The following is a 57,671-nucleotide window of genomic DNA, read 5'->3' as shown; positions in this document are numbered from 1 at the left end:
CAGGTCTTTTCAAATGTTTGAGGATTACATGAAGTCAGTGTCATACTTGAACAAGTGTCCTGTTCCGCGGTTTCTTCTTGGATCAATGCGAGGAGCAATTGATTTCCTGGTGTTCGGAGTGAGAGAATGATGCACTCATAATTGGAGGACTATTTCGTGAATCGTAGATACTTACGACACTTTGGTCTTTTCGGGAAAGAGGGTCAGTATACACTTCTTGACGCGAAAGTTGCAGTCATTGGGTCAGGAGGCCTTGGATGTTCAGTCTTGTACAATTTTGCTGCTGCTGGGTTGGGTGAAATTGTTATTGTGGATTTCGATAGGGTCTCTGAGTCTGATCTGAATAGGCAGTTTCTCTTCGAGAATTCTTCGGTGCAGCAGCTTAAAGTATATGCGGCTAAAAGGAGGCTTAATGCATTTAATCCGGATTGTAAGATCTTCTGCTATCCAATGCGAATACAGGACTGCCCGGAAGTGATTGAAGGATGTGAAGTAGTTGTTGATTGTACGGACAATTTCAAGACTAGGTTCTATCTCAATGAGTTGTGCTTTTTTCAAAAAAAAGCTTTGATTTCTGCTGGTGTTACAGGCTATTCCGGGTATGTTATTGTGCTCAAACCTTTTATCTCTGAGGACTCACCCTGTTACAGGTGTTTCTGTCCAGGAGAGCCGGAAGCTTGTTTTAAAGGTTCATGTGAGGACGGTGGAGTGATTGGTGCTGCAGTCAATACAATAGGAAGCATTCAGGCAATGAAAGTAATTCAGGAAATTTTGCATATTAACCCAGAAAAAGCAGGTAAACTTATTTTCTGTGACATTCTTAATAATCGTTTCAGAAGTGCAGTTATCATGCGGGATCCGTATTGTAGTGTATGTGGGCAAAGGTGTGTCTGAGCGGTAATGCAGCTAAATGGTAGTACTAACTGCTATGGTTTTCTGTGACAAAGCAAACGACAGCTCTGCCAGATTTTTATGCACTCAGATGTATTCAAATACCAATTTAGCTGAACATCAGTACTGGCCGCCACTTCCACTGTAACAGTACAAGTGGCAGCTCAGCAGTTGGGCCCATACAAGCTATTGTTGGATGCATTTTCCTTGGGCACTTTCAGGTGCCGAGGAGGTCAGTGTTGTGCTGGGATTCGATCTATTCTGTTGATCTCCTTCAACGGCATCCTTTATGAAAGTGCAGTACATTCTCATAATGCAGCTGGGCAGATTACTTGATGCAGCTTCCTTGGACAGCGGGATTTTCATTGCTGCGTAATCTATATGTGTATATGCAGTATGTGCTGCTCTACGGCTAATTTCGCCATTAGTGAGAAAGGCAGATGCCAGGGAATATGCACCGGATGGTCCAGCACTCTGGATTGCTTTATCCACTGTCTCTACAGCTGGGGATACTCGTCCCGCCACCGCTTCAGGTGCAGCGCTAAGTTGCTGGAACAGTGCTATTCTAAATTGTTCTATTTTTTGAGATGGGCTGAGTCCCGTAGATGTGAGTATAGCTCTTCTTGCCTCGCGTATCCGAGACAACATTGTGCGAATATTTGCGTTTAACATGGTATCAGTTTCTCCTGGTAAAGTTGATCTGTGAAGCTATTTATGAAGTCCCTGACGGAGTTATGTTTTATACTATTATCCGTCTCTGACATGTTAGACCAAACATTACAAAGAGATAACATATTACACATATTTATAGACATTAAAAAACCCATTGGACAAATTTGAGACCAGTAATGAGGATAAGTGATACAGGTCTTGTTCGCTTCGTGTCTCATAAAGAAAATAATTAATAACATGTCGATTATAGCACGGAGTTCAATGAAAGTAAATAAATTTAAAAATTATTTTTTCTTTTTCTTAATTTTTATTGACTATTTCTTAAATATATTACTTCAAACAAAATTCCAACTAATTTGGAAGAGTGTTCTCACTAGATGCGGCTACCGTTTTTTGTGCTAACATTAATGCTTCAGTCCGGAAGCTCCTTACCAATTGGAAATGGAAACACAAACTGCCTGGCCAATAGAAGAGGCAAAGAAACTACTACCTAGGATAAAAGATGGCAAGATAATACTTTTTGAAACTGGATATGGTCCTTCAGGTTTACCTCATATAGGAACATTCGGAGAAGTGGTGCGAACCATAATGGTTATGAAAGCACTGCAATATCTTTCTCCTGATGTAAAAATGAAACTTATCTGTTTCTCTGATGATATGGATGGACTAAGAAAGGTGCCTGACAATGTCCCCAACCCCGACGAAGTAAGGAAATACCTTGGATACGCACTGACTTCAATTCCAGATCCCTTTGGTACGCATGAGAGTTATGGTGCGCATATGAATGCAAGGCTGATGTCCTTTTTGGATCTTTTCGGTTTTGAATATGAGTTTAAAAGTTCCACTGAGTGCTATAAATCTGGTCTGTTCAATGAACAATTACTCCTTGCATTAAAGCATAACCAAGAGCTTCTGAACTTAATAAAGCCAACACTTGGTGATGAACGACAACAGACATATAGTCCATTTCTTCCGGTCAGGGATGGTAAAGTGCTTCAAGCGGAAGTTGTCGAACTTAAAGAAGATAGCATTGTGTACAAAGATCCGGAGTGCGGAAAATTGTTTGAATCTCCTGTAACTGGAGGTAACTGCAAGTTGCAGTGGAAGGTGGACTGGGGGATGCGTTGGGCAGCACTTGGCGTGGATTTTGAATTTCATGGAAAAGACTTAACTCCTTCTGCGGTTTTGTCCGCAAGAGTTGCGCGCATACTAGGTGCTGAACCCCCAGAACTTTCTGTTTATGAACTCTTTCTCGATGAAGAAGGCAAAAAAATCTCGAAGTCCAAAGGTAATGGTTTGACGATAGAGGAATGGCTTAAATACGCTCCTTGGGAGAGTTTAGCGTTTTTTATGTTTCAGAATCCCAAGAGGGCGAAGCGTCTGTATTTCGATGTTATTCCACGAAGTGTTGACGATTACTTGCGTTTTTCTGAGTCTTTCGAGGAGGGTGATCTGACAAATCCTCTTAGCTTCATTGATGCAAAGGACCGAAACATAACAAAGGGAATTAGCTATTCGTTGCTTTTGAATCTTGCTTCTGCATGTAATCCTGAGAATTCCAGTGTACTTTGGGGTTTTATACAACGTTACAGTCCAGCTGCGACGCCTGAAAATGATTCTTTACTGGGAAGGTTGGTCGATCATGCAATTGCATATTATAGAGACTTCGTAGGTTCAAATAAGATTTACAGAGTAGCAACTGACAGTGAGGCAAAGGCATTGCTTGCCCTATCTCGGGAACTAAGTAAAATTCCTTCCGATGCTACAGCGGATGACATACAACGTGTTGTATACCTTGTTGGCAAGGAAGAAGGGTATTCTTCAGACATAAAAGGATGGTTTCAGGTGCTGTATCAGATATTGCTTGGTCAGAACGAGGGACCAAGAATAGGATCATTTTTTGCGCTATATGGCTTAAATAACGCCATCGCCATGATAAAAAGTGTAGCTACAAGATAAAGCTCCGTTAGGTGAGTACTTTTAGCTACTCTAATGTTATACTCCTGGTGATTTAGGGTTGCTGTGGCGCTTTTAGAAGCCTGACTATTTCGAATGTGTGCAACTTATGGATGTATGTAAGGTGCAGTGTATCTTGTCTCTTCTGACCAGTTGCCCTGAATATCCGTACTGAGAAAGATTTCATGAAAAACATTAGGAACTTTGCAATCATTGCTCACATAGACCATGGTAAGTCAACACTTGCCGATAGATTAATGGAGGAGTGCAAAGCCGTAGATCCCAGAAAAATGAAGGAGCAACTGCTTGACTCAATGAAAATAGAGCGAGAGCGAGGTATCACAATCAAGTCTCAGACGGTAATGCTCAAGTACACCGCTAAGGATAATGAAGATTATGTGCTCAACTTGATTGATACACCAGGCCACGTGGACTTTTCATATGAAGTGAGTAGATCTCTTGCAGCATGTGAGGGTTCTTTGCTCATTGTGGATGCAACTCAAGGTTTAGAAGCTCAAACGCTCGCAAATGTTTATAAAGCAATAGACAATGATCATGCTATTATACCAGTGATTAACAAAATTGATTTAGATTCGGCCGAACCAGAAAGGGTAAGAGCGCAAATAAGAGATGTGATTGGTATAAGCACAGAAAATGCTGTTGAGGTCTCTGCTAAATTAGGCACAGGAATCGCTGATTTGCTTGAGAGCATTGTGAAATACATACCACCACCAGAAGGTGATGTAAGTGAACGGCTTCAAGCCCTACTGATTGATAGCTGGTACGATATTTACCTTGGTGTTGTGATACTCGTCCGTGTAAAAAATGGCTCAATAAAAAGCGGTATGACAATTGAAATGATGTCAAATGGAAACAAATACTGTGTCGAAAAGGTCGGAATTTTTACTCCAGAGAAAAGAAATGTAACTGAGCTCAGGGCAGGTGAAATAGGATTTTTAACTGCGTCGATAAAGAATGCGAGGGACTGTAATGTTGGTGATACGATAACAGATGCGAAAAACCCATGTACGGAACATTTGCCTGGATTCAAGCAGCTTCGGCCGGTTGTTTTTTGTAGCCTTTTTCCAGTCAGTTCAGATGAGTTCGAAAAGCTGCGTCAGAGCTTGGAAAAGCTTCATCTAAATGATTCAAGTTTTACATTTGAATCAGAGTCTTCATCGGCTTTGGGGCATGGTTTCAGATGTGGCTTCCTTGGTATGTTGCACTTGGAGGTAATTACACAAAGACTAGATGAAGAGTTCGATCTGGCTCTTGTTCTCACGGCGCCAAGTGTCGTGTATAGGATTCACATGAAAGATAGTTCCGTTTTAGAGTTGTACAATCCAACGGAGATGCCTGACCCAAGCAAAATAGATCATATAGAGGAGCCTTGGATAAAAGCCTCTGTAATGTTACCCGGGGATTACATAGGGGAAGTTATAAACTTGTGTAATGAGAAACGAGGTGAACAAATTGATCTGGTTTATGTAGATAACAAAGCGATTCTTACATATGGCTTACCGCTCTCTGAAATAGTTTTTGACTTTTACGATAAATTGAAGTCTGTGTCGAAGGGTTATGCTAGTCTGGATTGGGAGATTCATGGTTATCGTTCGAGCGAGCTTGTGAAGCTTTCCATCGTCATTAACGGTGAAGAGGTAGACGCCCTCTCAGTTATGATATATCGTCCAAATGCGGAAAAGCGCGGAAGAGAAATATGTGAGCGCCTGAAAGAATTGATTCCTAGACAGCAGTATAAAATCGCAATACAAGCTGCAATAGGAGGGAAGGTCATCGCAAGGGAAACGGTCAATCCATATAGGAAGGACGTTACTGCAAAATTATATGGCGGTGACAGAACAAGACGGATGAAGCTCCTTGAAAAGCAAAAGAAAGGTAAAAAGAGAATGCATAGCATAGGAAAGGTAAACATTCCGCAGAGTGCGTTTATGGAGGCGTTAAAAGTAAAACCATGATCGCCCTCCCTGAGGGATTAGTTATGTGCTCTTTGCTTTTCTCAAGTATTTCTTTTTCGAATGATCTTTCCTTTGGATCTGCAGTTAAGTGGTAAGAGATTTCTTTTTTATCCCAATGAATGAGTAATGATTTAACAATTTTGCTATAGAGTCTCCTGAGATACTTGCTTAGGAGGAAATAGGGAATGAATAAAATAGTAGTATTCTATTTAATGCTATGTTGCATGCTCTTGTCTGTACAGCCGGCGGGAGCACAAGCTGCGAGTGGTACAGGTGATGTGGTGTCAGGCGTGATTTGCAACATAGTGACCCAACTTTCTGGTCCGATATCGCAAGCCATAGCGACACTTGTGATTATTATCACTGGGTATAGCTTCTTTGTAGGGAAGGTATCCATAGGTATGTTGTTTATCGTTGCAGCAGGAATAATGTTCGTCTTTGGTGCACAGACGATTATGGGTTGGATACTTGGTGATGGTAAGGCTTATGAATGCAAAGGCGCGAAGGTTGTCCAAGGAACGAGTGGCAAATAAAATGCCTGCTGTATTTCTCGGGTTTTCATAACTGGTTTTCCACCATTCTAGGGACTGAAGAATTTATTAATTATCTTGTCTCGACAACCGTTTTGAAGGACCTGCAGCATTCTGGAGTGCTCTGTATAAGGTAGGCTTGTGACTATTTTAAGCATTTTGCTTATTTCATGATCATAGATTTTTTAGCATTACTAACATACAATGCCCATGAATGGTGATTTTAAAGGTTTTTAGAATGAAGAGGACGTTTCTTTGGTGCTTCATGTTGTGTTGTATGTTTACGCTGGTAAGCCCAGTGGCTGCCGCTGAGCAAACTAAGGACGATAGTATAGTGTCACGTGTGATTTGTAACATAGTGACCCAACTTTCTGGTCCGATATCGCAAGCCATAGCGACACTTGTGATTATTATCACTGGGTATAGCTTCTTTGTAGGGAAGGTATCCATAGGTATGTTGTTTATCGTTGCAGCAGGAATAATGTTCGTCTTTGGTGCACAGACGATTATGGGTTGGATTTTAGGAACTGACTACAAATGTACAGGGGGTCAAGTTGCAGGCGGAGGAAAAAGTACCTAATGTCTGTGAAAGTGTATGGTTTACATTGTGAGTTCTTCCTTAATCCTTTTCAAGGTGTGTTTGTTTCACTCATCGGTTTGATGGGTCATGGTAAGTGATTTGTATACGAAGGAAGTCTCGCGGAATGTTCAGGCCTCTTGTTTTTACGACTCGAGCAGCGTTTTGAATGCGAATGGTACTCTGGTAAGGGTGGTGAAGCTATCGGACTTTAGGTTCACCACATCTTCTTTGGAGAGGATGCGTTCTTTGTGCAAAAAGGTCCTTTACTCGGGTGAATTCAGGTGTTTAGGTCTCTGGATCAATGTGGTACGCTCGCCTATTGGTTCTGTTCGTGCTGAGAATGTGAGTATGGACGGATTCGCAGCGGGTCTATCTGATACCTACCATAAATTTGTGGAAAAAGAGAATAGATTTTCAAACGAGGTATTCATATCGATTGTATCGGAGTCAGCTCTTGAGTGTGCAGTCGGGCAGGTCGACTTTCTGCTTAGGAGTCTGCTAAAGAGGTTTGATGAGTTTGCCTCCAAGGTAATCGTAAAAAGTTTGGAAGATGCGGTTGCAGTGGTTTGTACGGAATTGGCAGAATACCAGCCCGTGCTGCTCTGTGAAGCAGAGGTAATGAATTTTCTTTCCGCATTACTTGGGATTTCAAAAACCGGTCTCGAGAGTGGTGTTAGAGATATATCAACAGAACTACTTTCTGATAGAAAGGTGTTTTTCGGTTTTAATACTTTTGAGATACATGGAGACAAAAGGACTTTTGGTACGAGCTTTTCGGTAAAGAGTTTTAGGAACCTTGAGGATGTTCAGTTTGTAGCGAGGTTTCTGGGCGCCCAAAACAGGATGGTAATCACAGAAGTCATAACAAGGACTACGGAAGAGGATATTAGAGATACCTTTGAGGAAAGTCTTGAACTAACAGGGGTTGTGAATGATACGGCTTATCAAAGTGCTTCTTCTAAAGATATTATCGCGGAGCATATAAATGAGAAGAGGAAGGAAGAGTTCTGTAAGCGCTCCTTCAAGGTGACACTTTTTGCAGATTCTTTAGAGGAGCTTGGTCTTGTTGTTGCAAATTGTGAAAAGCTTTTCTCACATCGAGGTTTCATGATTGTACGTGACGACCTGCTTTTAGAAGACACTTTCTGGGGTAACTTGCCCGGAAATTTCTCTAGAATGAGAAAATGGGAGATAGTCTTACTGAAGGAAATCAGTTCATTTGCCTTTACGCATGCGCATTTTCGTTCTCTTTTGGCTGATGTGAATAAATGTCTTACCAAATTTGTTTCCCTTGAAGGAGAGTTGCACTACTTTAGTTTTCCTGACGCTAAAAGCAAGAGCCACGCTATTATCTTTGGTAAAGAGAAATCTAGTAGGATCGAGCTGCAAAATTTTCTCTTATTAGAGTCGGTTGTGAGGCTCGGTGCTGAGTTTTTAATAGTGGATGATCAGAGTCTTTCAGAAGTATTTGTACATGCGTTGGAAGGTTCATACATAGAGGTTTCAGATGGGGCATTTAGGTGCAACTTGCTCGACGTAGCAGATGTTGATGTTTTATATGATATTCTGTCGTCATTCTGTTCCAAAGACGTCAAAAGCGAGGAAATTGCAGGAGTAGCGAAAAAGATATCTGAAATTCCGCTAGGTAAAAGAAGTCTGACTGACTGTGCTGTGCATCTTCAGCCTATTTTTGGGGAGCTTTCAATATTGCAAAAAAGTTATGGACACCTTTTTACCAGTGACGCCGAAAATGGCTGGTTACTTGAGGACAAACTTGGTTTTTCAGTAGATAAGTTATCTTTGCCTGAAAAAGTTATTTCCTCTGTCACGTCTTACGTGATTGCAAGGTACATTGAAGTGCGCAAGAAATCCGGTAAGCCGTTTATAATTGTGATACAGAGCCCGACTCGTTTTAAGAGGCTCTTTTCTTCGTTGTCAAAGTGCGAGTCGTTTTTGTGTGAAGTGAGTGAATGCGGTGGTATGATTCTGTTCTCATCTGAGAACACAGCTTTTCTCGAAAAGTTGGGTGAAGTAGGGACAAAGTACATCACCACGAGGATGTTTTTGCCATTAAGTGATACTTTGCCAGTAGAGTATAATAAATTTTTTACTAGCTCTGCTTCTGTCATGCGTACACTTGATGATGCATCTCTTTTCGGAAAATGTTTCTTCCTTAATCAAGGTGGTAACTCTGTAATTCTTAAGTTTGATTCTTTGTTATTTGAGGAGATGAAAATTTTGTCATCTTGTGGAAGAATTGAGAAAATGAGGGCTGCCATGCGGGAAGCAGGCAATAATCCCGCTATTTGGTTACCGATATTTTGCCGCGAATGCAACTGAAGAAATTTCTCTTGCTTTTGTTTTTTCTATGTCTTTGCTCCCCGAAGGAGGCTTTTTGTAAGTCTAAGCAGCCAGTTTCGTTACCTGAATACGATCCAGAGGTCTTTGTGGAGTCTGCAATTAATGTTTATTCAACGATAACCTCTGACTTTGTTACTCTCACCGCTGATGATTGTAAGTATATTTTTCCGACAAACGTGCGTGCGAAAGCTGCTTGGTGCGATAAGTCTTGTTTTAAAAAACCAACTGAAGTCTGCACGAATTGGAGCAGTTCAGAAAGCGTAAACTACACTAAGGAGTGTTTGTGTGCAAGGCAGGTTACGGTCTGTGATAAAAAAATGGCAATCAACGGAATAGAACTTGGGTGTGTGATGTTGCTTCCACTTCCTATGCCGCCGACATTTTTTGAGACTCTTGGTCATCTGCCCAGGGTCACTGTTGTTCCAGTGCGGTCTTCTGACTACATGCATCCTAAGCTGCGTGTAGTGATCTCAACTTCAAATGACATGAGTACGTATAACGTCGACTATCCAGACCCAACGGACTACAAAAGCCACAGGCAAGTGCTCCACAGTGAAGGTGGTAAGGCAGGTCCGATCGTAGTTGAAAGAAGGCTTACAAGAGGTAAGATATGTGCAAAAGTGGTTCAAGTTTTTGGCAGAGAAACTGAGGCTCAGCTAGAACATTGTTTTAATAGATATGGTTCTACGAATTATTCGGGTTTAAGGATTTGTGAAAGTGGTTCTGGTCTGTGTATTGATAACAAAACAATTCCGTACTTTAGACCTCTCATTATAAAAAAAGAGGAGCGAGACAAATGTGCTGGTCCGCTTTGCCAGAAAGGATTTTTCGTTGGTGGGTATATTTGCATAGAGAACAAATCTGAAGGTTCTGATAACGAGAAAACATCTTCGATTTGTGGTGATGGAAAGTTCTCTATAGGTGGTGAGGGTGATCTGCGTTGCCAAAATGAAGGAGTTGAGGTATGTCCATCCGGCTATCAAGTAAAGCTGCGTTACGTTAATGATCTGGAAGGAAATCTGCTCTGTCCAAAGGATGTACTTTCCCTGCCTCAAGAGTATATGACTGTTGTCAACGATAGAGTAAGATTGTTCAGAGAAAATATCAAGAAGTTTGTTCCTTATAAAATAAAGGATGGTGAAAGTGTGCCATCTGAGGAGCATGCGTTAGATATCCCACACACGGAGCAATCAGTGCTGGACAATCTAACATTTAATAGACAGACGGGTTTTTATAAAGCGGAATCTAAAGCTAGGGTCATTACTTATAGGTATGAAGAACAGGTAGTATTTTGTCTTGAGGGGGATCTAGATAAAAAGGGCGGTTGTAATAGACCTTTTTATTCCCTAGAACATCTTTCCCAAGGTGTACAGTATGCCACTACCCGGTTTTCTAATTTCAAAGGGGTGGCGTTTTTTTTGCCTAACGATTATGACAAAAACAAGTACTCGTTAAACCAGTGTGGAGGTGGTCCATGTTATGTTCCTGCTACTCCACTACATAAGGGTCTGTGCTTTTTCGAAAAGGAAGATGGTCTCTGCCACGACTATAGGGCCATCATTGATTCCCCTGAGAAAGGAGGTGGGCAAGAAGTCAAAGCACCGAATGATCGAGAAAAAGGACTTAACAGTGTCGACGTTGATCCATTCGGGGAAGGTAGAAATAGTGCTTATGCAGGGTGTGATATGGTCGAAATAGAAGCGCTTGGGGGTGGCTCTGTTGGGACTAGTAGTAGTGGTGGCAATTCCGGTGAGTATGTAGCTGTTAGGATGATCACAAAGGATTTTATGAATATCTTGACTTCGGATAAGGTTTTGCTGCCAATAGTCGGTCTTGGAGGTGGTGAAAAAGCTGATGAGAATGATGGTGGAGATTCGATCCTTTACGTATGTGATAAGGATAGTTTTGAAAAGCACTATAACGAGCGTGTAGACGGTGATAAGGACGAAAAATGTGATTCAGGTTCTTCTGTCGATAGTGATTCTGGGTGTTTGAAAGCAGATCATTACAGTCAGAAGTATCTAAAAGAGCACTGCAGCATTTTGATAGCTGCACGTGGTGGTAAGGCGCGGCAGACTGATGCACCTGAGAAAGATGCATTTAATCGGTTTGGTAGTGAATTTGAAGACAGGTTTGTAAATAAAATATATAAGCCGTCTATTGCCGGAAAAATGGCGCTTTCTCAGTGTCTTTCGTCTGTTCCGTATTATGATCTAAAAACGCGTCAACCATCTTACACCGCACCAGAAGAAGCCGTATGTACAGTGCTCGAGCACGAAAATGAAGAACAGAAAAATGCGTTAGCACAAGCGGGCTTGCACCCTGATAAACAGTGGGTTGGATGTAAGAAAAGTGCGAAATATGGCAGAGGTGGTTGTCCAGCCGAATACTGTGTTCAGGGTAAGCCTGGTAGTCCTGATAAGGTGCAACAGAATGGTGGTGCAGGTGTGATTCGTGTGCGTTGTCAAACATTTAAGAAGTAGAGGAGCTTGTGCTTTTCGAATGACTGTTTTTGTCTGGTCTGTTGGATTTTGTGCAAAGTTGCTGTGTGTCACAGGGATTTGAAAAAGTTTGTGTATACTTTACAATGTGATCCTGAGTGATCTCTGAGTAAGTCTTTTGATGCCAGTAAGTATAGGAAAAATAGTTCGAGTCGTTGGTCCGACAGTTGATGTAAAGTTCGAAGACGGCACATTGCCAAAAATAGAGAATGCTCTTACCTGTGACAATAATGGAAAGATCCTATACTTAGAAGTTGCACAGCAATTGGGAGATGGAATAGTCCGCGCTGTAGCAATGGATTCGACGGATGGTTTGACAAGAGATAAAGTCGTTAAAGATACTGGGAAACCGATCTGTGTGCCAGTCGGTAGACAGACTCTTGGGCGAATCTTTAATGTAGTTGGGGAAATCATAGATGGTGGTGGCCCTGTACCAGAACCTAATAAAGTTTCTTCGATATATGCAGAGCCTCCTAGGTTTGATATGCAGAGTACCTCCTCTGAAATTTTGGAGACGGGGATCAAAGTAATCGACCTACTTGCACCCTATTCCAAGGGAGGTAAGGTTGGTCTCTTTGGTGGTGCAGGAGTTGGAAAGACTGTCCTTATTATGGAACTTATCAACAATATCGCTAAGGCCTATGGAGGTTTCTCAGTCTTTGCAGGTGTTGGTGAGCGAACCAGAGAGGGGAATGATCTTTACAGCGAAATGGTTGAGTCTGGGGTGATCGACAAGGAACATCCTGAGAAATCTAAGGTTGTCCTGGTTTATGGTCAGATGAACGAGCCTCCTGGTGCACGTGCGAAGGTTGCTATGAGTGCTCTTACCATGGCTGAATATTTTCGTGACAAAGAGGGGCAGGATGTGCTTTTCTTTGTGGATAATATCTTTAGATTCACTCAAGCGGGCGCAGAACTTTCTACTTTGTTGGGAAGAATCCCGTCGGCGGTAGGCTATCAGCCAACCCTTGCAACGGATATGGGAAGGCTTCAGGAGCGTATTACCTCCACTAAAAACGGTTCTATTACTTCTGTTCAGGCAATATATGTTCCTGCTGATGACATTACCGACCCGGCTCCGGCTACCTCTTTTGCTCACCTAGATTCTACAACTGTTCTGTCAAGACAAGTTGCTGAAGCCGGTATATATCCTGCAGTTGATGCGCTTGCTTCTAGTGCACAGATTCTTTCTCCGGAAGTGTTAGGTCAAGAACATTACGAAGTTGCACAAAAGGTGAAGGGAATTCTTCAAAGTTATAAATCCCTTCAAGATATCATTGCGATTTTGGGCATGGAAGAGCTTTCTGAGGAAGATAAGCTTACGGTTTATAGGGCAAGAAAAATTGAGAAATTTTTATCTCAGCCGTTTCATGTAGCAGAGGTCTTTACAGGTCAGCCAGGCAAATTCGTGAGCCTTAAAGATACAATCGCCGGTTTCAAGGAGTTAGTTGAGGGCAAATGTGATGATATGCCTGAAGCTGCTTTTTATATGGTTGGTAACATGAACGAGGCGAGAGAAAAGGCCATTAGTCTAAGGGAGAAATAGATGTCCACTTTTGAGCTTGGTATTTTTACTCCTCTTGAGTGCAGAAAGTTACACGTCGTGAGTTTAGGGGGTGATACAGATAGTGGGAGATTCGTTGTTCTTGCAGGACACGAACCGTCTGTTTTTGCATTGAAAAATGGACTTATCTTTCTGGTTCTTGCTGATGGGATAAAGAAGAAATTTTTTGTAGAGGGTGCAGTTCTAAGGATCCAAGATAAAACATATGTGCTAACAGCCGAGACTATACTGGATATCGAGCTGGTGGACGAAGAATTTTTAAAACGTTACCACGATGCTGAAGTAGTTGCTCGTGTAATTAAGCAAATGGAGGCCTGATGTATGTTCTTTATTGATTCAGCAAATTTAGAAGAGATAAGGTCAGCTGTGGAGCTGGGTCTGGTGAGTGGTGTGACGACTAATCCAACCCTTATTAGTAAGTCGGGGCGCGGACATGAGGATGTAATTAGCGAAATTTGTAGTATTGTAAGTGGTCCTGTGAGTGCTGAAGTTGTGTCTCTCACCTCGTCTGAAATGGTAGATGAAGGTTTACACTTGTCTGGTATTGCAAAAAATGTTGTTGTCAAACTTCCATGTACTGAGGATGGTATAAGAGCTGCTTCCAAACTAAAGGCACACGGGTGTATAGTAAATATTACCCTTTGTTTTTCTGCTGCTCAGGCGGTCCTTGCTGCTAGCGTAGGTGCTGATTTTGTTTCACCTTTTATTGGACGCCTTGATGATATTGGTCATCAGGGTGTACTACTGATAGATGAAATTGCCCAGCTGTATGAGGATAGGTATGAAACGAAGATACTTGCTGCCTCTATCAGAAGTGTAGAACATGTACTCACGTCTTTGAAACTTGGGGCGCACGTGGTAACCGTGCCGGTGAAAATCCTGAAACAAATGTTTGAGCATCCACTCACTGATAGGGGTCTGGAGATTTTTATGAGAGACTATAAAGAGGCTAAATGTGATAAGTAAGTTCTTCTGCTACTCGTGAAAGATGATAGCTTTGTAAAGTTGGCAACTAAATTTGTTGAAGTTGTCCATTTCATGGGGTTGAATTATTCAGCGTTGTTGTTTGCAGCAAAGGAGACGCAAACTGAGGATTTCCTGTATCGCTACAACGAGAATATTTTAACGTTCCTCGAGTGTTTTGAAGATTATGTCACGGAAAAGGCGTTGCTTTGTTCGGACTACACAGTTGGAGGGGTTTCGCAAAAGATAGAATCTGTTCTGTGGAATAGGGCGCTCGTGTACTCGGAATTTAAACACTACAGACAGTTCATCAAAGCAAAGTTTTGTTTCGTGCTCAAACCTGGAAACTCTATCGGGTCACTGCGATGCTCGTTTTCTTTATCTGATTCTCTGTGGCATGCTATTGGTGATATTGCCACAGGTTTCTCTTTTTACAGTAAAAGAGCGACACTAATGGCCTTAAATTCCCTTTTTATGGCTAAGTTTGCTGACGATTATTCAGATGGCTTCGAAAAAAGTAGAGACTTTCTAAGAAAGAGAATAAAAAACATTGTTGTACTCGCAAGGATTAAGGCAAGACTAATTGAAAAAATGGAAGGGTACAACTGATGCATGTCGGACAGGGATGCGCGTTAAAACAGTTTTCGCTGTTTCACACTTCGGATGGGCAACACATGAGCCCGTGCGCAAAGTTCTAGCAACCGAATCTTAAGCCGAAAAAGGGAGCACCTCATGAAAATGGCTCTCAATCAAAAAGGTATATCGTCGTCATCTAAGGTGTCATTAACATGATTCGTTGGTGTTCCTAAATCAGCTCTTGTGTTGTTGGACGGAGCTCCGGAATAATGGGTTTCACTGCTCCCCTGCGGGCTGAGTATCTTTAAAACTGAATTGAATGGGTTTAGCACCACTTCGGTTGTGTATCTCTCAATGCCATTGTTATCAGTCCATTTTCTTGTTTGGAGTGAACCTTCGATATACAACCGAGTGCCTTTATTTACGTAGTTACTTATCACCTTGATTAAAGGCTCGTTGAATACAACCACTTGATGCCACTCAGTTTTTGAAACACGCTCTCCCGTATTTTTGTCGTTCCAATTTTCCGTTGTTGCTAATGAAAAAGTGGCCACCTGCTTTGCATTCGACATGGTACGTACCTCTGGATCTTTACCAAGGTTGCCGACCAAAATAACTTTATTAATCATATTGTATCTTTCACACGTCCGAACGGCCTGAAAGGATATCACAAAATAGTTACATGGACTAGAATTTCGATCAATGTTACCTGAAAGAGCCAAAGCATATTTTTCATTTACATTATTGAAAGATCAGTTCTGCTGACTTAGAATTGAGCTGTTTTTGGGATGCTGTATAATGCGAGTCTTATCCATATGCTTGTTATTGTTGCTTACTTCGTGTGCTGTCAAACATGACAAGGGACTTAGGAGCCCGTGTTTTGTGGAAGGAGCGGGCTTGTTTGATTGAATTTTGATTTATGTTGTCAAAAAAGATTGAGAGTATTAAACCTTCTGCGACGGCTGCAGCTACACGTAGGGTATGTGAGTTGAGGGCGCGTGGAAAAGATGTAATATCCTTGTGTATAGGGGAGCCTGACTTTTCTACACCTTTCCTAGGTCAGGAGATGGCCATACAGGCCATAAAAGATTGTGATGATAATTACTCTCCTGTTGCTGGAACAATGGTGCTTCGCGAGGAGATCGCTGCGAAGTTTGTCCGCGATAATGCATTGCATTATTCACCGCACGAGATTGTTGTGGGTAATGGAGCAAAGCAAGTGTTGTATAACGTTCTTGGTGCGATTCTTAATCCAGAGGATGAGGTAGTGCTTATTGCTCCTTATTGGGTCTCTTATTGTGAAATAGTGCGTATCTTTTCAGGTAAGCCTGTTGTCGTGCCAAGTACAAAAAAGTTTAGGATAGATATTACGGCAATACGGGAGGCACTTAACACAAAAACCAAAGCAATACTGATTAACTCTCCTAATAATCCATCCGGAGTGTGTTATGAAGAAAGTGAACTCAGGGATTTGGCTAGTGCCTTGAGAGCGCATCCGCAGGTCCATATCATATCCGATGACATATACGAGCATATCACTTATGCGGAGTCTAGCTTTCTCAATATCGCGAATGTTGCACCAGAATTGGGGGAGCGCATAATTTTAGTAAACGGTGTTTCTAAGTGTTATGCTATGACCGGTTGGCGAGTAGGTTATGCAGCTATTCCAAATAAAGCAGTCATTTCTCTGGTGTGTAGATTACAGGAGCACAGTACGTTTGGTGTATGTACAATAGCTCAGGCTGCTGCTTTAGGGGCCCTGCGTTCAGGAGCAGATGTTCTTTCTGAAAGGCTTGCTGTCTTTGCAAGGAAGAGAAACAAGGCTGTCGAAGTGCTTTCTATGTTGCCTGAGTTGTGTTGTTATAAGCCAGATGGTGGGTTTTACCTCTTTCTCTCTTGTTCTGCCTTCTTCGGGAAGAAAAGTCCCAGTGGCTTCGAAGTGAAAACGGATTCCGATGTTGCAGACTATCTTCTTGAGGAGCACGCTGTTGCGGTTGTGCCTGGGGAAGAGTTTGGAGTACCAGGGTATTTTAGGATTTCTTATGCTTTGTCAATGGATCTGCTAGAGCAAGCTTGTATGCGTATAGTGAAGGCATTTAAAGCGCTTAGATGAAGATCATCCACTGTCGATTTCCAAAAGTAAGATAATTGAATGTCTCCTTACCTTTGGTTTATACTGATCTCTTGGTACTTGGGCTTGTGATGTCCATAAGTAGTTTCTGCAGTCTTATAAAAAAATTGGAAGAGTACTGGAGCGGATATGGTTGTTCTGTCTTGCTTCCCTATACGAGTGAGCTGGGTGCTGCGACTCTGCATCCTGCAACAATCTTTTCTTCTATTTCAGCTAAGGATGTAAAAATTGCTTATGTTCAACCCGTAATACGTCCGGCCGATGGGAGATATGGAAAGAACCCGAATAGATTATATCAACACCACCAGTACCAGGTGCTTATAAAACCTTCCCCAGATAATTTACAGGACCTTTATCTAGATAGCCTAAAACACGTCGGAATCGACATACGTAATCATGACATACGTTTCGTTGAAGATGATTGGGAAAATCCAAGTGTAGGTGCATGGGGTATGGGTTGGGAAGTCTGGTGTGATGGAATGGAAATTTCGCAGTTTACATACATGCAGCAAGTCGGTGGGATTGCACTGAGTAGTATCCCTGGAGAACTGGCCTACGGTTTGGAGAGGATTGCAATGTATATGCAAGATGTTGACAACGTAGGAAGCCTATTTTATTCCAAAGATACTGTAAAGTATATGCAAGTCTATGGCGAGAATGAGCGTCAATTTTCTATTGCATCCCTAGAATCCTATGACTATGAGCTCCTATTGAGTCAATTCAACGATAATGTTGCCCAAGCAAAAATTTTTATAGAGAGAAAATTGCCACTTGCTGCATATGACCATTGCATTAAGACAAGCCATATATTGAATCTTATCGATTCTAGGGGTTTCATAAGCGTCAGTGAACGAGCTAAGTACATCTTGGACATCAGGGGCTTGGTGAAGCAATGTTGTGAGCTTTTTATAGAGCAGGAGGGGTCTTATGCATAAGTTTCTTCTAGAAATTTTGTCTGAAGAAATGCCTGTCGCTCTGCAAAGTTATGCGCAGAAAAGTTTTTTTGACCTTTTTTCATCTGCCACTAAGGACCTAAGTGTTGGAAAGATAGAAGTCTTTACTAGTTGCAGGAGGATAGCAGTACTCATAGATGATGTAAAAAGCGATCTCGTAAATCAAAAAGTTGATAAAAAGGGTCCAAGTGTTGGTTCAGATCTTTCTGTTGTGGAGAGGTTCGCCACTTCAATGGGTGCTAGTACTGCGGATTTATATCTCAAGAGTATTGGAAATAAAGAATATTATTTTGCTCCAGTTGCAGGAAAAGTGCTCCACATAGATGACATTATGAGACAACGGACCGAGGCTATACTCAGGAGTTTTTCATGGCCTAGGTCAATGCGATGGGGGAATTATTCTCTGAACTGGATCAGGCCCATAAAAAGCATTGTTTGTATGCTTGGAAAATCCATCATTCCCGTGCAGTTCCATCATTATACTGCGGGAGCGATAACAGTGGGTCCTTATGTTGATCCTGCCTTGCAAAAAATCAAAATCACATCTGCTGAGGAATATCAATCCATTTTGATGAAAGGGGGTGTTATTCTGTCCCAGATTGAAAGGGAGAACCTTATAAAAGAGCAAATATCTCAGCTAGAGGCTGAGCATGGATTTTCTGTTTGCGTGACGGAGGAGTTATTGAATGAGGTTGTTGGAATTACCGAATCGCCTAATGTGCTCCTGGGATCGTTCCCGCAGTCATTTCTGGAGCTCCATGAACGCATAATAGAAACAGTTATTGTTTCTCACCAGAAAGTTTTTCCGGTGTCAAAGAATGGTAAGCTCCTGAATAAATTTGTGTTTGTTAGTTCGATTGCTGGCGATGCACCAATTAGGGGATATGAGCGCGTGATTACAGCAAGATTAGCTGATGCAGCGTCAATGGTTCTGATTGATTCTAAAAATCCCTTGCGCGAACTAAGTCCAAAACTAAAACAGCTGATTTTTCACAAGAAATTGGGTAGCTTTAGTGAGAAAGTACAGCGTGTTAGGGCATTGGCAAAGTTTATTGCGTTTTGGGTGCCAAACGCTTCCATTATAAAAGTGGAAGAAGCTGCTAAACTTGCTAAGCTGGATTTATTGACAACGTTTGTCCGTGATTTTCCCAAGCTGGCTGGTTTTATGGGCTCTCACTGCTTAAGCCTGTGTGGTGAGACAGATGTTGAAATTATTGATGCAGTTAGGGATCATTATTTGCCTGTTGATGCGGCAGATATTTGCCCGACTGCTCCCGTCACAGTGACGCTTGCACTAGCTGATAAAATAGATACTTTAGTTGGCTTGATCAGCGTAAAAGAGAAAGTTACTTCCACTCGTGATCCGCTTGGTATAAGGCGCGCAGCTATTGGTGTGTTGCGTATCATCATAGAAAATAAACTGGATGTTCCACTCCAGGTCTTCTTAATGAAAGCGATTGATTTGTATCCCTCGTCTTTATTTTTTTCTCTTATCAAAAAGATTGGTGCTAGCTCTGATGAAGAGAAGCAACGGAAAGATGATGTTGTGAATTTCACATTAAGTTTCTTTTCCGAGCGTCTAAAGGCGCTGCTATTTAAAAGTGGTGTGAGCCAAGCAGTTTTTGCTTCGGTTAGTAGCGGAGTTACGCGTCCTCTGGTGCTAACGGAGAAGTGTATTGCTATTTCTGAATGGCTCAAGCAAGCCGAGGGTGCTGAATTCATGCGGCTTCATAAGAGGATGATGGGTATCCTTAAGGGCTTTTCTGGTTCTGCTAAAGCAAAGTTTAGTAAAAAAGTACTCGTTCTACCAGAAGAGGTGAGTCTGGTACAAGAGTTTGAGGGTTTTCAATCACTTTTTTGTAATGCCATAAAGGAGCGGAATTTTGAAATGGCATTTTCACGGTGTGCTGATCTTTTAAAGCCAATCACGGTTTTTATGGATAGTGTGCTTGTTAATGTTGAAGATCCTGAACTTAAGAAGAATCGTATTGGGTTGTTACTCTCAATAAGTGAAACTTTAAATGAATTATGTAATTTTGATGTCCTGTCCAGGAACTTTTCATGAGTCCTTTATTTTCCTGAGGAGCTGATTCAGTTGTTTTTTCTCATTCATAAATTTTTGAGCTCTTCTCCTTACGTAATATGGGTCATATCCTGCGAGTGCGCACACTATCCTAAAGTCATGGCACATTCCTAAAAGCCATCCGCGTGCTGAAATTCTTGCTAGGCGATCCTCAGTGCGCTTGCTTTCTGTTAGGGAATCCATGAAGGCCTGAAGTATTACAGCCCGCCATAATGCTCTCTCTGCATTGTTTCTATTTGTCTCAATTATTTTCCGTAGAAAGAATTCGTCGGTCATTGTCTGAATCTCCGGTTAGCAATCCATTTGTAGGGTATGGTTTTATGGAGTTCTAAAAGATATCCGGTAGAACAATAAAGTTGACTCTTTTCTAGTATTACAGAACACTTTGAAAGTATATTTATTAACCATACACTCTTTTACTATTAACAAATCCCATATTACTTAACTTAAATGCTGAACCAGTGGAAGCAAAAGTTGAGAAATCCGTATTTAATACTATCTTGCTATAGTAGGTTGCCTATGTCTTGATGTACCTGGGTACTTCTTTGAATAGAAAAATTTTGCACATATGGTCGTTATGTATTGGGAGAAGTGTGCACTTCATTTGATGAATTTAAATTTGGGGTAGTTCTGCAGCAGTAAATTTTGAAAATATGTGAAGAAAGTACCATTTCTCAGGTACTTCTTAGTACTGTAATATGGTTAGTGGTAGCTTTGTGATACTAGCAACTTTAAGGATATTTAAGTTGAAGACTTATCTGTTTGGACAGCAGCCTGTGCTAGGCGTTGTTTATGAGAGAAATTTCCTTAAAGTATACGAACTTACACAATACAACTATGTTCCCATAGTATTACCCCTGCCTTATCGGGCCTAGGGCTTTTTTTTTATCTATCACAACCCTTAAATTAACGTATGCTGGAAGGTAACCTTTCTAATTTTGGAATTAAAATAAAGGAAACAAAACCTAAGATACACTGCCGGCTTGTAAACCGTTACTTAACTTCTTTTATACTGTCGAAAAATTTTCCTGAAAGACAAATGGTCTACCAGCGTAAAAAGATTTCTACAATTGATCATATGGCGTCTAAGTGGCTGGAACAGCACTAAGTGTTCGCCATCTCTGCACGTACTATATCCTCTGTGATAATGAGTGTCTTAACATCTTTGTTACTCGGGAGTTCAAACATGTAATTACGTAGTACAGATTCCATAATTGCCCTTAGCCCTCTAGCACCGACCTTTCTTTTGATTGCTGCACGAGCCACTGTCTTGAGTGCTTCATCACTAAAGGAGAGTTGTATATTATCCATTCCAAATAAGCATACATACTGTTTTACGAGTGCATTTTTTGGTACCGACAGTATTTCGACCAAATTGTCTTCCGTTAGTTCATCAAGCACTCCTATTACGGGCAACCGTCCAACAAATTCAGGAATCATACCAAATTTAACCAGATCCTCAGGTTCGACTTTCTTCAGTATTGTTGGAGAAACCTCTTTACTTTGAAGTTCAGATTTAAATCCCATCGTATTAATGCTTTGACGGTTTGCGATTATATTGTCTAACCCGACGAAAGCACCACCACAGATGAATAATATGTTAGTCGTATCGATTTGTATGGTTTCCTGGTTTGGATGCTTGCGCCCTCCCTGAGGAGGAACAGATGCAATTGTCCCTTCCATAATTTTGAGCAAGGCTTGTTGAACCCCTTCTCCAGAGACGTCTCTTGTTATGGATGGACTGTCCGACTTTCTGGAAATCTTATCAATCTCGTCGATGTACACTATTCCTTTTTGTGCTGCTTCAACGTTGTAGTCAGCAGATTGTAGGAGCATCCTCAAGATGTTTTCTACATCGTCTCCTACATAGCCAGCCTCAGTAATACTTGTAGCATCACAAATTGCGAACGGTACATTCAAAAAGCGTGCCAATGTTTTTGCAAAAAGTGTTTTTCCGCAGCCAGTAGGCCCGATGATAAGAATATTAGATTTTGTGATTTCAACATCCTTCGAATTAAGCCTATTACCCACAAAGCATTTGTAATGGTTATAGACCGCAACAGAAAGTATTTTCTTGGCGTCCTCTTGAGCTGTAATGAATGAATCAAAGTATTTCTTTATGTCCTTCGGAGTGAATCTTTCTGCAGAAACTGCTTCAAGAGTAATTTCTTCACTGAGTACGTTAGAGCATAACGCTATGCATCTGTCACAGATAAATGCGGACATACCCGCAACAAGTTTCCGTACTTTGTCTTCCGTCTCACCACAAAAAGAGCACTTCGGAACCAGATCACTCTTGTTTACCACTATTCTCTTTCCTCTGTGTGATTATGTCATCAATTATGCCAACCTTTTTCGCTTCTTCCGGGCTCAAAAAGGTATCTCTCTCGAGCAACGTTTCTATTTTCTTTATTGTTTCACCTGTATGTTTTTGGTAGATCTCATTAATCATTCTCTTGAGCTGTAATATCTCTTTTACGTGAATCTCCATATCGGTTGCCTGGCCTCGTACCCCACCAGAGGGCTGATGTACCATTACACGCGAATGCGGAAGAGCAAAACGTTTTCCCTCTGCGCCAGAAGCGAGTATCAAAGAGGCAGCAGAAGCGGCTTGACCGACGCAAACGGTTGAGACAGATGGCTTTATGTACTGCATTGTATCATATATCGAAAGGCCAGCAGTCACGACACCACCTGGAGAGTTAATATACATAAAAATATCCTTATCAGGGTTCTCTGCTTCGAGAAAAAGGAGCTGTGCGACTATGAGACTAGCCATTCCATCCTCTATCGGTCCTGTGAGGAAAACAACACGTTCTTTCAAGAGTCTTGAAAATATGTCGTACGCTCTCTCGCCCCGAGGTGTTTGATCAACTACCATCGGAACAAGATTCATTTTTTCTCTGACAAGAGTATCCATTTCCATTTGTGTCTATACCTGTGTCCCAACTTTTTCTTCTGTACAACCGAGTATTTCATCAACACTCGAAGCTTCAGCTTCCTTCTGCACGGTTTCCAGTAATGCAGCAAATATCTTACTTTCCATTAATTTAAGGGTTACCGAACCTGCAAAGTCCTTATTGTTTCTATATATCTCTGCTAAATAGCTTGAATCTAGACCAGCAGCCATGGAAACATTTAGCAGATGACGAGCAACATCGGTCTTATCAATCGATATATTTCTCTCTGCTGCGAACTCAGCCAGAATAAGCGAAAGTCTGGTTCTTCGCATAGCCTCTTTTTTAAGATCATCTGCAGAAATGCTTGGAAGATCAACCTTAACATAGCGTTCTTGTCTTTCCAAAAGTGATTCTGGAACTTGAAAATCATATTTTTCCAACTGTGCTTCTATCTGCCTCCTGAGAAGTTCATTAATCCTTTTTGAGCATTCCAAGTTGAGGAGGCTTTTTACTTTTTCATTAGTCTCGTCATCTGTTTTGCAGGACAACCGCTTGAGTAGTGCAGCTTCCGGATCTGACACTTTCTGCGACCTCTTCCCACTCTTTACCAAAGTATGGAAAACAGCATTTTTACCGGCAACTGCAATATCGTGATAATCCTCCGGAAACAGAACTGGAATGAGGCGTTCTTCACCAACCTTCATGCCAATCAGTCCGTCACTTAAAGGAGCAATTACTTTGCCGTCACCGACCTGACATTCGAAGTTATCAAGTTGACCACCCCTAAATGCCTCATCGCCAACTTTGCCGCGCAGATCAACAACTACCCTATCTCCACTCTCTATCGAATCAGACTGAGCAAGATCAACCCAGTCCACGAGCTGCTCCTTCACTTTTTGTTTATACTTTTCTATGTCCTTCTCAGACACCTCAAATGATTTTGTTTTGACACTTACCTGGGAAAAGTCTATCTTCGGGATCTGTGGGAGAAGCTCGCACTCAACAGTGAACTTAACGGCAGCTTTACTCTCTTTGTATGCTGTAGCATCTATACCTGTAATTTCTTCCTGGTTATTGAAAAGGACAAGCTTTTCATTTTGCTTAATGTCGTACCAATGTCTGTAGACTTGGTCGACGATAACACTATCTATCAGGCCTTCTTCCTGTTTCGCAACGACGTCAAAGGGAGTCTTACCCTTCCTAAAACCCCGATAGACATTTTTCTTTATCCTGTCTTCAATAGCCTCTTTGAAACCAGCATCTATATCGGATGCCGGTACCTCGACCTCGTATTTTCTTTTTAAGCCGTGACTATAAACTTCCTTCAATAGCATAGCGATAGACCTAAGCCCTAAAGCATCCTGGTACGGACGAGAGGACTTGAACCTCCACGGGATGCCCACTAGATCCTAAGTCTAGCGCGTCTACCAATTCCGCCACGTCCGCACACGTCAATCCATATTCTCTACGTGCTTGATAAAATTTTCAATAGTAGCTGTAGCGTACTCAATAACTTTTTCTTGTTGATGTTTTGTACTTCCAGTACAAGCCATATCTTCGGTAGTAGTATCTAAGAGAAGACTTTCTAGCTCCAAGGCGGCAAAAAGGAGCAGAGTGGCGTCGTTTAATTTTGAATGTGACGCTGCTGAAATCTTCTTGACCCGTTGATTTAATTGTTCTGCGACGTAGTCTATGCGATTTTCATCCTCCTTGGAGCAAGCTACCTTGTACTCTGCGCCATTTATAGTGATCTTTTTCGTTATGAGCATGTTCATAGAGATTTTTCTGTGTTCTGAGAGGGGCAGGTATTGAGATAAAGCTTGTCTATCTGTGCTTTCTACAGTCTAACTTAAGCAAATGCAAGTGCAATTTGAGGACCTATTGTAAGTTCACCATGCCTATCTACAACTAGGCTTATCTAATTTACTGGAATCTGGCTTAATCAAAATACGCTTAATTATGCCTGATGATTGACCTTTTCGATAATCTCTATGACTTCACTAATCCCCGCAGCTGTCTCTTTGATTATACTTCTCAGAGTTTTAATTTCGTTCAGGTGCACGCTTATTTGTCTTTTCAACTCTGCTATCTCGGTTGATAATTTTTCACATTCCTGCTGTTTTTTTATTTTTTCAAGTTGAATCCTTCTCAGGATCGTTGTTTCAAGGTGTTTCAGTGCAAAGTCAAGTTTTTGAAACGAAACCGGATTTTTCTTGGTCATGCCTTCCTATACCACCAATTCACTACTTCAACTAGCTATATGAAATCTGGAAATTTCGCACGATTTGTATAGATGTACAATAGCATTCAAGAAGTCCTTTGCCAATTTTCGTGTAAACGCTAAATTCTTCCAAGAAGCTGATCCTGAATCCGTGTTTCTTGCAGTAGAGTCATTTTGCTTAAGCAGTAAGGGCTGAGTAAGTCCATAGTAATGTGTCTTGTGGTCCTTTACCTAATGTTATGGAACCAAAGCTTTCTGGTAAGCGATTTTAGCCACAACTCACAGTTCAAATTTAAGGGCAGATGCTACCAGTCCTGACGCATCTCAGCGTGGAGTTATGAGCGGAGTAAGCAACTAGATTCCGCTGGTGGCTACTTTCTTTACGACCTCTATCACCTCAGGTAGTTGAGGAAGAGCCAGCTTTTCTAGTGCACTAGAGTATGGCATTGGAACGTCTCTGCCAGAAATTCTGACCACAGGCGCATCTAGTAAATCGAAGCCTTCCTCCATGATTCTTGCTGATACTTCAGATCCGAAACTCAGAACGGGAAAACCCTGTTCTAGTGTGACTAATTTATTCGTCTTTTCAAGGGATCTAATGATCGTTTGGAAATCTAGCGGTCTAAGTGTACGCAAATCTATTACCTCAACACTTATGTTATGTTCGCTTTCTAGCGCTTCTGCTGCTTCAAGTGCTAGTTCTACACAAATCGAAAATGTCACTATCGTGACATCTGTACCATTTCTGAGAACGTTTGCCTCCCCAATTGGAACCAAGTAATCCTCTGCTTCTTGCTCTGCAGTAAGAGTATGTACGAGCCCGTATGTCCTTTCGTTTTCTAAGAAGATGACAGGGTTGTTATCTCTTACTGCTGACTTTAGCAATCCACGACAATCGGACGCAAAGTATGGAGCTACTACCTTTAAACCGGGTACGTGAGAATACCACGCAGCAAAACATTGTGAATGTTGCGCGCCTACTTGAACAGCAGCCCCATTAGGTCCCCTGAAGACGATAGGACAGCTCAGACGTCCACCAGACATGTAATGTGTTTTTGCGGCAGAGTTAAGAATCTGGTCCATTGCTTGTAGTGAGAAATTAAATGACATAAACTCGACTATTGGTCTCAGACCTACAAAAGCCGCTCCAGTGGCTATACCTGCAAAAGCATGTTCGCTTATGGGTGTATCCACGACCCTTTTTTCGCCGAATTCTTCGAGGAGCCCTTGTGTTACTTTATATGCTCCTTGATACTTACCCACCTCTTCACCGATAATGAAAACGTCGGAGTCACGGCGCATTTCCTCGGCCATTGCATTTCTTATTGCTTCTCTTACTGTGATTTCTGTCACTGTGCTTTGAAAGATCGGCTAACAGAACAGTATGATAGTCCACTTAGCGTTACCTTGCTAGTTTCTTTCTTAAATTAGAACCCATTGTAGTGTGAGTTTTGCAAATGCATTAGTTGTGCGGTAACATTTGCGTTGTGCCGATTGTTGATCAACAGTTCCTAGATAGTATATAGATGAAGTAGTTTTTCTTCGTTCTAGCCTTTCTTTTTGTTTCTGATGTCTTTGTCTCCTGAGCGTCAAGCGGCTTTTGCTTTGTGCGCGTTCAAAGCCGGTATCCCGGTGATTTTTTGCAGTTTCTCTAAAGTCGTTGTTGCGGCTCCACGTGAGTCATGCGATGTAGAAGGGTTCTTTAGGAATTACGGAAAAGTAGGAGTCTCACTTTTGTTGTCTGCTGAGCGCATTGGTTTTCATTCGGGCAGTTCAAATAATCAAAGTGTGAGATTGTCTCTAAAAGTAGTTGAAGAACTTAGGTTAGGGTTGGAATTGTTGATAAGGTTAGCAGAGACTATTCCTGCTAGTGAGGAAGAGGAGCTGCTAGTAGTGCTTGCAAAGATGGCTGAGCTTCTGCCAGAGGTCCTTGTTTCCACACTCGAATTCCAGGAACGCACAGATATGTTGAATTTTGCCTTTTCCAACGGGTTGCAGGTAATGGATTTGGATGCCATATCGAGAGGGCTGGTGCAGCAACATATTACCCGCGTCTCAGAAGCAAAAATACGGATAAGAGAGAACGTGGATTCCTACATGGTATGTTACCGGTCAATCTTGAAAGAGCACTATGCAATTATTATAGGTGACCCTTTGAGTTCAAAGGAGCCGCTTGTTAGGGTGCACTCTTCCTGTTATACAGGGGACCTGCTGGGTAGTCTATCGTGTGACTGCAGGGATCAACTACACGATACAGTTAAGAAGATTGCTGAGGATCCAGCGGGTGGAATAATACTGTATCTTTCGCAAGAAGGTAGGGGTATAGGATTACCGAACAAAATACGTGCATATAATCTGCAAGAAGATAAGGGTCTTGACACAGTTGAAGCAAACCTCTGTCTTGGTTTTAAGGATGACGAGCGTGATTTTAGAGTGGTAAGGCTTATTCTAAAAGATCTTGGTGTCCAAAAAGTTAGACTCATTACAAATAACCCGGAGAAGATCCGTCAACTCAGTTCCGCAGGGGTAGACGTTGCGTCTCGTGTGCCAATCTTGATGAGGAGCAATCCCTACAATCACAAGTACCTTCAAACGAAATCTGAGAAGCTTGGGCATATCTTTATCGCTTAGGTTTTTAACCTTTTTGAAATTAAGTCAGGGTTACTTTACGTTCTTTGTAGTCTTTTTTGTGCGATTGCTGTGACCTGTTTCTTTGCTTATGTAGCATCTTGGTGAATACTGTAGTATATCTGAGTGCTGTTCATGCTACTGGTTCGTGTTCTTCACTTTTTTGGTTGCAGTGTTGTTTTTTTGTTGTTCTGCCTACGGAAGTTGATATTTTACTAAGGAACTGTTGTTAGATCTTGTCTAGTATGGTTTGTGTTCTGTATTTCTGATGGGTGTATGGTGAGGTTTTTCAAAAGCAAAAGCGAAGCGAAACAAAAGGTGGCCCACTGGTACGAGGAGCACGTAGGACGGGTTACTCTGCAAAGGAACTTTCTTGTGGTGCTGAACTTGGGGGTCATAGTAGCCCTTATGTTAGTTGTTTTTGCTTTGTTTGCGGTTAGTAGTTCAAGAACAATAGAGGCTTTTGTGATCGAAGTTTCCAAGAAAACCGGAACTATAGCACGCGTCAATCCTGCTACGGTAAAGGAGTATTCTGCAAACAGGGCAATAACGAATTATTTTGTTACGCAGTATGTAAAGGCAAGGGAGGTTTTTCATCCTGCAACGTATCGTTACGATTACTACACCACAGTGAGAGTATTTTCAGATCCTAGCCTTTATACGCTGTTTAAGGGATCTCTCTCCTTAAGTAATCCTACAAGTCCGCTCAACTTATACGCTAATGTAGCGGATTCTAAATACGAGGTTCGCTCCATAAGACATCTAGACAGTGATACGGTTCAGATGAGAATTACTATGAGATTTGTAAATAGTGATGGTGGAGTGAGTGTCACAAATAAGATTGTGTCTGTCAGATACAGTTATATGGATCTTGATCTTTCAGAAGAGGATAGGCGCCTCAATCCTCTTGGTTTTGTTGTTGTTTCTTATCAGGTAGATGATGATCATTCGTGAGTTGTTTTTTGTTGTGTTTTTCGCACTTTTCTGCATACGAGCATATGCCCTCGAGCATGATCCGCGTGTGCGAACTCTCGTCTATTCGGAGAGCACAATCTTCCAGGTGGATACGAGTTATGGATATCAGTCTTTCATCAAGTTTTCTGATAAGGAGAGAATCAAAACAATAGCTCTTGGCAACAGTATTGGTTGGAGTGTAAATCCTGTGGGTGAAAAAATATTCCTGAGACCTCTTGAAAAGGGACTTTCAACAAACATGGTTGTAGTTACTGATAAGCGCACTTACGTGTTTGATTTGCTTAGTGCCTCCGAAGAGGACGAGAAGAAAAGAAAAGTGAATGAGACTAGCTACATGGTACGGTTTCAGTATCCTGATGAGGTCTCCTCGGATGCCTCAAGTACGGGTGAACTTTCTGTGGGGGGTAAATTATACGAATTACATTATGGCTCTCTTCGTCGAAATTACTCCTTTAGTGGGAAGGCAGATTTTGAGCTCAAAGATGTGATGAATAATCTTGGGCTCACTTTTTTCAAATTTGAAGGAGACAATATCCCTAGAATTTTCATTGTGAATTCAGATCGGAGTGAGACTCGAGCTAGGATGTGGCGGTTTAGGGATTATATGGTGATAGAAGGTGTGCATAAGAAATTGCATCTACGTTACAAGGATTCCGTGTTAGAAGTGGTGAATAATGATTTGGGGTAGTTGGTTATGCGCGGAAATAAGGAAAACAACGATTTGGAAGAGTTTAGTATAGGTGATGAGTCTGTAGAGGTTAGTGACAGAGGTTCCGGGATACAAGGTGGGAGCATTAAAAAGAAGCTCATCTATATTTTAATTGTTGTAGTTGGGTTTTTTTTTGCATATAAGTTTTTTTCCAGCGAGTCACAGAAGGAAGATACACATATTCCAGCGAGAGAAACTCAGGTTGAAGAGAGGGTCGTTTCCGATAAGATAAAAACCGATACGAAGGAAGGTTTTCTCGTCCCAAAGGATGATGCGGCGCTTGTGCTTCTTCCGCCAAAGATATCTGATCTTCCAAAGTTACCTGCAATACCTGTTCCTGCTATACCAGAGAAGCCTCCTGTTGTTCCAACTAAGCCCGGGGCTGGGCCGTCTCTTCCGTCATTTTTTCCTCAGCCACCTGGCTCTGCATCCAGCGCTATGGATCCACCTGGTAAGGTGAGTAGTGGCATAAATAAATACAATAGAAGCACCCCTATGATTGCCTTTGGAGGAGGGGGAGTCACCTCCTCGGAAGGACAGTCCAGTGGGATTAGTATTTCCGATCCGGCTTCTCTTCTTGATCCGAGTAAGTTAGGTGAGTTGAGGAGGTCGCTTCAACAGAGAGATACGACTGCTCCTGAAGATAAGGAATTGACGAGGACGCCTGGGCAGATAGTTGCTGGGTATGTTGGGGATTTGGATTATGTACTCACAGAGGGCAAAATGTTGGATGCTGTTCTCGAGACAGCTGTAAACACCGATCTAAAAGCGAAAGTGCGTGCGGTCGTGAGTAGGGATGTCTTTTCTGAATCGGGTAACCAGATTTTAATTCCTAAGGGCTCAAGACTAATAGGATCATACTCAACAGACATTTCCTTTACGCAATCTAGAGTTGATATAACGTGGTCGCGCATTATTCTCCCTAACGGAATAGATATAAATCTAGGTGGCTTTGATGGTGTGGATTCGCTTGGTAGAGCTGGGGTTAGAGGAGCTGTGAATAACAAAGTTTCTAATGTTATGAGCACATCTATCCTCCTTGCTACAGCTAGAGTAGCAAGTGGTATGATAGTGGATAAGATAATGGGAACGAATAAAAGTCAGATGAACGTTCCCAAAAACAGGCCGTCGCTGAAGGATGAAAATGCTGATGAATCGAAGGTGAAAGGTTCTCCGGGTGCGATTATTGCCATGCAAGCTATTCAAGATGCCTCAAAGCAGGTAACGGATTATGTCAAGCGCACGGCCGACGTGAACCCAACGCTTACTGTGAACCAGGGTACAAGGCTTAAGGTATTCGTAAATCAAGACGTGGTTTTTCCAAGAGCCGCGTTTCAAGAGTATAAGGTGCTTAACTGATTCGTATGCAATACACAGCCCTGAATAAATACCTGGAGCCCTTGGATGCACTATTTCAGGATAGTGATGTCAACGAGATCTCGATCAATAAACCCGGGGAGGTGTGGATCGAAAAGAAGGGTGAGATTATGAGATCTGAACTTCCTGAGCTTGACTTTCAACACCTTAAAGGACTTGCGAAATTGGTTGCTCAAGCCACAGAGCAAAATGTAAGTGGAGAGTTTCCACTTCTCTCTGCTTCTCTGCCAAATGAATGTCGGATCCAGTTGGCTTTGCCACCCGTTGCAGAGGCGGGGACGGTTGTAATTTCAATAAGGAAACCTAGCAGTATACAATTGTCTCTTGGTGATTATGAGGCAATGGGCGCATTTGAGAAACTTAAGTGTCGTGATGTTTCACTTGATATAGATAATCGCCTCCGCGAGCTCTTGAAGGGTGGTGATGTGAAAAGTTTCCTCGAACTTGCGATAAAAGAGAAAAAGAACATCATCATCAGCGGTGGTACATCGACTGGTAAGACAACTTTTACTAATAGTCTGCTTCGCGAAATACCGATTTATGAAAGAATTATCACGGTCGAAGATGCTCGGGAGGTAGTGTTGTCTAAGCATCCGAATAGGGTGCATTTAGTTGCCTCAAAGGGTGGACAGGGTCGTGCCAATGTTACAACTCAGGATCTGATAGAGGCGTGCCTGCGTCTTCGTCCTGATAGAATTATAGTTGGTGAATTAAGGGGTGCGGAGGCTTTTAGTTTTCTTAGGGCTATTAATACAGGGCATCCGGGCTCGATTTCCACTTTGCATGCGGATGCCCCAAAGATGGCCATAGAGCAACTGAAACTTATGGTAATGCAGGCCGGTTTGGGAATTCCTCCTGTGCAAATTAAGGAATATATAATGAATGTGGTAGATGTTATTGTTCAGCTCAAAAGAGCGGGTCATGGGAAGAGATTTGTTTCTGAGATCTTGCTTACCAAGGATTTGCTTGAGAGTGGTAGTTGAGCATGGGCATTGGGTGAGTCAGAGCGCGTTATGAGACAGCTTAGGAATATTATAACGATATTTTTTCTTCTGGCGTTCATTTTTGCCTTGGCCCTTTACATGTCAGCGGCTATTTTTGTGGTTGCAGTTTGGGGAATAGAACACCTCAATTTCCGTGATTTGCAACCATCTTTGGACGGGTTTCCTACACGTCTTTGGCCTACAATTTTTGTCTATATAAGTGATCTTTTCAATAATTGGGATGCTTGGGCCCCAGCTGTAAAGATAAAACTTGCTGTCTCGTTAGGCATTCCGTTTGGAATACTCGGAGTCGTTTTTTATATGCTCCGTGCACCGATTATGGAGTGGCGCCCATTCAAGAAGAAAGAATCTGTGCACGGTGATGCAAGGTGGGCAACAGAAAGGGAAATAAGGAAAATCGGGCTTAGAAGTCGTAAAGGGATACTGCTTGGTAAAGATAAGAAAGGTTTCCTCATTGCAGGGGGGTTTCAACACGCTTTACTGTTCGCTCCAACTGGTTCTGGGAAGGGTGTTGGGTTTGTTATCCCAAATCTTCTCTTCTGGGAAGATTCTGTTGTTGTTCACGATATCAAACTTGAGAACTTCACCTTAACTAGCGGTTATAGGAAAAAGATGGGTCAGAAGGTCTATTGTTGGAGTCCAGCTGATCCAGATGGTAAAAGTCACTGCTATAATCCGTTGGATTGGGTTAGTTCAAAGCCGGGGCAGATGGTAGATGATGTTCAGAAAATCGCTAACCTCCTAATGCCCGAACAAGATTTCTGGGTCAATGAAGCCCGAAGTCTTTTTCTGGGGGTAGTACTGTACATTCTTGCGGTACCAGAAAAGGTAAAGTCCTTTGGAGAGGTGGTAAGGGTGATGAGAAGCGATGATGTTACGTATAGTCTCGCTGTTGCGTTAGATACAATGGGTAAAAAGATTCACCCAGTTGCCTATATGAACATTGCTGCTTTTCTTCAAAAGGCAGACAAAGAAAGATCTGGTGTGATATCGACAATGAACTCCTCGCTCGAATTATGGGCAAACCCACTTATTGATACCACGACGGCTACTAGTGACTTTAATTTTATGAAGTTCAAAAGAGAACTTACGACGGTGTATGTGGGCCTCACACCAGACAACTTGACGAGATTACAGCCGCTTATGCAGGTTTTTTATCAACAAGCAACAGAGTTTTTGTGTAGGCATCTTCCACAAAAAGACGAACCATATGGTGTTTTGTTTATGATGGACGAGTTTCCTACCCTTGGTGAGATGGAGCAGTTTAAAACTGGTATTGCATATTTTCGTGGATATAACGTACGTCTGTTTCTTATCATCCAAGATACAGAGCAGCTAAAAGGTATCTACGAGGAAGCAGGGATGAACTCTTTTCTCTCGAACTCTACCTACAGAATTACTTTTGCTGCAAACAACATAGAAACGGCAAATTTAATTTCGCAGTTGGTTGGTAATAAGACAGTTGCACAGGAATCGCTTAACAAACCGAAGTTTCTTGACTTGAATCCTGCATCGAGGTCGCTGCATATTTCCGAGACTCAGCGTGCGCTTCTGTTGCCTCAGGAGGTGATAATGTTGCCGCGTGACCAGCAGATCCTATTGATTGAATCTACTTATCCTATCAAATCAAAAAAGATACGGTATTTCGAAGATAGTTTTTTCACGAAAAAAATCCTCGATCCTATTTCTATCCCGACCCAGGAACCATTTGATCCCAAAAAATTTGAAGAAAAGATGCGTAAGGAAAGGGAGGCTAAGGAATTAGAAGAGAATGCTCCATTGGCTATAGATGAAGATCAAGCGCTTCTTGAAGACGAGTCTCTTTTGGATGATTCCGATTATGAAGATGGAGACTTTGAGGATCTAGATGAAGAAGAGGATCTGTCCGATTTTTTAGATGACACGGACGAAGAGAACGAAGAAAACATGGTATGAGATTGCGTACTTTCCAAGATCTACATCTTGCTGTTATTTTTCTTTCTACATACCAAGACAGGAACAAGTATTAGCCTAGTAGGTTGGTTTAGTGATTTTTATAGTACTTGCGCGTTTCCGCTGCTTGTAAGCTTTCACACTTCATGGGAGAGGGGGTTCAATGTCAGTTTTGACTGCGTTAGAATGAGTGGCTATGGCTTCCGCTTTCGAAATGAACCGCCTTGCCTTTATAATTTTCGTTTACGTTATTGCAGCGATCCCTTTTGGTCGGTGTATATCTGCTTGTTTTGGAGTTGATATCTGTACTAGGGGATCAGGTAACATTGGTGCGACAAATATGACCCGAGTTATGGGGTTAGGTTTTGGTTCTGTTGTCTTTATGCTGGACTTTTTGAAAGCAGCAGCCCCAGTTTTTTTGGCAGTGCAGTGTTGCAGTGATGTATTCGCATCGACAGTGGGTTTTGTTGCGGTTTTTGCGCATGTTTTTTCTGTTTACATGGCATTTAAGGGTGGTAAGGGAGTTGCACCAATGATGGGTGTTTACTTTGTTTTGGTCCTGCCAGTTTTCATTGTTGCTGTATGCACATGGGGAATCTTTTTTGTTTTGTTTAGGCAGCCCTTTATTTCCTCTTTGATTGCCTGTTTTATTGGTGCTGTGTATTCTTATGCCTTGTTAGAGCTCTACGTATTTTTGCCGATACTCGCTGGAACAGTGCTTATTTTTATAAGGCATACAAGCAATGTTCGTGAGTTTCTTCAAGCCAGGTAGGACTTACTATCATAGTGGGGGGTCCATGAGTCTTTACCTTGTCTAGTGGTAGGTCGAGTGTTAATGTTTTCAGGGTGATTTAACATATTTCGTGAATGGACGTTGTTACAAGGTTTGCGCCATCTCCGACAGGTAATTTGCACATTGGTGGTCTCAGGACTGCCATATTTAATTTTCTCTATGCTAGAAGGCATGGTGGTAAGTTCCTTCTTAGAATTGAGGATACTGATTTAGCTAGGTCGAATACGGCTTATCTTGAGTCAATTCTGCAGGCTCTTAAATGGCTTTCGCTTTCTTATGATGAGCTTGTGTACCAATCTGTCAATGTTAATAGGCATAGAGAAGTTGCACTTGAGCTTTTGAACCGGGGTAAGGCTTATCACGATAATGGTGCAGTGCGCCTTAAAGTAAATCACGATGAGACAGTAAAATTTTCCGATTTGATTTTAGGCGAGATTTCAGCTGATGGTGATAGCATCAATGATGTCGTGATTCTCAGGTCAGATGGGAGCCCAACCTATATGCTTGCAGTGGTTGTCGATGATCATGATATGGGTATAACTCACATAATAAGGGGTTCTGATCATATTACGAATACTTTTGCCCAAAAACTAATATATGAAGGCATGGGTTGGTCTTTACCGGACTTTGCTCATATACCGCTAATACACAATACACATGGTGCTAAGCTCTCAAAGAGGGACGGTGCTGTCGACGTAATAGATTATAGAACTGCAGGTATACTTCCTGAAGCGATGTTCAATTATTTGCTTAGGCTAGGATGGAGTCATGGTGATAAAGAAATATTCTCCATACAGGAGGCTATAGACCTTTTCGATATCACAGCAGTTGGCAAATCTCCTGCTCGCTTTGACCGTGAAAAGCTTTACAGCCTTAATTCTTATTATATCAGTGGATTACCACTTGAGAGGATAGCCTCAGAGGTTCGGAGTCTTGTTGAAGAAAAAATAATAGTTTCTTATAGTGCGTTCATTGCATTTGTTGAACTGTTTAGAAAAAAGTGTTCCTCAATTGTTGAATTGAAAGATAATCTTCAGTTTTGTTGGTGTACTGATTCGTGTCTAGAGGTAGATAGGCTCTTGCTGCAGGAGGTACTAAAACTACTGGAAAATACCGATTGGGGTCCTAGTTTACAGCAAATTTTGAAAGAGTACATTTCTCTTTCTGGGTTTTCTGCTAAAGAGGTCTATACGAATCTGAGAATGGCCTTAATAGGGCAAGAACACTCCCCTTCGGTGGTGGAAATTATGCAAATCTTTGGTAAAGACGTTGTTCTTAAGAAGTTGCGTAACTCTCTCAAATGAGTTTTCCATCGATAAATGTCTGTGTGTAAATTATCCTTTTTGGAAATTGTGGTCTACTCAGGAATAGTTGGTTGGGGTGTGCTTCTCAGGGAGAATTGCTTGGTTTGAATGATATGGATTCCATAGTTGTCTTCGATATAGAAACCATTCCTGATACGGGCCTATGTGAGGTACTTACGGGTTTTAAAGGTAAAGATGTTGCCGTAATGCGAAAGGCTATGGAAGATTATCATTTGGACATTACAGATGGTAAGAACCCGTTTCTCAGGCAGCCCTTTCACAAGGTTATTGTAATATCGCTGCTTAAAGCGACGCTGACTTGTAAAAATGATTGTGAGTTCTTTCAGCTAAAAAAAATTGCTTCTGGAGATATTCAGTGCTACAGCGAAAAAGAACTAGTACAGTTCTTTTTTGATCATGTATGTAAGTCACTACCTAGGCTTGTTTCTTTCAATGGTAGGACTTTCGATCTCCCTGTCTTAAAGTACCGTGCGATGCGTTACGGTGTCGTTGCCCGTAATTTTTATCATTCCGGTGATAAGTGGAACAGTTATAATAACAAGTACAGCGCGAACTGGCACACCGACCTGATTGATTTGCTTTCTGAGTATGGAGTTTCAGCAAGGGTCAAGATGAGTGAAGTCTGTGCAGTACTTGGATTGCCCGGAAAACTTGGTATCGATGGTGCACAGGTTGCGCACATGTACGATGCTGGAAGAATCACAGAAATTAGAAATTATTGTGAGATAGATGTTTTGAATACTTACTTGATCTACTTAACTGTACTCAGGCACCAGGGGACAGTTTCAGAGGAGAGTTACGCAAGAAACCTACATGAGTTGATGCGTTATCTCGAAAGAAATGAAAAGGATAATCCTAGTTACTTGCCTTTTTTACGATCTCTTAAAGCGAGTGAGATAGTGCGTTTTTAAATTCTAAGGTGCCTGGTTACAGTTTTCTTTCTGGGAAAGTGATGTGGAAATTGTTACCAGTGGTGCATTGTTAACGTCGATAATATTTACATGGGGCTTGAGTGTTTAATTAAAGCATTCGTATCTCTTTGGTATAAGAATAAAAGGAGGAGATTGCGCACTTCCATAAGCATCTCAATGACTCCTCTTTTTCGTGACGAAAATTAGTACGCATAATCTCAGGTAATGAGATTTGGATATGGAGCGTGCCTAGTACCGGTATGTGTTTAAGTCTTAAGGAGCTTAGTGATAGCCCTACGTGTAGCTTCAGAGTTAGTCCAACCTACGACCTCGACAAATTTATCCTTCTCAAGATCTTTGTAATGCCGAAAGAAATGCTCGATCTGCTCAAGGAAGATACTGGGAAAATCTCCCGGTTCATTGAAGTTGGTATAGTACGGATCGATTTTCGATATCGGCACGGTGAGTAATTTTTCGTCCTCTCCTTTTTCGTCACGCATTACAAATGCCCCTATCACCTTTACACGGATTAATGATCCTGGCATCAAAGGTGACCTGGTGACTACCAATGCGTCAAGAGGATCCCCGTCTCCTCCTAGAGTATTCGGAATGAAAGCATAATTGCAGGGATAATGCATGCTTACGGCAATAAACCGATCGACACAAACGAGTCCATCATCATTGATCTCGTATTTTACACCACTACTTCCAGCTGAAATTTCAACAACCACGTTTGCTTCCAGAGGGAAATTTTCTGGTTGTCTGATACAGCTATAATGCTTCATATCCTTCTCACGAATTGCTAGAATGAATGTTTAGCAGAAGTACTGAGAACAAACAAGCGTTTCTGTATCCCGTTAACTTATGCAGCAAATACAAAAAGTAAAAGCCCGTGAGATTTTCAATAGTAGGGGGTGGCCTACAATCGAGGTTGAAGTTACAACTAGTTGCGGTAGAGTCGGGTGCGCAATAGCACCTTCTGGTGCATCAAAAGGAGTTCTAGAGGCCTGTGAATTGCTCGATGGCGATAAAGCGCGTCTGTCTGGGAGAGGTGTCTTGCGTGCTGTAGAAAATGTCCACACGATTATCGCTCCGGCCCTTATGGGGAAGAGTGTCGCTGCTCAAGCCGAAATAGATTCTCTTTTGATTCAATTAGACGGTACGACAAATAAGTCTGTGCTTGGAGCTAATGCAATCGTGGCTGTTTCTCTTGCAGTTGCGAAGGCAAATGCAAGTGTTAGGGGCGTTCCTTTGTGTATTGTTTTTCATAACTTACTCACCAGCGAGGGTGACGATTTTGTATATGTTCCTCCTGTTCCGATGTTAAATGTCATAAATGGTGGCGTGCATGCCGATAATCGGTTGGCAATCCAAGAGTTCATGATTTGCCCGGTTGGACGTCGTTCCTTTAGAGAAAGTATGGAGAAGGCAGCAGACGTCTTTCACCGTTTGAAGGGGCTTCTAAAACAATATGGGAAGAGTACGAATGTTGGTGACGAGGGTGGTTTCGCGCCTGATCTTTCTTCTACTGAAGAGACGCTTGGACTTCTCTCTGAGGCCATTGGTGATAGTAAAGAGAGCGTTAAAATAGCTCTTGATGCAGCTTCTTCGACTTTTTATAAAGATGGAAAATATAGTATCGATGGAAAATTGTTGAATGTTAACGAAATGGTCGATTTCTATGCTGCGATCATAGAAAAGTACGATATTGTTTCTATCGAGGACCCGCTGTACGAGAGTGATTGGGAGTCCTGGCAGGTAATGACGAGAAAGCTTTCTGATAAAATTCACATAGTCGGGGATGATATTTTTGTTACCAATCCTAAGATAATAAAAAAGGGAATAAAAACTGGTGTTGCCAATGCGGTGCTTGTGAAAATTAACCAAGTTGGTACCGTTACAGAGACGATTGAGAGCATAAAACTGGCTAGAAAAGCTGGATATAAAGTGGTCATTTCACACCGTTCAGGAGAGACCGAGGATCTATCAATAGCACATCTAGCTGTTGCTTGTGGAGGTGCTTTTCTCAAGGCTGGTTCTTTAAGTCGCTCAGAGAGAGTTGCTAAGTACAATGAGGTACTTCGTTTGGAGGAGGTATTTGTGTGATGTTTAGAGTTATCTGCGTTGTTTTTCTTCTTTCTTTTTTGTCTTTGCCATCTTACTCCATTGAAGTTAAAACTGCTGCTATGGTTGGGGATGTGATAATCTCGAATCAAGATGTGCGCAACTATCAAAACTTTGTTGTAATGCTTGGAGAAAAGTCTGACCTCTCTTATTCTGCAGTCTTAGAGCAGATGATAGACTTGGAAGTGTGTTACCAGTACGCAAAAAGGGTTGGACTTCCCTTTTCTGATCAAAAATATGACGCAGCACTCAAGCACCTTCGAGCGTTAGGAATCAATCATGGGGCGCATATGGCGTTGTTTGAAGAATATCTGAAAAAGCAGGTCTTTCTCTCCGAAGTTGTTGACCAAATCATCAGACCTAGAGTGCGCATTGATGATAGTGATTTTGATGCAATCAAGCGTGAGTTACTCAAAAAAAAGAATACCTTCAAACTGAAGAGGATTAACAGTAATGGGTCTACGGAGGAGCTTGGCTGGTTAGGACTTGATGGATTGCAGCCTAATATTAGGACCGCAGTTTCTCGGCTTGCTGTAGGCAAGATCTCCGAAGAAGTAGATGGGAGTCGTTTCCAAGTTCTCGATAAGGAAAATGATTTTGTTCTCTCAGTTGAATACAAAGGTTTAGTTTCACCTAAGTCGGATGTTGTTGGTATGTACCAGACTCTTTATTCTGGGAGACTTTCTGAGTTGAAAGCAAAGGATCGCAGGGATTTGTTTCTCATAGGGCACGATATAGAAGTAAGAAGGGACGATCGTATTATACTTAATCTTTCTCTGGACTCTGATCACTTACGTGGACGATTAATCAAGTTTGTCTACTCAAAGAAGATTACGGAAGCGTTAAAAGAGCTCTCTCTAAAGTTGCGGGAAAATATACACGTTGTTAAATACACAAATAAGTAACGGTACTATTCTTGTTGGGTATATTTTCTGGTGCAAAGGAGTCGATCCAGGCTTCGGCGACTGCATAGAATCGCTGCACAACGCCCGAAATGTGGTACAAAGTGTTCCTTTTGGTAACTTTTATGTGGTTCTCCGCACGAGCGTAGAACCACTAAAAGCTGATCAACCGTGTACGTTTCTTCTTGGTTCGCCTACGTAAATTTGTCTAGGTCTGCAAAGTTTTTGTTCACTGTCACTCAAGAACTCTGTGATTTGTGCAACCCAACCTACTGTTCTAGCAAGTGCGAAAATCGGTGTGAACATGCAAGATGATATTCCCAGTGCGTCTAGCACTATTCCCGAATAGAAGTCGACATTAGGATATAATTTGCGACTCAGAAAGTACTCTTCCCTTGCTGTGATTGTTTCAAGTTCGCCAGCAGTTTTTAGAATAGGTGAATCGGCTTTTAGCACATCATGAGCCTTTTGCTTTAATATGGCTGCACGAGGATCATAGTTTTTATACACCCTGTGCCCAAAACCCATAAGTCTCTCTTCTTTTCTTTTAACGCGCTCAATGAAGTTTTCTACCTTCTCACCGCTTTCAACTATACCTCTCAACATTTCCAGGACTCGCTCATTTGCGCCACCGTGCAGTGGTCCCCATAAACTAGCTGTAGCCGCAGAACATGCCGCAATCGGGCTTGCTCCTGAAGATACAACCATCCGTGCAACAGAGGTCGAAGCAGTTTGACCATGGTCCGCATGCAAGATAAAGATTTTGTCCAAGATTTCCGCATCTTTGGGCTTTTTCTCACCAAACATCATGTACAGGAAATTCTCGGTATAAGGAAGCCTGATGTCAGGTTCAACGAACTCCAGAGAATTGATGTGTCGGTATATATGCGCTATGAGCCATGGCGTATAGGCAACTAAAAGTAACTTCTTCTGATTAAAGTCCATTTCTCCGTACACTGAGGCGAGCGAAGCAAGTGCAGAGATTAAAACTGCCATCGGGTGCGCACTCGTTGGGAAAGAACGGATATTTTTCAAGACACACTCAGGAAGCTGCGGTACGTGTTTTATCCTCTCTTCAAACTCTCGCGTAGCAGCGGAATCTGGAAGTTTGCCGTCAATGAGAAGGTAGCCGACCTGCAAAAAGTCAGAAGTTTGTGCCAATTCCTCTATTGGGTAGCCCCTGTGCAGAAGTATCCCATTTTCACCATCTATGAAAGTAATGCTAGATTTGCATGGAGCAGTTTTTGCATACCCTGGATCATAAAAGAATCCCTTTGGTTCCAAAGAGGCAGAGACACCGAAGGGTCCAGCTGTGCTTTTTAAAAATTCCTCCACATTCACTTTTACTTTTTCAGAATTCATCTTCTTTAAATATTCTCCAGTTGAGTACTATAATGGCTCTTGCTGCGTGGTTAACAAAATTCTATAGGTATTTCTCTAATTTTGTATGCAGGCACGGTACCTACATGAAACCCAGGATTTCGATTCTCGCATAAGAACGACTTCTTGCAAAGGGAAATATGCTGCGTCGGCAAAAACTGACGTTATATTGTCTATTTCTTTTTATATGTTGCGTATTCTTGCTTTTGGTTTATGTGCTCTGATTTTGTCTGTACCTCTCAATTCATTTGCGATATCGGATTTACACATAGCAGTTGATAGTAGTTTGAGTATTCCTTTTCGGAAAATTATTAAAGATTATGCTCAAAGAAGGCTAATGATTGTTACTGCTGATTTTGAAAACTCAGACCTTTTATCTGCGGACCTAGAAAAGGGACATCATGCTGTTGTTTCTATTGCTCATTTAGGTCAAAAGCCAGAGTTGAATGGTGTGCCATTTGCATCCGATAAGTTGTACGTTTGTATCGCGGAAAGCAGCCCAATAATGGGCCTAATAGGCAAACGTAATAGTCTGAACACGGTTTTAAAAATTGCAAAAAGGCATTCTGCTTTTATCGTACCGGATCCTGGTAATGTAATGGGAAAAATAATCAATGATGTTGTGTTAAAATTATGTGCGGGTAGATCGGTAAGAGTGAAAAATTTCGAGAACTTAGGTCGTGCGGCTATTGAAAGCGGTGCATTTGTTATCCTGCCAGGGAGTATTGCCATCCAACACGAGAGCGCTGGGCTTACGAGGCTGTTCGAGGTACCACAAGAATTATATCCGGAGATCTGGTATAGCATCACTATTTTGGAAAATGAAGGGATTAATCAGTCTAGGGAATTTGTAAAGTTTCTTTTCTTGGGAGAGGTCAATTATAGCGAACTTGGGTTTTACAAGGGAGCATAGTACTTTGTGTAGTTTGTGATTTGGTCCTGCGTCTAATCTCTGTAAGGGGGTGTAATGCTTTACATAGTTTTTGGCTTGGTCTTGTTGGTGATCTTTTGTGCACTGGGATCATTTTTTTTTCCTCGTGTTGGTCGTGAAGAGGAATTTTCTGGTACAGTTGAAGACGATGAACACAAAGAGTACCACAAGGAGAAGCAGCGCAGAATAAAAGATCAATACTACAGAAGCATAGACTTAGAGGAACTCAATAGGCATCTTGGTTCAGATCCAAAGATCGTCGGAATAGCAAAGCCTCAAGGCAAGTGGACCAGTATGGTAATAAAAAGGAACATGCTATACATGACGACGTTAAAAAATCTTATGGGATCGAATTTTCCCAAAATGGGTATATGGCAACTGAAAGTAAAAGCACAGTCCCTGATTTCTCACGGTATACACAAGGGAAGAGGGAAATAACTTACCAAGCACTAAGTATGAATGGCCTGTTCTAGATAGCAGGAATTCGTTCATGCACAGTGAGTGATACTTAGCACAGCGTGCATCATATGGTTTGTTCGAGTAGTGATGCTACAAAGCATTCTACCACTCGGTGGTTTTGTACAAGTTTCTCTCTCTCCGCGGTGATGATTGAGAGTACCTTTTGTTTTGTTTCCGTCAGGTCATCATTCACAAGTACGTAGTCATACTTTGAAAAATGTTGAATTTCTTCAAGCGCAACTTTTAGTCTGTATTCAATAACGTCTGCTGTGTCTGTGCCTCTGCTGGTTAGCCGTGTTTTTAATTTTTGCAAACTAGGCGGTAGAAGAAATATGGAAATGCAATTGGTCTTCTTGCGAATTTGCTCAGCTCCCTGCCAGTCTATACAACAAAGAACATCTATACCAAGTGCCAGAGTTTCTTCTATGTATCTATGTGAGGTCCCATATTGATTTTGCAAAACTGTTGCATGCTCGAGCATTTCTCCTTCTTGTAGCAATCGATTAAATTCATCCTTACTTACAAAATAATAATCTATACCATCCTTTTCCTCTCCACGGGGTTGCCTGGTGGTAAATGAGATGGACCGCTTAATAGATAAGTCCTGACCGACCAAGAAATCCGCTACTGTCGTTTTTCCTCCACCAGAAGGGGAGGAGATTATAAACAGAATTCCCTTCCGCATGCGCAATCTTCCTTTGAGTTAACATTTATTTATGGAAGGTACTTCCTTCTAGATCAGCTTTCGTAAGGTCTACATCGTGTAGTTTATTTTCACTAAAAATGTTTTCCCTTAATATTGCTCCCTTGAAATTTACCTTTCCCAAATCAATTTTACTGAAGTCGATATTTGAGTAGTTTACATCTGTGAAATCATACGTTCCACTTGCAATGAGCTTTTCAAAATTCGACAATCCGACAATTGCTCCCATTTGGGCGAGTTTGGAAGAAACGCCCTCTATAAATTTTTCTGTGAAAAGTGTCTTTGTAAATGAAATATTTCCTACATTTGTTCCAACAAAATTGTTTTCAGTGAAACTTGATTTGGCGATCGTTAAATTGTCCACTGAGCTGTCTATAAAGGTATTAGCTAAGAAATTGCTTTTAGATATCGTGCCATCTTGGACCTGCGTGTTGTTTATATGAGAATGCAGCAGCCACAGCAGTTGTAATTTGAGATTCCTTAAAGAACTCTTCACGATCTGTGAGTCCTCTATTGTTATATCTGAAAAATCCCCTTGGAGAAGCAAAGAATCTATTTGCGTATGCTTGATTGCAATACTCTTGCCATTGACGTCCAAAAGTACGGTATCAAGAAACCCTGAGTTAGAGATACTAAGATTTGCAATACTAGAATCTTTTAGCGAGGTATCTGCAATTTCGCTGTCATACAATTTTACATTGCTTATAGACGAATGGGTTATTGCTGATGAATCGATCGTAATGTTTTGTGAGCTGAAGTTACACAAACAGCATTCTGAAAAAGTTGCGCTTCCTATATGTAATCCCTCTAAAGATGCCGAGGAGAAGTCGGCTTTGATAAATGAGGTACCTTCAACTGATGCATAGCCAAAATCGGTGTTTAGCATGCTTACTTTCTCTAAATGACAGTTGTACAGTCTACTTCGATGAAGGTCAGAGTTAGTTATCTCTGAGGAAAATATCTGAGTATCACGCATGTGAGAACCTGATAATTCTATTCCGTGTAAGGTGCTGTTTGTAAGCGTACTCTTGGACATCTTTGCATTTATGAGCTTTGAGACCGTTAGTCGAGAATCGGTAATTTTCGAATCTTCCATTCTCATATTGGAGAGATCACTTCCAGAAATTTCACTTTCAGCAAGGACGGTTCTTCCAAATTTGGCCTCCAAAATATCGGAGTTTCTGATTATGATGCTGTTTAGCTTGCTATCATCGAGTATAAGCGAGGGAGCATGTGTCTTCAGAATTCTGACATTTTTTAGCTCAGATTTTTCTATTTGTGTGTTGTTTAAATCCGATTCGATAATAGACACGCCATCCAACTGGCTGCTTACGATATGTCCTTTGTAGATAATTGTACTGTAAAAAGTAGAGTTATTTACGACGCTATTTTTGATTGTAAGACTTGTGAAAACTGCACGATCGAAAGAAGAGTTCTCTATTATCATTCCATCGAACGTTACTTTACCAAGATCCAGTCCAGAGAAATCAACATTTGTCAGTCTATCACCAAAGCGCTCCTTAAAATCCAACACAACGTTGTGATCTTTATTCTGTAGTTTTAGAAATTCTAATATTTCCTTCTTGGTTGGTGAGGCAGCGTAACAATCAGAAAAAGCGAAAAAAGCAATAACGACTAAAAAAAACGGGATCAAATTTTTCATAGGCAACCAATTCGGGCTAGATACAATCACTTTAATTGTTAGACTCAACACATTTCACCGTGCGTCCAGTTATACAGGACGAGGCTAGCATTACTACAGCCGTAATACACAACGCAGGCAACATGTTGTAGTGAATGTCAGAGGTGTTAAAGATTGTCAAAAGTATTGTTGCCGTTGTTCCAGAAGTCAAGCCAAGCAGAGCTGGTATTTTATTTCTGGTTTTTGTGTACAGACTGAATAATATCACTGGTCCTATTGAAGCCCCTAATCCTGTCAAAGAAAAGATTGCTAGTTTTCCAACAGATTGGTTGAAAATTAATGAGATTGAAAGGGCTAATGCACCTACAAATATTATCATAAGTTTTGTGGCGAAAATAAGATGTATATCATTTCTGTTCGATGTAATGTGTCTATAGATATCGTTAGCTATGCAGCTTGCACTTGATATCAGTTGAGCATCTATCGTACTCATTACGGCGGCCAGGATCGCGATTATTATCATGCTACCGTAAAGTGGACTGGTAAACATTTCGCTTAGGTTCAAAAGTAGCATTTCTGTATCTTTCATAGATGGAAGTAATTTTCTTCCGTACACTGCAGATATTGCTATGCCAAGGTAGATTATGATGTTTATGATAATGCTTGTATTCCGAGCAGTGTTCAATTTGTCAGGAGATTTTATAGCTAAGAATTTTCCAATTGTGTGTGGTGTTCCAAACATTACCGAGGCGAAGCTGAAGTAAAATACTGCTTGTGTAATGTCGAGATGACCAACGGCACTTGACCCACTCTGTTTTAAGAAAGTGGTTAGTGGTTCTAAGCCGAACTTTATTAGTAGTGAGAGCGGTAGTATGCAAGTCGCTAAAAGCATTATTGCCCCCTGAAGAACGTTCACATGGGAAGCAGATCTAAAGCCGCCTACAGTAGTATACAACAATGTAACAATCAGCACCGCTACTGCTACTAAGTTGGACTCCAGGCTTACCACTTTGGAAAGAACTTTTGTAAGACCAAGCATATTTGCACCAATGTACGTCGTGGTGAAGAGAGTAATGATTAGTGATGCAAAAATTCCAACCGTTTTGCTATCAAATTTGTTTGCAAGATATTGCGGAATCGTAAGCGCGTCCTTGCTCTCTTCACTCTGTACTCTCAAACGTCCGGCTAAGAGTCGCCAGGAGAGTATGCTAAACACAAAGAATCCTAGATCGACCCAAAGCCGCGAGAACCCAGTTGTGTAAATCATGCTTGCCACTACAGTAAAGGTTCCTACGCTGATTTCGGAAGAAACATGACTTATTCCAGTGATTATTTCGTGCACCGACCTATTTGCAAGAATATATTCTTTAAATGATGCACTAACCCTCTTACGAACGAACCCAAAGAGAAAAATACAGAGAAGGTATAGTCCTACCACAAGTAGGTGAGTGTAAAACATTTACAGATGCAATTTCAGCGAGCAGCTTCAGGCAGCAATTTAAACAAAGCTAAATACATTAATTACATGTGACAAAGAAAAGGAAAATACTTCTCATAAAAACCTGCCTCACCGTTAGGAAATTAAGAACAAGGCTAGCTCGTTTCCGACGCGAGTAACTGAGAAAGTTCAAGATGCATTCCTGAACTGATTACTCCTACAAAAGTCTAGAACCTCCTTAACGTGTCCCGATACCCGCACTCTTCTCCACAATTTTCTAACCTTTCCATTTAGATCCACGACAAAGGTGCTGCGTTCTATACCATAATACTTCTTCCCAAACATGGATTTCTCTACCCAAGCTCCGTACTTTTGTATGGTTTCTGTTGATTCGTCAGACAATAGGTGAAAAGGCAGGTCGTACCTTGTGGAGAAATTCTTGTGTGCCCTGAGATTATCCTTTGATATACCAATAACAACAACATTGAGCTCTTTAAACTCCGCAATGTGTTCTTTAAAATCCTTTGCCTCCTGAGTGCAGCCAGGAGTATCATCTTTCGGGTAAAAATAAATTACAAGACCAGCCTTCCCCAGAAAATCCTGCAGACTTATCATTCCACCCATACTTGAAGGGAGATAAAAAGATGGGGCTAGATCATCTACTTCCAAAGTACTCATGAGGGGGACCCTTATCATGCTTAACTGGTAATTTGTATCACTGGTAGTAGTAGAACAAAAGACCCCAAAGTGGATTCATTGCTAGTTATTTCTCTGCTAAAAGGAGACTTTGTCTGCCTATAGACTGCTGTTTCAGAATTGCAACGAAAATATCACGGGGCGACAAAACTCTTCCTTGCAGCTAACAAAGTCAGAAAAAGATGCCTGAGCCATTTTTAGACTTATAATTTTTCATAGTGCGGGAAATAATATTTTTACCTATTGAAAGTGGCTGTGTGGATTTCTTATGGCCTAAAATGTTTCACTATAACGTTCTTTCTGATACAATCCCTGTGGCTTTTACACTATTTCGACCACATTGAGTAACACGGATTATACAGCAGATTCGATAAAGGTATTGAAGGGTCTTGAAGCTGTTCGGAAAAGACCCGGAATGTACATCGGAGACACAGATGATGGGTCAGGGTTGCATCAAATGGTGTATGAAGTTGTTGATAATTCCGTAGATGAATCCCTTGCGGGCTATTGTACTGCTATAGAGGTTGTCATTGATGTTGATGGGTCGATCTCTGTTGAGGACAACGGGCGTGGTATGCCCACAGATATGCATGGAGAAGGTGTGTCTGCAGCCGAGGTGATTATGACGCAACTGCATGCTGGCGGGAAATTCGATCAGAGCAGCTATAAAGTATCTGGTGGTCTTCACGGTGTTGGTGTGTCGGTAGTAAATGCCCTTTCTGATTGGCTTAAGTTGACGATTTACAGAGATGGGAAAGTTCACTTCGCGGAATTTGAAAATGGTGAAACAGTACGCTCTTTGTCTGTTACCGGGGAGTGTGGTGATAAAACTGGGACATTAGTTCATTTTCTTCCATCGAGAAGTACATTCAAAAACACGACAGAGGTTAGCTTTAGCACTCTTGAGAATAGATTTAGAGAGCTGTCGTTCCTAAATCCTGGACTAAGGATTTCTCTACTTGATATGAGGAAAGGTAGTAGTACAGGAAAGGTAGTTTTTTTCTCTTCGGGTGGTACTGAAGAATTTGTTGCTTATTTGGACCGAAGCAAGCAACCTATTCACTCGACTCCAATCAGAGTTGTGGGTGGAGTTGATTCCATAGCGATAGACGTATCAATGCAGTGGAATGATTCTTATTATGAAAATGTCCTCTGTTTCACAAACAATATAAAGCAAAAAGATGGTGGCACACACCTTGCTGCGCTTAGGAGCGCGATGACAAGAGTTATGCATAACTATATTGTCAAGGAGAACCTGATTAAGAAGGACAAAGTTGTTGTGTCCGGCGAGGATGTAAGGGAGGGTCTGAGCGCAATTCTCTCTGTTAAGCTTCCGGACCCAAAATTTTCCTCTCAAACTAAGGAGAAACTCATTAGTTCTGAGGTCAAGCCTGTAATAGAAAAAATAGTCAGTGATGCGCTGGCAAGTTGGCTTGAGGAGAATCCCAGTTCTGCAAGGGTGATCGCAAGGAAGGTAGTCGAGTCCGCTCTAGCAAGAGAGGCAGCAAAAAAAGCGCGGGATCTCACTCGTAGAAAAGGCGGGCTGGAAATAACAACTCTTCCGGGAAAGCTTGCCGATTGTCAAGAAAAATCTCCTGAGCTTTCAGAATTGTTGATTGTTGAGGGTGATTCAGCAGGAGGCTCAGCAAAACAAGGTAGAGATAGAAAAACTCAAGCTGTTTTACCATTAAGAGGAAAAATTCTTAATGTTGAGAAAACGCGGTTTCATAAGGTTATAGGTTCAGCGGAGATAGGAAATTTGATAGCTGCTTTGGGCACTAGCATAGGAGAAGAGGAGTTTAATATTGATAAAATCAGATACCACAAGATCATCATCATGACAGATGCTGATGTTGATGGTCTGCATATCAGAACGCTTTTGCTGACGTTTTTTTTTCGTTATGCGCGTCCGATTGTTGAGCGTGGGTATTTGTATATTGCTCAAACGCCGTTGTATAAGGTGATGAGGAAGGGCGCAGATGTTTATCTCCGTGATGATGCAGCTCTTGAGGAATACCTGCTGGACCGTATTGTGAAAGGTAAAGAATTAGAAGGTGCTAATGGTAATGTTTATACTGGTCAATCATTGAAGCGCGTTGTGCAGCAATGTTTAGTTCTCTCGAAAATTCTTGAAAAGTTTGACTATAGGATACCTTTGGAGATTTTGGAGGTGGTTTTTCTGTGTGGTGAAGAGGCCGACCCTCATCTTCTTGCTGAAAGGGTGGCTCTTATCTCTTTTGGCGCATGGACTGTTGTTCGTGAAGATAGTAGCTTGTTTTTTGAGCGGACTTTCCAGGGGTTGAGAAACCGATATGAGTACTCTCCACTTTTTGTTCCTGAAGATCTTGAGAAGATGGCTAAAATCCGTGAGGCTATTAGTGATATTTTTTACCCTGGTTTTGCAAGATTCAATAATGGAGAGTACCACTCTATTCTTGCTTTCATTAGGGATGCGGATTCAGTGGCCAGAGCTGGCATGGTCTTGCAAAGGTTTAAAGGTCTAGGTGAAATGAATCCAGAACAGTTATGGTCTACTACCCTCGATCCTTCCAACAGAACAATTTTTAAAGTTACTATAGAAGAGGCTGCCGTAGCCGATCAAATGTGCTCCATGCTAATGGGGGACGCCGTTGGCCCCCGTAGGGACTTTATTGTCAATAATGCCCTAAATGCAAGTAATATAGATGTGTGATCTATCTCTCGTTATTTTTGGGTTACTATGTTAACCCTAAGAGCGCCGGCAAAGATTAATCTTTTTCTGCTTATCACAGGAAGGAATGAATCCGGGTTTCACCTGCTCGATAGTGTTTTCTGTTTCACGCATGATCTGTATGACGAGATAATAATTGTTCCTACGTCTGCAACTGAGAACTCAGTCAAATTCATTGGTGCATCCCAAGCGATAGGTGCGGATAACTCGGTAAGTCGTGTTCTCAGATTTGTTAATGATTATGCAAAGCGTTATTTCAATGTTACTCTAGTGAAGAATCTTCCTGTTGCTGCCGGTATAGGTGGTGGTTCAGCAGATGCAGCAGCGTTGCTGAGATATTTCGGTGGGCTACACAATATCTCGGAAGTATTACTCAGTCAAGTGGCTTTGTCTGTTGGCTTTGATACGTTGGCCTGCCTTTATAGCCATCCGTGTCACGTAACGGGAATGGGTGAAAAAATCGTTGCATTGCCAGAGTCGAAGCTTGTATATCCAATACTCCTAGTCTGTCCAAACTTTCCTGTCAGCTCTGCTGAAGTTTATAAAAATTTCCGCGAAAGAAGAAGTATTTTTTCAGCTGAGTCCAATCTTGCAGGGGATCATCAGGCGTTTGAAGATATGCTTTCTCTTCCTAATGATTTAACTGATGCTGCTATCGAAATCGCACCAGTGATAAGCGACGTACTTAAAAGTATTAAAAATTGTAAAGGAAATAAGGTCACCAAACTATGTGGGAGCGGTCCAACATGTATAGGTGTTTTCGACACTGTAGAAAATCTAAGAGACGCCCACTCAGAATTAATACGTCATCATAAGTGGTGGGTTAAGATCGCACATATTTCGCTGTAATTGGGAATGTTTACTCTGTTAGCACATCAGTAGTTTTTCGGTATTTCTGAGGATATTTTACGTTTAGTTGGTATTAGTCTTGGAATCCTGATATGTAGGTCATTATGTGCTGTCTATTTGGTGCTGGAGAATTATCTTTTCACCCTGTACATGGAATGACACTTCAGTGTAAGGTTTAGTTAGTCCTGAGGTTAGTTTTAAAATTTTATGGGTGGTTTACTTTTATATCTCGCATCCTTTCTGCTAGTGGTTTCTGTGATCGTCTTCGCGCATGAGTTTGGGCACTATATTTTTGCCAAAATGTTTGGTGTGAAAGTAGAGGAGTTTTCTATTGGATTTGGGAAAGAATTATTTGGCTTCAGTGATAAGTCAGGAACCAGATGGAAGCTCTCTATGATTCCGGCTGGTGGGTATGTGAAAATGTTCGGAGATTTAGACAAGAGCAGTGCTGTGGATTTTGAGAAAATTCATATGATGGATGATTGCATGAAAGCTCAAACCCTGAATTATAAACCTCTATATCAAAAAGCACTTGTTATTTTTGGTGGTCCTTTTGCTAATTTTGTTTTTGCCTTTTTGGTTTTGTCTTTCCTATATGGTTATTTTGGAAAAGTTACGGTTGAGCCAGTTGTAGCATCTGTTATTAGCGATAGTCCGGCAGCACATGCGGGATTCAGAGTTGGGGACAGGATCTTAACGATGAACAATAAGCCTATTGCAAGTTTCGACGAAATCAGAAAGTTCATTTACCTGAATCGTGATAGTGCAGTATCTTTCACTGTGTTAAGGAATGGGGATGAGATATCTATGTCTGTAACTCCAAGGATTGAGGTTGGAGAAGATATATTCGGTAATCGTGAAGAGCTACCAAAGCTTGGAATAGAAGCATCAAAGATTCAGCGTAGCGAAATTGGAGTCGTGGGTGCAATGCGATTCTCTTTGATTGAGATTGGTAATGTTATTCATTCAACACTAAAGCTGCTCTGGCAGACGATTACAGGGAAAGCTAAAACCAATGCTATAGGTGGTCCAATAAAAATTGCTAAATACTCCGGACAGTCCATGCGAATGGGATTCACCATGGTTTTGTGGTTTATGGCAATGTTATCGATCAATCTTGGTTTGTTTAATCTTTTTCCTATACCGATGCTTGATGGTGGGCACCTGCTTTTCTATTTGATTGAATGGATTAAGGGTGATAGAGTAGCAATTGGCTTTCAGCAATGGGCAGGAAGAGCAGGGATGTTGTTATTGATAGCTATCCTTGTTTTTGCTGTTTTTAACGATATTCGTTTTGTTCTCAGGTAGTTGATGCGAAAAAAACTTTTTTTGGTTTGGCTTCTTTTTTTGTCAAGGTTTTGCTTTGCGGATGAGGTAGTCGAAATTAGAATTTCTGGTAATAAAAGAGTCGCCGAGACAACGATCCATGGATTGCTGCATGTTGAGGTAGGGCAGGATGTCACTTCTGATGAGTTGAATGCAGTTTTTAAGAGGCTTACAGCGTCACGTTTGTTCAGCAGTGTGGAGCTTGATCTAACAGCTGGCATTCTAGAGGTAAAACTCCAGGAGAACCCCATACTCCGCAATGTTGTGGTTAAAGGGAATAAGCTTCTTAGTAGAGCAGCGATCGATAAAATTCTTGTCTACAAAAAAGATGCGATCTTTGATGTTCACGAATTTGAGAATAGTATAACTGCTCTGAAGACCTACTATAGGGATTCTGTTGTAGAGAAAACAGCTATTAGTTACAGAGTTGTCCCAATAGATGAAAATAATGTCAATGTAGAAGTGACGGTGAAGGAGGCTAAGCCTACTGTCATTCGAGCAATAGAGTTTGAGGGTAATATCAGGTATTCCGATAGGGTCCTCAAGCATGTTATTAGGAGCAGGGAAAAGAGTATACTCAGACTTTTTGGCACAGCACATTACTACTCTAGGGAGAAATTGGAATTTGATAAGGATCTGTTAGCTGATTTTTATCAAGGGAAGGGGTATTTTGACTATTCACTAGAAGGTCTCGAAGAGAGAGAAAATGAGGATGGTGTTGTTCTAGTTTTCAAGCTAAAAGAAGGGGCTAGGTACAGCTTTGGCAGGGTAAATGTTGTTTCAGAGAAGAGCGAGATAGAGATAAGTGATCTAAAAGAAAAGGTCAGGATAAGGGAGGGTGCCGTTTTCAATATAGGTGCTGTGAGGGAAAATGCCTTAACACTGCTAAGTGTACTTAATGAAAGGGGACATATGTTTGTTAATGTTGTTCCTCAGTATCAGCCTGATGCAGATGGTAGGGTGGATGTTACGTATTATGTTGTTAGCACGAAAAAATATAGGATTCGGAAGATTAACATAAGTGGTAACATAAGGACCAGGGATACAGTCATCAGGCGCGAAATGCTCTTGAGCGAGAATGATTTGTACCAACCTAGTAAAGTTGCGGATTCACGCAGACGGATACTTAATTTAGGTTTTTTCGACGAGGTTTATATAGAGGAGCGTAAAGTTGATGACCAAAATCTCATACTCGAGGTAAGAGTAAAAGAGCGTCCTACTGGGACGCTAAATCTGAGCGGTGGTTATGGATCAGATGTTGGCTTTTTTGGAAACTTTTCCTTTGTTGAAAATAACCTCTTTGGTACATCTGATCGTTTAGTTGTTGAGTTGCAAAGAGCTTCCTTGGGAAGTAATTACTCTGTCGAATTTCAGCGAAAACGGATCTTCGACACATTTATCACAGCGGGTGCGTCTGTTTTTTATAAGAACCGTAATGAGAAGGCGAATGGATTGTACAAATTCTCATCTGTCGGTGGTGATGGTTCAGTGAGTTACTCTCTTAGAGATGATTTACGTTTACATCTTGGTTATTCATTGAGCTTCGATAGGATTTTTGATGTTGATGGTGACGCGCCTGAATCTGTCAAGAGGAGTGCTGGAACCAAAATTCTCTCTGCGGTTAGTTATTCGCTCTTCCTGAATAAACTAGATAATTATTTTGTTCCTAGATACGGCTACGGAGTCAGATTCGGTAACAAATTTGCTGGAATTGGCGGAGATGTTAAGTTCTTACGATCTGATTTTAAAGCTGGTGGCTTTGTTTCTATTTTTGATCAAAGCGCTGTGTTGAGCCTCGTTGTGCGTGCAGGCAATATATTTGGATATTCTGGACAGGGCGTTGATGTTGCCAATAGGTTTTTCCTCAACGAAATGCGTGGGTTTGATAGTCTTGGCATTGGTCCACGTGATGTCGACACGGGCGATGCATTAGGTGGAAACTCTTTCATTCTTGGTACTGCGGAAGTGCAGGTACCGATGAGGCTGCCTGTAGAGCTCGATTTGAAAGCTGCTTTTTTCTATGAGGTTGGTACTTTAGCGGGTGTGGATGTTACTGCGGAAAAAGTTTATGACTCACATGCACTAAGGAGTAGTATTGGCGCGGGTTTAGTATGGAATAGTCCGTTTGGTGTGCTTAGAGTCGATGTAGCGAAGGCTTTAATAGAAGGAAAAGGAGATAAGGTGAAGACCGTAAAGTTCGGTATAGTGTCACCATTTTAACGAATGTCAACGATATACGCGCTTTCTACTGTTTTTGGGAAGTCAGGCGTAGCTGTTTTTAGAATTTCTGGGCCAGACGCACTGCGGGCTCTAGAACTCCTTGGGTTAGATATTAAGCAGCCCCGTCCTAGATTTGTGTACTTTGCAAGACTTTTCGATGAGCAACTCCTAATCGATGAGGTATTGGTTGTTTATTTTGCTTCTCCTGCGAGTTTTACTGGTGAGGATGTTGTTGAGCTGCATTCACATGGTAGCATAGCAGTTCTGCGGTATATCAGTGAGAAGCTTTCTACTTTGTTCAAACCTGCTGAACCGGGTGAGTTTACCAGGAGAGCAGTTCTGAATAACAGAATGGATCTCACTAAAGCAGAGGGCATAATAGATATAATTAACTCTGAGACCCAAGAGCAATTAAAACAAGCCTCTCGGCATTTATCGGGGAAATTAGCTGAGGAATATAACTCTCTACGCGATAAAATAATCAAAGTACTTTCGTATTTGGAGGCTTATATAGACTTTCCAGATGAAGAAATACCAGAAACTGTACTTGCAGAGATACAACAATCGATTGTTGCTATACAATGCGACATTTCTCGTTATCTTGCTGACGGTAAAGTTGGAGAAAAAATTAGAGAAGGTTTCTCGGTTGTAATAGTTGGGAAACCCAATGTAGGTAAGTCGACGCTTTTTAACTATCTTGCTAAGAGGGATCTTGCAATTGTTACCGATATTCCAGGTACTACAAGAGACATACTGGAGGTAAGACTAGATTGTCATGGTTATCCAGTGATCCTATCAGATACGGCCGGAATCCAGGAAACCTGTGATGCAATAGAAAAAATGGGTATAACTAGGGCGCTCAAAAAAGCAACCGAAGCAGATGTAATTGTCTTTCTCAGGGATATAACCGAATTGCATCTCACAAATGTTAGACGCGAAGATGTAGCAAACTCAGTCATTGAACGACATCTGGATAGGCAAGTAGCAGCTTTGGGAAGTAGAGAGCACATACAAATTGATCAAAGACATGTAGATAAGCTTATAGGTTCAAGTGACTGGGCGCAGGAAATGCAATTGAACGAGGCGGGTGTTAGAAGTAAGAATATGAACTACCCGGATATTGAGGAGAGGGATCTCAATTTGCGAGATATTCTTGATGAACGGCATGAAGAGAAAGACCGTAGTGTGATGTGTCACGACATGATGCAGGAGCACGATCCAGATAATGGTGAGTGTAGCGATGATGTCGATAGAAGATTCAATGAATTATTTACAGCTGCAAAAAAGCTAGAAATTCCTGTAGTAAAAGTTGTGACGAAGGGTGACATTGCACCCACACAGTTGTCATTTTGGCAAGATAAGGGGTACATATGCATATCCGTATATAAAGGAGAAGGTATGCAGCTTCTTCTTGATAAGATCTTTGATATTATCTCGTCTTCAAATATTGAAGCTCACATTATTACACGTGCGCGGCATCGACTGGCATTGGAGAATGCTTTAGAGCATCTGCGACGTTTTAATACAGATCTCCCAATCGAGCTTGCAGCAGAGGAAATCAAGCTTGCAGCTAATCATATCGCATCTGTTACAGGTGAGATTAAGTTGGATGATGTCTTGGATGAGATTTTTTCCTCGTTTTGCATAGGTAAATGAGATCATGTTGTTGTTTGTTTAGTGTATTGCTTGTACTGGTGCAAGGAATGTTGTCATACCAGGTAAAATCTTTCTTTTCCGTTTAAGAAATTGTCTTTTTCTCCGTTGTGCCGTATGGAGTTTTAAGCGGTTTTTTGTCTGGTGCGCGGTTAATGTTAAGAATATTTTTGCATACTGATAAAAACCCTGTGTGGGTGTCTTTGAATGTGTTTATGACGTGGGCGCACTAATATTGAAAACGTCTTTCCCGTGTTAGTAGAAGCACTACAGAGAGTTTGTGGTATTTTTTGCGCAAAACACATCAACATTGCAACTATCTTTTGTGCATTAGTTATTGCACTAAAATGATTTATGGTACGAAGCAGGTGCATCTGTGCTAAACTCTCATCGCTTTTTTATGTGTATTTCTGGTACCTGATGCCTGTCTATATGCCGCATTGGCCCAAGCCACTAGGTGCTCGGCCTACTGAAATTGATCTGAAATTACATAGAGTAACACGTGTCTTGAAAAGGCTTGGTAGTCCACATTTGTCTGTGCCCCCAGTCATACATGTTGCTGGTACCAATGGTAAGGGTTCCACGATAGCATTTCTTCGAGCAATACTTCAGGCTTCAGGTTATTCGGTGAATGTTTACACGTCACCCCACCTAAGATACTTTAACGAACGAATAGTGCTTCGTAACAGAGAAATAAGTGACAAGTTTCTCTACGACGTTTTAGAAGATGTGAGAATTGCTTCCCAGGGTGAAAAATTAACTTTTTTTGAAGGGACCACACTTGCTGCGATTTTGGCTTTCTCGCGTAGTAATGCTGATTTTTCTCTGATTGAAACAGGTATGGGCGGTAGGTTAGATGCAACAAATGTTTTTCCTAAGCCAATAGCGACAATTATCACGGCAATAGATTTTGATCATACTTCTTATTTAGGCGCAACTATTGCTCAAATTGCCTATGAAAAAGCTGGTATTATAAAGGAAGGAGTTCCCTGCGTTGTTGCAAGACAACATGGTGAAGCTATAGACATCATACAGGGTGTTGCCAAGAGTAAAAGAGTTCCTGTTTTTAGGCAAGGGCATGAGTGGGAGGTTGGAACTGATGGGAGGATGTTACAGTTTGGTGTTAGTTCACATGTGGAAGAATATCCACTTCCCAACTTGAGAGGCCTACACCAAATTGGGAACGCAGGTAATGCAATTGCTGCAGCAACAATTTTGAGTAGTAGGTATAACTGCGATGCAATTAGTGTTGAAAGTGTTAGTATTGGTATTAAAAATGCGGACTGGCCAGCTAGATTGCAGTTGATACGTGGCAAGAAGAATAAGCTTGTTGGAATGCTTCCAGAAGGCTGGGAGTTCTACATGGATGGAGCACATAACCCTTCTGGAGCTAAAACTATTTCTGAGTGGTTGGAGAAAGAGAAGATTCATATCATTCTTGGTATGACGAGAGATAAGGATACAAAAGAGTTTGTATCTCATCTCCTCCCGAATATCGAGAGCATCTCAGTAGTATGTGTACAAGGTGAGCCACGTAGTAAGACGATTGAAGAAATCGCACAACCCATTCTTGAGCTAGGCTTGGAATGTAGAAAGAGCTCTTCTCTCGAAGATGCATTTTATCATATTCTCAGTAGAGATTCAGATAGCAAGAAGATTTTGTTATGTGGATCACTATTTCTTTTTCGTGACATCTGCAGTTATGGTGAGATCGAGGGCTGTCTCTGTTAAGCTGCTTCTCTCGAATAAAGTGACTGGTCCCCCCTATTATCTCTGAGCAAACAGGTAATATCACCCTTTTTGACGTGCTTCTATCTCGTCCCTGAAGTTTTTTATAAGACCTTGTATAGGCCAAGCAGCCGCATCACCTAGTGCGCATATGGTATTTCCCTCGATTTGTTTTGTGAGCTGCAATAAAAAATCAACATCGGATTTTTTTCCCTTACCTTCACTTAATTGTTTCATTATGCTCCATAGCCAGCCCGTACCCTCCCGGCACGGTGTGCACTGACCGCATGATTCGTGCATGTAGAAATGTGAAAGTCTCTCTATGGCACGTATTATGTCAGTTTCTTTGTTCATTACGATTATGCCGCCAGTCCCAAGGGAGGAGCCTACTGCTCTTA

General features: G+C 41.5%; 49 protein-coding genes and 1 tRNA gene (1 of these 50 only partly in view). 33 read left to right on the top strand and 17 right to left on the bottom strand.

The window, feature by feature from the left end; translation table 11 throughout:
* Nucleotides 1–156 precede the first annotated feature (156 nt).
* A complete protein-coding gene (locus NSE_RS03150) occupies nt 157–894 on the top strand; it encodes a HesA/MoeB/ThiF family protein (RefSeq protein ID WP_011452158.1) in 738 nt (245 codons plus the stop codon).
* Between the two features lie 183 nt (nt 895–1,077).
* Here NSE_RS03150 and NSE_RS03145 read toward each other — a convergent pair whose 3' ends face one another.
* Nucleotides 1,078–1,539, bottom strand: a complete 462-nt coding sequence (locus NSE_RS03145) for a hypothetical protein (protein WP_041917520.1) — start codon at nt 1,537–1,539, stop codon at nt 1,078–1,080.
* 465 nt (nt 1,540–2,004) lie between these two features.
* On the opposite strand from NSE_RS03145, the gene NSE_RS03140 reads away from it, so the two are divergent.
* The 10 genes from NSE_RS03140 to NSE_RS03095 all read left to right on the top strand — a co-directional run bounded on the left by NSE_RS03140 (nt 2,005) and on the right by NSE_RS03095 (nt 14,603).
* The gene (locus NSE_RS03140; RefSeq protein ID WP_011452154.1) at nt 2,005–3,522 is read left to right on the top strand and encodes a lysine--tRNA ligase; all 1,518 of its coding nucleotides are present in this window, start codon (nt 2,005–2,007) and stop codon (nt 3,520–3,522) included.
* A 182-nt stretch (nt 3,523–3,704) separates the two neighbouring features.
* Nucleotides 3,705–5,495: a translation elongation factor 4 gene (gene lepA / locus NSE_RS03135; protein WP_011452152.1), complete on the top strand. Its 1,791-nt coding sequence runs from the start codon at nt 3,705–3,707 to the stop codon at nt 5,493–5,495.
* Between the two features lie 185 nt (nt 5,496–5,680).
* The gene (locus tag NSE_RS03130; protein WP_011452151.1) at nt 5,681–6,028 is read left to right on the top strand and encodes a TrbC/VirB2 family protein; all 348 of its coding nucleotides are present in this window, start codon (nt 5,681–5,683) and stop codon (nt 6,026–6,028) included.
* Between the two features lie 211 nt (nt 6,029–6,239).
* A complete protein-coding gene (locus NSE_RS03125) occupies nt 6,240–6,605 on the top strand; it encodes a TrbC/VirB2 family protein (protein WP_011452149.1) in 366 nt (121 codons plus the stop codon).
* 87 nt (nt 6,606–6,692) lie between these two features.
* The gene (locus tag NSE_RS03120) at nt 6,693–8,945 is read left to right on the top strand and encodes a VirB4 family type IV secretion system protein (protein ID WP_011452147.1); all 2,253 of its coding nucleotides are present in this window, start codon (nt 6,693–6,695) and stop codon (nt 8,943–8,945) included.
* On the top strand, nt 8,936–11,449 hold the full coding sequence (locus NSE_RS03115; RefSeq protein ID WP_011452146.1) for a hypothetical protein: 2,514 nt from the start codon (nt 8,936–8,938) through the stop codon (nt 11,447–11,449). The genes NSE_RS03120 and NSE_RS03115 overlap by 10 nt, the downstream gene beginning before the upstream one ends.
* Nucleotides 11,450–11,588: 139 nt before the next feature.
* Nucleotides 11,589–13,013: a F0F1 ATP synthase subunit beta gene (gene atpD / locus NSE_RS03110; RefSeq protein ID WP_011452144.1), complete on the top strand. Its 1,425-nt coding sequence runs from the start codon at nt 11,589–11,591 to the stop codon at nt 13,011–13,013.
* Nucleotides 13,014–13,349, top strand: coding sequence for a hypothetical protein (locus tag NSE_RS03105; protein WP_011452143.1), 336 nt, complete (start codon nt 13,014–13,016; stop codon nt 13,347–13,349). It abuts the gene before it with no gap.
* A 3-nt stretch (nt 13,350–13,352) separates the two neighbouring features.
* The gene (gene fsa, locus NSE_RS03100; RefSeq protein WP_011452142.1) at nt 13,353–13,997 is read left to right on the top strand and encodes a fructose-6-phosphate aldolase; all 645 of its coding nucleotides are present in this window, start codon (nt 13,353–13,355) and stop codon (nt 13,995–13,997) included.
* 15 nt (nt 13,998–14,012) lie between these two features.
* Nucleotides 14,013–14,603: a COQ9 family protein gene (locus NSE_RS03095; protein ID WP_011452141.1), complete on the top strand. Its 591-nt coding sequence runs from the start codon at nt 14,013–14,015 to the stop codon at nt 14,601–14,603.
* A gap of 140 nt (nt 14,604–14,743) precedes the next feature.
* Here NSE_RS03095 and ssb read toward each other — a convergent pair whose 3' ends face one another.
* Nucleotides 14,744–15,199: a single-stranded DNA-binding protein gene (gene ssb, locus NSE_RS03090; protein ID WP_011452140.1), complete on the bottom strand. Its 456-nt coding sequence runs from the start codon at nt 15,197–15,199 to the stop codon at nt 14,744–14,746.
* Nucleotides 15,200–15,489: 290 nt separating this feature from the next.
* Between ssb and NSE_RS03085 the strand changes: the two genes are divergently transcribed.
* From NSE_RS03085 to glyS, 3 genes are all read left to right on the top strand, one after another.
* Nucleotides 15,490–16,683 (top strand): pyridoxal phosphate-dependent aminotransferase, encoded by a 1,194-nt coding sequence (locus tag NSE_RS03085; protein WP_011452139.1) that lies wholly within the window; start codon nt 15,490–15,492, stop codon nt 16,681–16,683.
* An 89-nt stretch (nt 16,684–16,772) separates the two neighbouring features.
* Entirely contained in the window at nt 16,773–17,636 is an 864-nt protein-coding gene (locus NSE_RS03080; protein ID WP_041917581.1) for a glycine--tRNA ligase subunit alpha, read from the top strand.
* Nucleotides 17,629–19,719: a glycine--tRNA ligase subunit beta gene (gene glyS / locus NSE_RS03075; RefSeq protein ID WP_011452137.1), complete on the top strand. Its 2,091-nt coding sequence runs from the start codon at nt 17,629–17,631 to the stop codon at nt 19,717–19,719. The genes NSE_RS03080 and glyS overlap by 8 nt, the downstream gene beginning before the upstream one ends.
* Here glyS and NSE_RS03070 read toward each other — a convergent pair.
* From NSE_RS03070 to NSE_RS03030, 8 genes are all read right to left on the bottom strand, one after another.
* Nucleotides 19,714–20,013, bottom strand: a complete 300-nt coding sequence (locus tag NSE_RS03070; protein WP_011452136.1) for a hypothetical protein — start codon at nt 20,011–20,013, stop codon at nt 19,714–19,716. The two genes, glyS and NSE_RS03070, sit on opposite strands and share 6 nt — an antisense overlap.
* Nucleotides 20,014–20,841: 828 nt before the next feature.
* Nucleotides 20,842–22,044, bottom strand: coding sequence for an ATP-dependent Clp protease ATP-binding subunit ClpX (gene clpX / locus NSE_RS03060; RefSeq protein ID WP_011452134.1), 1,203 nt, complete (start codon nt 22,042–22,044; stop codon nt 20,842–20,844).
* Nucleotides 22,028–22,633: an ATP-dependent Clp protease proteolytic subunit gene (locus NSE_RS03055; RefSeq protein WP_041917580.1), complete on the bottom strand. Its 606-nt coding sequence runs from the start codon at nt 22,631–22,633 to the stop codon at nt 22,028–22,030. The genes clpX and NSE_RS03055 overlap by 17 nt, the downstream gene beginning before the upstream one ends.
* A gap of 36 nt (nt 22,634–22,669) precedes the next feature.
* Entirely contained in the window at nt 22,670–23,971 is a 1,302-nt protein-coding gene (tig, locus tag NSE_RS03050; protein ID WP_011452132.1) for a trigger factor, read from the bottom strand.
* 28 nt (nt 23,972–23,999) lie between these two features.
* Nucleotides 24,000–24,083 (bottom strand) — tRNA-Leu (locus NSE_RS03045).
* 5 nt (nt 24,084–24,088) lie between these two features.
* Nucleotides 24,089–24,406 (bottom strand): cell division protein ZapA, encoded by a 318-nt coding sequence (locus NSE_RS03040; RefSeq protein ID WP_227028939.1) that lies wholly within the window; start codon nt 24,404–24,406, stop codon nt 24,089–24,091.
* Nucleotides 24,407–24,594: 188 nt separating this feature from the next.
* A complete protein-coding gene (locus tag NSE_RS03035) occupies nt 24,595–24,858 on the bottom strand; it encodes a hypothetical protein (RefSeq protein WP_011452130.1) in 264 nt (87 codons plus the stop codon).
* A gap of 354 nt (nt 24,859–25,212) precedes the next feature.
* Nucleotides 25,213–26,211 carry a pyruvate dehydrogenase complex E1 component subunit beta gene (locus tag NSE_RS03030; RefSeq protein ID WP_011452128.1) on the bottom strand — a complete coding sequence of 333 codons (999 nt, stop codon included), beginning with the start codon at nt 26,209–26,211 and terminating at the stop codon, nt 25,213–25,215.
* A 216-nt stretch (nt 26,212–26,427) separates the two neighbouring features.
* On the opposite strand from NSE_RS03030, the gene ribA reads away from it, so the two are divergent.
* The 9 genes from ribA (at nt 26,428) to NSE_RS02985 (ending at nt 36,512) form a co-directional block, all read left to right on the top strand.
* A complete protein-coding gene (ribA, locus tag NSE_RS03025; protein WP_011452127.1) occupies nt 26,428–27,489 on the top strand; it encodes a GTP cyclohydrolase II in 1,062 nt (353 codons plus the stop codon).
* A gap of 273 nt (nt 27,490–27,762) precedes the next feature.
* The gene (locus NSE_RS03020) at nt 27,763–28,440 is read left to right on the top strand and encodes a virB8 family protein (RefSeq protein WP_011452125.1); all 678 of its coding nucleotides are present in this window, start codon (nt 27,763–27,765) and stop codon (nt 28,438–28,440) included.
* Complete coding sequence (gene virB9, locus NSE_RS03015; RefSeq protein WP_338037077.1) at nt 28,424–29,149, top strand: P-type conjugative transfer protein VirB9; 726 nt, start codon at nt 28,424–28,426, stop codon at nt 29,147–29,149. Before NSE_RS03020 ends, virB9 begins: the two co-directional genes overlap by 17 nt.
* Nucleotides 29,150–29,155: 6 nt before the next feature.
* Complete coding sequence (locus NSE_RS03010) at nt 29,156–30,529, top strand: TrbI/VirB10 family protein (RefSeq protein ID WP_011452123.1); 1,374 nt, start codon at nt 29,156–29,158, stop codon at nt 30,527–30,529.
* 5 nt (nt 30,530–30,534) lie between these two features.
* Nucleotides 30,535–31,530 (top strand): P-type DNA transfer ATPase VirB11, encoded by a 996-nt coding sequence (gene virB11, locus NSE_RS03005; protein WP_011452122.1) that lies wholly within the window; start codon nt 30,535–30,537, stop codon nt 31,528–31,530.
* 30 nt (nt 31,531–31,560) lie between these two features.
* Complete coding sequence (locus NSE_RS03000) at nt 31,561–33,486, top strand: type IV secretory system conjugative DNA transfer family protein (RefSeq protein ID WP_011452121.1); 1,926 nt, start codon at nt 31,561–31,563, stop codon at nt 33,484–33,486.
* Between the two features lie 193 nt (nt 33,487–33,679).
* Nucleotides 33,680–34,255 carry a glycerol-3-phosphate acyltransferase gene (locus NSE_RS02995; protein WP_011452120.1) on the top strand — a complete coding sequence of 192 codons (576 nt, stop codon included), beginning with the start codon at nt 33,680–33,682 and terminating at the stop codon, nt 34,253–34,255.
* A gap of 95 nt (nt 34,256–34,350) precedes the next feature.
* Complete coding sequence (locus NSE_RS02990) at nt 34,351–35,580, top strand: glutamate--tRNA ligase (protein ID WP_011452119.1); 1,230 nt, start codon at nt 34,351–34,353, stop codon at nt 35,578–35,580.
* A gap of 113 nt (nt 35,581–35,693) precedes the next feature.
* Nucleotides 35,694–36,512 carry a 3'-5' exonuclease gene (locus tag NSE_RS02985; RefSeq protein ID WP_011452117.1) on the top strand — a complete coding sequence of 273 codons (819 nt, stop codon included), beginning with the start codon at nt 35,694–35,696 and terminating at the stop codon, nt 36,510–36,512.
* Nucleotides 36,513–36,778: 266 nt separating this feature from the next.
* Here the strand turns inward: NSE_RS02985 and ppa are convergent, their stop codons facing one another.
* Entirely contained in the window at nt 36,779–37,297 is a 519-nt protein-coding gene (gene ppa / locus NSE_RS02980; RefSeq protein ID WP_011452116.1) for an inorganic diphosphatase, read from the bottom strand.
* A 79-nt stretch (nt 37,298–37,376) separates the two neighbouring features.
* Here ppa and eno point away from each other — a divergent pair, with 79 nt between their 5' ends.
* Both eno and NSE_RS02970 read left to right on the top strand, forming a co-directional pair.
* Entirely contained in the window at nt 37,377–38,618 is a 1,242-nt protein-coding gene (eno, locus tag NSE_RS02975; RefSeq protein ID WP_011452115.1) for a phosphopyruvate hydratase, read from the top strand.
* Complete coding sequence (locus NSE_RS02970) at nt 38,618–39,541, top strand: SurA N-terminal domain-containing protein (protein ID WP_011452114.1); 924 nt, start codon at nt 38,618–38,620, stop codon at nt 39,539–39,541. Before eno ends, NSE_RS02970 begins: the two co-directional genes overlap by 1 nt.
* A gap of 162 nt (nt 39,542–39,703) precedes the next feature.
* Here the strand turns inward: NSE_RS02970 and NSE_RS02965 are convergent, their stop codons facing one another.
* Nucleotides 39,704–40,900: a citrate/2-methylcitrate synthase gene (locus NSE_RS02965; RefSeq protein ID WP_011452112.1), complete on the bottom strand. Its 1,197-nt coding sequence runs from the start codon at nt 40,898–40,900 to the stop codon at nt 39,704–39,706.
* 85 nt (nt 40,901–40,985) lie between these two features.
* On the opposite strand from NSE_RS02965, the gene NSE_RS02960 reads away from it, so the two are divergent.
* Both NSE_RS02960 and NSE_RS02955 read left to right on the top strand, forming a co-directional pair.
* A complete protein-coding gene (locus NSE_RS02960; RefSeq protein WP_011452111.1) occupies nt 40,986–41,831 on the top strand; it encodes a hypothetical protein in 846 nt (281 codons plus the stop codon).
* 54 nt (nt 41,832–41,885) lie between these two features.
* The gene (locus NSE_RS02955) at nt 41,886–42,287 is read left to right on the top strand and encodes a hypothetical protein (protein ID WP_041917519.1); all 402 of its coding nucleotides are present in this window, start codon (nt 41,886–41,888) and stop codon (nt 42,285–42,287) included.
* Between the two features lie 85 nt (nt 42,288–42,372).
* Here NSE_RS02955 and gmk read toward each other — a convergent pair whose 3' ends face one another.
* The 4 genes from gmk to NSE_RS02935 form a co-directional block, all read right to left on the bottom strand.
* On the bottom strand, nt 42,373–42,993 hold the full coding sequence (gmk, locus tag NSE_RS02950) for a guanylate kinase (RefSeq protein ID WP_011452108.1): 621 nt from the start codon (nt 42,991–42,993) through the stop codon (nt 42,373–42,375).
* A 25-nt stretch (nt 42,994–43,018) separates the two neighbouring features.
* Entirely contained in the window at nt 43,019–44,674 is a 1,656-nt protein-coding gene (locus NSE_RS02945) for a pentapeptide repeat-containing protein (protein WP_049821609.1), read from the bottom strand.
* Nucleotides 44,675–44,705: 31 nt separating this feature from the next.
* Entirely contained in the window at nt 44,706–46,112 is a 1,407-nt protein-coding gene (locus tag NSE_RS02940; RefSeq protein WP_011452106.1) for a sodium:solute symporter family transporter, read from the bottom strand.
* Nucleotides 46,113–46,280: 168 nt separating this feature from the next.
* Nucleotides 46,281–46,769, bottom strand: coding sequence for a peroxiredoxin (locus tag NSE_RS02935; protein ID WP_011452105.1), 489 nt, complete (start codon nt 46,767–46,769; stop codon nt 46,281–46,283).
* Between the two features lie 358 nt (nt 46,770–47,127).
* Between NSE_RS02935 and gyrB the strand changes: the two genes are divergently transcribed.
* From gyrB to NSE_RS02905, 6 genes are all read left to right on the top strand, one after another.
* Nucleotides 47,128–49,479, top strand: coding sequence for a DNA topoisomerase (ATP-hydrolyzing) subunit B (gene gyrB / locus NSE_RS02930; RefSeq protein ID WP_011452103.1), 2,352 nt, complete (start codon nt 47,128–47,130; stop codon nt 49,477–49,479).
* A 27-nt stretch (nt 49,480–49,506) separates the two neighbouring features.
* Nucleotides 49,507–50,346 (top strand): 4-(cytidine 5'-diphospho)-2-C-methyl-D-erythritol kinase, encoded by an 840-nt coding sequence (locus NSE_RS02925; RefSeq protein ID WP_011452102.1) that lies wholly within the window; start codon nt 49,507–49,509, stop codon nt 50,344–50,346.
* Nucleotides 50,347–50,553: 207 nt separating this feature from the next.
* Nucleotides 50,554–51,654 (top strand): RIP metalloprotease RseP, encoded by a 1,101-nt coding sequence (gene rseP, locus NSE_RS02920; RefSeq protein ID WP_011452101.1) that lies wholly within the window; start codon nt 50,554–50,556, stop codon nt 51,652–51,654.
* A gap of 3 nt (nt 51,655–51,657) precedes the next feature.
* On the top strand, nt 51,658–53,892 hold the full coding sequence (gene bamA, locus NSE_RS02915; protein ID WP_011452100.1) for an outer membrane protein assembly factor BamA: 2,235 nt from the start codon (nt 51,658–51,660) through the stop codon (nt 53,890–53,892).
* Between the two features lie 3 nt (nt 53,893–53,895).
* On the top strand, nt 53,896–55,548 hold the full coding sequence (gene mnmE, locus NSE_RS02910; protein ID WP_011452099.1) for a tRNA uridine-5-carboxymethylaminomethyl(34) synthesis GTPase MnmE: 1,653 nt from the start codon (nt 53,896–53,898) through the stop codon (nt 55,546–55,548).
* Nucleotides 55,549–55,965: 417 nt separating this feature from the next.
* The gene (locus NSE_RS02905; protein WP_041917518.1) at nt 55,966–57,276 is read left to right on the top strand and encodes a bifunctional folylpolyglutamate synthase/dihydrofolate synthase; all 1,311 of its coding nucleotides are present in this window, start codon (nt 55,966–55,968) and stop codon (nt 57,274–57,276) included.
* A gap of 60 nt (nt 57,277–57,336) precedes the next feature.
* On the opposite strand, the gene nuoF is transcribed toward NSE_RS02905, so the two are convergent.
* Nucleotides 57,337–57,671, bottom strand: partial view of an NADH-quinone oxidoreductase subunit NuoF gene (nuoF, locus tag NSE_RS02900; protein ID WP_011452096.1) — the 3' portion only. 907 nt of this gene lie beyond the right edge of the window; the window shows 335 of its 1,242 coding nt (coding positions 908–1,242); its start codon lies off the right edge, out of view; it ends in the stop codon at nt 57,337–57,339.

The sequence above is a fragment of the Neorickettsia sennetsu str. Miyayama genome (assembly GCF_000013165.1).
Lineage (GTDB): Bacteria > Pseudomonadota > Alphaproteobacteria > Rickettsiales > Anaplasmataceae > Neorickettsia > Neorickettsia sennetsu.
This window is presented reverse-complemented; position numbering and strand designations above follow the sequence as displayed.

Bases quoted from the DNA above. Each gene is read 5' to 3' on its own strand.
- NSE_RS03085 (WP_011452139.1), top strand. From the start codon at position 15,490: ATGTTGTCAAAAAAGATTGAGAGTATTAAACCTTCTGCGACGGCTGCA.
- NSE_RS02985 (WP_011452117.1), top strand. From the start codon at position 35,694: ATGGATTCCATAGTTGTCTTCGATATAGAAACCATTCCTGATACGGGC.
- NSE_RS03020 (WP_011452125.1), top strand. From the start codon at position 27,763: ATGGTGAGGTTTTTCAAAAGCAAAAGCGAAGCGAAACAAAAGGTGGCC.
- NSE_RS02960 (WP_011452111.1), top strand. From the start codon at position 40,986: ATGCAGGCACGGTACCTACATGAAACCCAGGATTTCGATTCTCGCATA.
- NSE_RS03115 (WP_011452146.1), top strand. From the start codon at position 8,936: ATGCAACTGAAGAAATTTCTCTTGCTTTTGTTTTTTCTATGTCTTTGC.
- rseP (WP_011452101.1), top strand. From the start codon at position 50,554: ATGGGTGGTTTACTTTTATATCTCGCATCCTTTCTGCTAGTGGTTTCT.
- NSE_RS03140 (WP_011452154.1), top strand. From the start codon at position 2,005: ATGGAAACACAAACTGCCTGGCCAATAGAAGAGGCAAAGAAACTACTA.
- NSE_RS03035 (WP_011452130.1), bottom strand. From the start codon at position 24,858: ATGACCAAGAAAAATCCGGTTTCGTTTCAAAAACTTGACTTTGCACTG.
- virB9 (WP_338037077.1), top strand. From the start codon at position 28,424: ATGATGATCATTCGTGAGTTGTTTTTTGTTGTGTTTTTCGCACTTTTC.
- NSE_RS03145 (WP_041917520.1), bottom strand. From the start codon at position 1,539: ATGTTGTCTCGGATACGCGAGGCAAGAAGAGCTATACTCACATCTACG.
- NSE_RS03070 (WP_011452136.1), bottom strand. From the start codon at position 20,013: ATGACCGACGAATTCTTTCTACGGAAAATAATTGAGACAAATAGAAAC.
- gmk (WP_011452108.1), bottom strand. From the start codon at position 42,993: ATGCGGAAGGGAATTCTGTTTATAATCTCCTCCCCTTCTGGTGGAGGA.
- NSE_RS03040 (WP_227028939.1), bottom strand. From the start codon at position 24,406: ATGCTCATAACGAAAAAGATCACTATAAATGGCGCAGAGTACAAGGTA.
- NSE_RS02905 (WP_041917518.1), top strand. From the start codon at position 55,966: ATGCCTGTCTATATGCCGCATTGGCCCAAGCCACTAGGTGCTCGGCCT.
- ppa (WP_011452116.1), bottom strand. From the start codon at position 37,297: ATGAAGCATTATAGCTGTATCAGACAACCAGAAAATTTCCCTCTGGAA.
- NSE_RS02925 (WP_011452102.1), top strand. From the start codon at position 49,507: ATGTTAACCCTAAGAGCGCCGGCAAAGATTAATCTTTTTCTGCTTATC.
- mnmE (WP_011452099.1), top strand. From the start codon at position 53,896: ATGTCAACGATATACGCGCTTTCTACTGTTTTTGGGAAGTCAGGCGTA.
- fsa (WP_011452142.1), top strand. From the start codon at position 13,353: ATGTTCTTTATTGATTCAGCAAATTTAGAAGAGATAAGGTCAGCTGTG.
- NSE_RS03125 (WP_011452149.1), top strand. From the start codon at position 6,240: ATGGTGATTTTAAAGGTTTTTAGAATGAAGAGGACGTTTCTTTGGTGC.
- NSE_RS02945 (WP_049821609.1), bottom strand. From the start codon at position 44,674: ATGAAAAATTTGATCCCGTTTTTTTTAGTCGTTATTGCTTTTTTCGCT.
- ssb (WP_011452140.1), bottom strand. From the start codon at position 15,199: ATGATTAATAAAGTTATTTTGGTCGGCAACCTTGGTAAAGATCCAGAG.
- NSE_RS02935 (WP_011452105.1), bottom strand. From the start codon at position 46,769: ATGAGTACTTTGGAAGTAGATGATCTAGCCCCATCTTTTTATCTCCCT.
- virB11 (WP_011452122.1), top strand. From the start codon at position 30,535: ATGCAATACACAGCCCTGAATAAATACCTGGAGCCCTTGGATGCACTA.
- lepA (WP_011452152.1), top strand. From the start codon at position 3,705: ATGAAAAACATTAGGAACTTTGCAATCATTGCTCACATAGACCATGGT.
- ribA (WP_011452127.1), top strand. From the start codon at position 26,428: ATGTCTTTGTCTCCTGAGCGTCAAGCGGCTTTTGCTTTGTGCGCGTTC.
- NSE_RS03055 (WP_041917580.1), bottom strand. From the start codon at position 22,633: ATGAATCTTGTTCCGATGGTAGTTGATCAAACACCTCGGGGCGAGAGA.
- NSE_RS02940 (WP_011452106.1), bottom strand. From the start codon at position 46,112: ATGTTTTACACTCACCTACTTGTGGTAGGACTATACCTTCTCTGTATT.
- NSE_RS03000 (WP_011452121.1), top strand. From the start codon at position 31,561: ATGAGACAGCTTAGGAATATTATAACGATATTTTTTCTTCTGGCGTTC.
- NSE_RS02965 (WP_011452112.1), bottom strand. From the start codon at position 40,900: ATGAATTCTGAAAAAGTAAAAGTGAATGTGGAGGAATTTTTAAAAAGC.
- NSE_RS03130 (WP_011452151.1), top strand. From the start codon at position 5,681: ATGAATAAAATAGTAGTATTCTATTTAATGCTATGTTGCATGCTCTTG.
- tig (WP_011452132.1), bottom strand. From the start codon at position 23,971: ATGCTATTGAAGGAAGTTTATAGTCACGGCTTAAAAAGAAAATACGAG.
- NSE_RS02995 (WP_011452120.1), top strand. From the start codon at position 33,680: ATGGCTTCCGCTTTCGAAATGAACCGCCTTGCCTTTATAATTTTCGTT.
- NSE_RS03105 (WP_011452143.1), top strand. From the start codon at position 13,014: ATGTCCACTTTTGAGCTTGGTATTTTTACTCCTCTTGAGTGCAGAAAG.
- NSE_RS02990 (WP_011452119.1), top strand. From the start codon at position 34,351: ATGGACGTTGTTACAAGGTTTGCGCCATCTCCGACAGGTAATTTGCAC.
- bamA (WP_011452100.1), top strand. From the start codon at position 51,658: ATGCGAAAAAAACTTTTTTTGGTTTGGCTTCTTTTTTTGTCAAGGTTT.
- NSE_RS02955 (WP_041917519.1), top strand. From the start codon at position 41,886: ATGCTTTACATAGTTTTTGGCTTGGTCTTGTTGGTGATCTTTTGTGCA.
- eno (WP_011452115.1), top strand. From the start codon at position 37,377: ATGCAGCAAATACAAAAAGTAAAAGCCCGTGAGATTTTCAATAGTAGG.
- atpD (WP_011452144.1), top strand. From the start codon at position 11,589: ATGCCAGTAAGTATAGGAAAAATAGTTCGAGTCGTTGGTCCGACAGTT.
- NSE_RS02970 (WP_011452114.1), top strand. From the start codon at position 38,618: ATGTTTAGAGTTATCTGCGTTGTTTTTCTTCTTTCTTTTTTGTCTTTG.
- glyS (WP_011452137.1), top strand. From the start codon at position 17,629: ATGCATAAGTTTCTTCTAGAAATTTTGTCTGAAGAAATGCCTGTCGCT.
- NSE_RS03010 (WP_011452123.1), top strand. From the start codon at position 29,156: ATGCGCGGAAATAAGGAAAACAACGATTTGGAAGAGTTTAGTATAGGT.
- NSE_RS03120 (WP_011452147.1), top strand. From the start codon at position 6,693: ATGGTAAGTGATTTGTATACGAAGGAAGTCTCGCGGAATGTTCAGGCC.
- NSE_RS03080 (WP_041917581.1), top strand. From the start codon at position 16,773: ATGTCCATAAGTAGTTTCTGCAGTCTTATAAAAAAATTGGAAGAGTAC.